The 57,671-nt window shown below is 51.1% G+C and carries 55 protein-coding genes and 1 pseudogene (2 of these 56 cut by a window edge); 39 read left to right on the top strand and 17 right to left on the bottom strand.

Annotated elements, in window-relative coordinates; all coding sequences use genetic code 11:
* On the bottom strand, positions 1-507 hold the 5' portion of the coding sequence (kup, locus tag ACM615_RS00790; RefSeq protein ID WP_095924060.1) for a low affinity potassium transporter Kup. It extends 1,362 nt beyond the left edge of the window; only the first 507 of its 1,869 coding nucleotides appear in the window; it begins with the start codon at positions 505-507; its stop codon lies off the left edge, out of view.
* A gap of 272 nt (positions 508-779) precedes the next feature.
* Between kup and ravA the strand changes: the two genes are divergently transcribed.
* From ravA to phoU, 23 genes are all read left to right on the top strand, one after another.
* Positions 780-2,288, top strand: coding sequence for an ATPase RavA (gene ravA, locus ACM615_RS00785; RefSeq protein ID WP_129637792.1), 1,509 nt, complete (start codon positions 780-782; stop codon positions 2,286-2,288).
* Between the two features lie 2 nt (positions 2,289-2,290).
* On the top strand, positions 2,291-3,760 hold the full coding sequence (viaA, locus tag ACM615_RS00780; RefSeq protein WP_132966611.1) for an ATPase RavA stimulator ViaA: 1,470 nt from the start codon (positions 2,291-2,293) through the stop codon (positions 3,758-3,760).
* 20 nt (positions 3,761-3,780) lie between these two features.
* On the top strand, positions 3,781-4,242 hold the full coding sequence (asnC, locus tag ACM615_RS00775; RefSeq protein WP_095924057.1) for a transcriptional regulator AsnC: 462 nt from the start codon (positions 3,781-3,783) through the stop codon (positions 4,240-4,242).
* A gap of 88 nt (positions 4,243-4,330) precedes the next feature.
* Positions 4,331-4,774 carry an FMN-binding protein MioC gene (gene mioC / locus ACM615_RS00770; RefSeq protein WP_129637790.1) on the top strand — a complete coding sequence of 148 codons (444 nt, stop codon included), beginning with the start codon at positions 4,331-4,333 and terminating at the stop codon, positions 4,772-4,774.
* A 379-nt stretch (positions 4,775-5,153) separates the two neighbouring features.
* Positions 5,154-7,043: a tRNA uridine-5-carboxymethylaminomethyl(34) synthesis enzyme MnmG gene (gene mnmG, locus ACM615_RS00765; protein WP_431011283.1), complete on the top strand. Its 1,890-nt coding sequence runs from the start codon at positions 5,154-5,156 to the stop codon at positions 7,041-7,043.
* A 129-nt stretch (positions 7,044-7,172) separates the two neighbouring features.
* Entirely contained in the window at positions 7,173-7,793 is a 621-nt protein-coding gene (rsmG, locus tag ACM615_RS00760; RefSeq protein WP_113876809.1) for a 16S rRNA (guanine(527)-N(7))-methyltransferase RsmG, read from the top strand.
* 649 nt (positions 7,794-8,442) lie between these two features.
* The gene (gene atpI, locus ACM615_RS00755; protein ID WP_013577678.1) at positions 8,443-8,841 is read left to right on the top strand and encodes a F0F1 ATP synthase subunit I; all 399 of its coding nucleotides are present in this window, start codon (positions 8,443-8,445) and stop codon (positions 8,839-8,841) included.
* A 22-nt stretch (positions 8,842-8,863) separates the two neighbouring features.
* Entirely contained in the window at positions 8,864-9,646 is a 783-nt protein-coding gene (atpB, locus tag ACM615_RS00750; protein WP_112290858.1) for a F0F1 ATP synthase subunit A, read from the top strand.
* Positions 9,647-9,695: 49 nt separating this feature from the next.
* Complete coding sequence (gene atpE / locus ACM615_RS00745; RefSeq protein WP_004093904.1) at positions 9,696-9,935, top strand: F0F1 ATP synthase subunit C; 240 nt, start codon at positions 9,696-9,698, stop codon at positions 9,933-9,935.
* Between the two features lie 65 nt (positions 9,936-10,000).
* Positions 10,001-10,471, top strand: coding sequence for a F0F1 ATP synthase subunit B (gene atpF, locus ACM615_RS00740; protein ID WP_095924051.1), 471 nt, complete (start codon positions 10,001-10,003; stop codon positions 10,469-10,471).
* Positions 10,472-10,485: 14 nt separating this feature from the next.
* Complete coding sequence (atpH, locus tag ACM615_RS00735; RefSeq protein ID WP_015699277.1) at positions 10,486-11,019, top strand: F0F1 ATP synthase subunit delta; 534 nt, start codon at positions 10,486-10,488, stop codon at positions 11,017-11,019.
* A 12-nt stretch (positions 11,020-11,031) separates the two neighbouring features.
* Positions 11,032-12,573 (top strand): F0F1 ATP synthase subunit alpha, encoded by a 1,542-nt coding sequence (gene atpA, locus ACM615_RS00730; protein ID WP_013577682.1) that lies wholly within the window; start codon positions 11,032-11,034, stop codon positions 12,571-12,573.
* A gap of 62 nt (positions 12,574-12,635) precedes the next feature.
* Positions 12,636-13,499, top strand: coding sequence for a F0F1 ATP synthase subunit gamma (gene atpG, locus ACM615_RS00725; protein ID WP_112290861.1), 864 nt, complete (start codon positions 12,636-12,638; stop codon positions 13,497-13,499).
* 32 nt (positions 13,500-13,531) lie between these two features.
* Entirely contained in the window at positions 13,532-14,914 is a 1,383-nt protein-coding gene (gene atpD, locus ACM615_RS00720; RefSeq protein WP_095924049.1) for a F0F1 ATP synthase subunit beta, read from the top strand.
* 27 nt (positions 14,915-14,941) lie between these two features.
* Positions 14,942-15,364, top strand: coding sequence for a F0F1 ATP synthase subunit epsilon (locus tag ACM615_RS00715; RefSeq protein ID WP_095924048.1), 423 nt, complete (start codon positions 14,942-14,944; stop codon positions 15,362-15,364).
* Positions 15,365-15,635: 271 nt separating this feature from the next.
* A complete protein-coding gene (gene glmU, locus ACM615_RS00710; RefSeq protein WP_132966608.1) occupies positions 15,636-17,006 on the top strand; it encodes a bifunctional UDP-N-acetylglucosamine diphosphorylase/glucosamine-1-phosphate N-acetyltransferase GlmU in 1,371 nt (456 codons plus the stop codon).
* Between the two features lie 227 nt (positions 17,007-17,233).
* The gene (glmS, locus tag ACM615_RS00705; RefSeq protein ID WP_129637787.1) at positions 17,234-19,063 is read left to right on the top strand and encodes a glutamine--fructose-6-phosphate transaminase (isomerizing); all 1,830 of its coding nucleotides are present in this window, start codon (positions 17,234-17,236) and stop codon (positions 19,061-19,063) included.
* Between the two features lie 165 nt (positions 19,064-19,228).
* Positions 19,229-20,113 (top strand): 23S rRNA pseudouridine(2604) synthase RluF, encoded by an 885-nt coding sequence (gene rluF / locus ACM615_RS00700; RefSeq protein ID WP_112290866.1) that lies wholly within the window; start codon positions 19,229-19,231, stop codon positions 20,111-20,113.
* A gap of 216 nt (positions 20,114-20,329) precedes the next feature.
* On the top strand, positions 20,330-21,370 hold the full coding sequence (pstS, locus tag ACM615_RS00695) for a phosphate ABC transporter substrate-binding protein PstS (protein WP_112290868.1): 1,041 nt from the start codon (positions 20,330-20,332) through the stop codon (positions 21,368-21,370).
* 191 nt (positions 21,371-21,561) lie between these two features.
* Complete coding sequence (gene pstC, locus ACM615_RS00690) at positions 21,562-22,518, top strand: phosphate ABC transporter permease PstC (RefSeq protein WP_112290870.1); 957 nt, start codon at positions 21,562-21,564, stop codon at positions 22,516-22,518.
* A 1-nt stretch (position 22,519) separates the two neighbouring features.
* Positions 22,520-23,407, top strand: a complete 888-nt coding sequence (gene pstA, locus ACM615_RS00685; protein WP_112290871.1) for a phosphate ABC transporter permease PstA — start codon at positions 22,520-22,522, stop codon at positions 23,405-23,407.
* Positions 23,408-23,506: 99 nt separating this feature from the next.
* Complete coding sequence (gene pstB, locus ACM615_RS00680) at positions 23,507-24,274, top strand: phosphate ABC transporter ATP-binding protein PstB (protein ID WP_013577692.1); 768 nt, start codon at positions 23,507-23,509, stop codon at positions 24,272-24,274.
* A gap of 10 nt (positions 24,275-24,284) precedes the next feature.
* Positions 24,285-25,016: a phosphate signaling complex protein PhoU gene (phoU, locus tag ACM615_RS00675; RefSeq protein ID WP_112290873.1), complete on the top strand. Its 732-nt coding sequence runs from the start codon at positions 24,285-24,287 to the stop codon at positions 25,014-25,016.
* 84 nt (positions 25,017-25,100) lie between these two features.
* Here phoU and ACM615_RS00670 read toward each other — a convergent pair whose 3' ends face one another.
* A complete protein-coding gene (locus ACM615_RS00670; protein ID WP_113876811.1) occupies positions 25,101-25,793 on the bottom strand; it encodes a TetR family transcriptional regulator in 693 nt (230 codons plus the stop codon).
* Between the two features lie 110 nt (positions 25,794-25,903).
* Between ACM615_RS00670 and ACM615_RS00665 the strand changes: the two are divergent.
* The 4 genes and pseudogenes from ACM615_RS00665 to ACM615_RS00650 all read left to right on the top strand — a co-directional run.
* A pseudogene (locus ACM615_RS00665) lies at positions 25,904-26,710 on the top strand (sugar phosphate isomerase/epimerase family protein); the annotation flags it as partial.
* Positions 26,711-26,971: 261 nt separating this feature from the next.
* A complete protein-coding gene (locus ACM615_RS00660; RefSeq protein ID WP_431011282.1) occupies positions 26,972-27,340 on the top strand; it encodes a hypothetical protein in 369 nt (122 codons plus the stop codon).
* 4 nt (positions 27,341-27,344) lie between these two features.
* Positions 27,345-28,091, top strand: a complete 747-nt coding sequence (locus tag ACM615_RS00655) for a DUF6708 domain-containing protein (protein ID WP_431011281.1) — start codon at positions 27,345-27,347, stop codon at positions 28,089-28,091.
* On the top strand, positions 28,091-28,831 hold the full coding sequence (locus ACM615_RS00650) for a DUF6708 domain-containing protein (protein WP_431011280.1): 741 nt from the start codon (positions 28,091-28,093) through the stop codon (positions 28,829-28,831). The genes ACM615_RS00655 and ACM615_RS00650 overlap by 1 nt, the downstream gene beginning before the upstream one ends.
* Here ACM615_RS00650 and yieH read toward each other — a convergent pair.
* Positions 28,828-29,493 carry a 6-phosphogluconate phosphatase gene (yieH, locus tag ACM615_RS00645; RefSeq protein WP_431011279.1) on the bottom strand — a complete coding sequence of 222 codons (666 nt, stop codon included), beginning with the start codon at positions 29,491-29,493 and terminating at the stop codon, positions 28,828-28,830. The two genes, ACM615_RS00650 and yieH, sit on opposite strands and share 4 nt — an antisense overlap.
* A gap of 152 nt (positions 29,494-29,645) precedes the next feature.
* On the opposite strand from yieH, the gene ACM615_RS00640 reads away from it, so the two are divergent.
* Positions 29,646-30,983, top strand: coding sequence for an NCS2 family permease (locus ACM615_RS00640; protein WP_112292033.1), 1,338 nt, complete (start codon positions 29,646-29,648; stop codon positions 30,981-30,983).
* A 75-nt stretch (positions 30,984-31,058) separates the two neighbouring features.
* Here the strand turns inward: ACM615_RS00640 and ACM615_RS00635 are convergent, their stop codons facing one another.
* Positions 31,059-31,628, bottom strand: a complete 570-nt coding sequence (locus ACM615_RS00635) for an NADPH-dependent FMN reductase (RefSeq protein WP_113876814.1) — start codon at positions 31,626-31,628, stop codon at positions 31,059-31,061.
* A 91-nt stretch (positions 31,629-31,719) separates the two neighbouring features.
* Entirely contained in the window at positions 31,720-32,445 is a 726-nt protein-coding gene (locus ACM615_RS00630; RefSeq protein ID WP_112287214.1) for a 4'-phosphopantetheinyl transferase family protein, read from the bottom strand.
* Positions 32,446-32,768: 323 nt separating this feature from the next.
* Between ACM615_RS00630 and ACM615_RS00625 the strand changes: the two genes are divergently transcribed.
* Positions 32,769-34,664, top strand: coding sequence for a methyl-accepting chemotaxis protein (locus ACM615_RS00625; RefSeq protein ID WP_431011278.1), 1,896 nt, complete (start codon positions 32,769-32,771; stop codon positions 34,662-34,664).
* A gap of 81 nt (positions 34,665-34,745) precedes the next feature.
* On the opposite strand, the gene ACM615_RS00620 is transcribed toward ACM615_RS00625, so the two are convergent.
* Positions 34,746-35,633, bottom strand: a complete 888-nt coding sequence (locus tag ACM615_RS00620) for a LysR family transcriptional regulator (protein WP_431011277.1) — start codon at positions 35,631-35,633, stop codon at positions 34,746-34,748.
* 100 nt (positions 35,634-35,733) lie between these two features.
* Here ACM615_RS00620 and ACM615_RS00615 point away from each other — a divergent pair, with 100 nt between their 5' ends.
* The gene (locus ACM615_RS00615) at positions 35,734-36,333 is read left to right on the top strand and encodes a short chain dehydrogenase (protein ID WP_431011276.1); all 600 of its coding nucleotides are present in this window, start codon (positions 35,734-35,736) and stop codon (positions 36,331-36,333) included.
* 71 nt (positions 36,334-36,404) lie between these two features.
* Here the strand turns inward: ACM615_RS00615 and mnmE are convergent, their stop codons facing one another.
* The 5 genes from mnmE to rpmH form a co-directional block, all read right to left on the bottom strand.
* The gene (mnmE, locus tag ACM615_RS00610; RefSeq protein ID WP_431011275.1) at positions 36,405-37,769 is read right to left on the bottom strand and encodes a tRNA uridine-5-carboxymethylaminomethyl(34) synthesis GTPase MnmE; all 1,365 of its coding nucleotides are present in this window, start codon (positions 37,767-37,769) and stop codon (positions 36,405-36,407) included.
* Positions 37,770-37,881: 112 nt separating this feature from the next.
* Complete coding sequence (gene yidC / locus ACM615_RS00605) at positions 37,882-39,516, bottom strand: membrane protein insertase YidC (protein ID WP_129637777.1); 1,635 nt, start codon at positions 39,514-39,516, stop codon at positions 37,882-37,884.
* A gap of 2 nt (positions 39,517-39,518) precedes the next feature.
* A complete protein-coding gene (gene yidD, locus ACM615_RS00600) occupies positions 39,519-39,776 on the bottom strand; it encodes a membrane protein insertion efficiency factor YidD (protein WP_112287219.1) in 258 nt (85 codons plus the stop codon).
* The gene (gene rnpA, locus ACM615_RS00595; RefSeq protein ID WP_071823635.1) at positions 39,740-40,099 is read right to left on the bottom strand and encodes a ribonuclease P protein component; all 360 of its coding nucleotides are present in this window, start codon (positions 40,097-40,099) and stop codon (positions 39,740-39,742) included. Before rnpA ends, yidD begins: the two co-directional genes overlap by 37 nt.
* A gap of 18 nt (positions 40,100-40,117) precedes the next feature.
* The gene (gene rpmH, locus ACM615_RS00590) at positions 40,118-40,258 is read right to left on the bottom strand and encodes a 50S ribosomal protein L34 (RefSeq protein ID WP_009637487.1); all 141 of its coding nucleotides are present in this window, start codon (positions 40,256-40,258) and stop codon (positions 40,118-40,120) included.
* A gap of 695 nt (positions 40,259-40,953) precedes the next feature.
* On the opposite strand from rpmH, the gene dnaA reads away from it, so the two are divergent.
* The 6 genes from dnaA to ACM615_RS00560 all read left to right on the top strand — a co-directional run bounded on the left by dnaA (position 40,954) and on the right by ACM615_RS00560 (position 49,363).
* The gene (gene dnaA, locus ACM615_RS00585; protein ID WP_112287221.1) at positions 40,954-42,345 is read left to right on the top strand and encodes a chromosomal replication initiator protein DnaA; all 1,392 of its coding nucleotides are present in this window, start codon (positions 40,954-40,956) and stop codon (positions 42,343-42,345) included.
* A 4-nt stretch (positions 42,346-42,349) separates the two neighbouring features.
* Positions 42,350-43,450, top strand: coding sequence for a DNA polymerase III subunit beta (gene dnaN / locus ACM615_RS00580; protein ID WP_013573353.1), 1,101 nt, complete (start codon positions 42,350-42,352; stop codon positions 43,448-43,450).
* A gap of 131 nt (positions 43,451-43,581) precedes the next feature.
* Positions 43,582-44,670, top strand: coding sequence for a DNA replication/repair protein RecF (gene recF, locus ACM615_RS00575; RefSeq protein ID WP_113876820.1), 1,089 nt, complete (start codon positions 43,582-43,584; stop codon positions 44,668-44,670).
* A gap of 19 nt (positions 44,671-44,689) precedes the next feature.
* Entirely contained in the window at positions 44,690-47,104 is a 2,415-nt protein-coding gene (gyrB, locus tag ACM615_RS00570) for a DNA topoisomerase (ATP-hydrolyzing) subunit B (protein ID WP_112287223.1), read from the top strand.
* 155 nt (positions 47,105-47,259) lie between these two features.
* Positions 47,260-48,075: a sugar-phosphatase gene (gene yidA, locus ACM615_RS00565; protein ID WP_112287224.1), complete on the top strand. Its 816-nt coding sequence runs from the start codon at positions 47,260-47,262 to the stop codon at positions 48,073-48,075.
* Positions 48,076-48,100: 25 nt separating this feature from the next.
* Positions 48,101-49,363: a DUF3748 domain-containing protein gene (locus ACM615_RS00560; RefSeq protein WP_431011274.1), complete on the top strand. Its 1,263-nt coding sequence runs from the start codon at positions 48,101-48,103 to the stop codon at positions 49,361-49,363.
* Positions 49,364-49,425: 62 nt separating this feature from the next.
* Here the strand turns inward: ACM615_RS00560 and ACM615_RS00555 are convergent, their stop codons facing one another.
* Positions 49,426-49,803, bottom strand: a complete 378-nt coding sequence (locus ACM615_RS00555) for a YceK/YidQ family lipoprotein (RefSeq protein ID WP_113876947.1) — start codon at positions 49,801-49,803, stop codon at positions 49,426-49,428.
* Positions 49,804-50,184: 381 nt separating this feature from the next.
* Here ACM615_RS00555 and ibpA point away from each other — a divergent pair, with 381 nt between their 5' ends.
* The gene (gene ibpA, locus ACM615_RS00550) at positions 50,185-50,595 is read left to right on the top strand and encodes a small heat shock chaperone IbpA (protein WP_112287226.1); all 411 of its coding nucleotides are present in this window, start codon (positions 50,185-50,187) and stop codon (positions 50,593-50,595) included.
* A gap of 169 nt (positions 50,596-50,764) precedes the next feature.
* Complete coding sequence (gene ibpB / locus ACM615_RS00545) at positions 50,765-51,199, top strand: small heat shock chaperone IbpB (RefSeq protein ID WP_431011273.1); 435 nt, start codon at positions 50,765-50,767, stop codon at positions 51,197-51,199.
* 73 nt (positions 51,200-51,272) lie between these two features.
* Here ibpB and ACM615_RS00540 read toward each other — a convergent pair whose 3' ends face one another.
* The 3 genes from ACM615_RS00540 to ACM615_RS00530 all read right to left on the bottom strand — a co-directional run bounded on the left by ACM615_RS00540 (position 51,273) and on the right by ACM615_RS00530 (position 54,860).
* The gene (locus ACM615_RS00540) at positions 51,273-52,061 is read right to left on the bottom strand and encodes a YopT-type cysteine protease domain-containing protein (RefSeq protein ID WP_431011272.1); all 789 of its coding nucleotides are present in this window, start codon (positions 52,059-52,061) and stop codon (positions 51,273-51,275) included.
* 416 nt (positions 52,062-52,477) lie between these two features.
* Positions 52,478-53,269: a YopT-type cysteine protease domain-containing protein gene (locus ACM615_RS00535; RefSeq protein ID WP_431011271.1), complete on the bottom strand. Its 792-nt coding sequence runs from the start codon at positions 53,267-53,269 to the stop codon at positions 52,478-52,480.
* Positions 53,270-53,609: 340 nt separating this feature from the next.
* Positions 53,610-54,860, bottom strand: a complete 1,251-nt coding sequence (locus tag ACM615_RS00530; protein WP_431011270.1) for a valine--pyruvate transaminase — start codon at positions 54,858-54,860, stop codon at positions 53,610-53,612.
* Positions 54,861-55,112: 252 nt separating this feature from the next.
* On the opposite strand from ACM615_RS00530, the gene ACM615_RS00525 reads away from it, so the two are divergent.
* A complete protein-coding gene (locus ACM615_RS00525; protein WP_431011269.1) occupies positions 55,113-56,324 on the top strand; it encodes a hypothetical protein in 1,212 nt (403 codons plus the stop codon).
* A 68-nt stretch (positions 56,325-56,392) separates the two neighbouring features.
* Here ACM615_RS00525 and ghrB read toward each other — a convergent pair whose 3' ends face one another.
* A complete protein-coding gene (ghrB, locus tag ACM615_RS00520) occupies positions 56,393-57,373 on the bottom strand; it encodes a glyoxylate/hydroxypyruvate reductase GhrB (protein WP_431011268.1) in 981 nt (326 codons plus the stop codon).
* 38 nt (positions 57,374-57,411) lie between these two features.
* Positions 57,412-57,671, bottom strand: partial view of an MFS transporter gene (locus ACM615_RS00515; RefSeq protein ID WP_431011267.1) — the end only. 1,021 nt of this gene lie beyond the right edge of the window; 260 of the gene's 1,281 nt are visible here — the last part of the coding sequence; the start codon falls outside the window, past its right edge; the stop codon is at positions 57,412-57,414.

Raw genomic sequence — 57,671 nt, 5'->3', positions numbered from 1 at the left:
AAACAGTTTGCCCACGATGCCGGTGCCGTGTTTCTGAATAATGAAAAGCAGCGTCAGGACAGTAATAGAAAGAGGGACAATATAGGGATCAAGTGAAGGTGCTGCGATTTCCAGACCTTCCATCGCGGAAAGAACAGAAATAGCCGGAGTGATCACCACTTCACCATAGAAGAAGCTTCCCCCGATCAGGCCGAGAATGACCAAAACGGCGGTGGTGCGTGCCGAAGTGTTTCTGCCCGCCAGAGACATCAGCGTCAGAATACCGCCCTCGCCTGCGTTGTCCGCCCGCATCACATACGTGAGGTATTTGAGCGAAACAATGAGGATTAACATCCAGAAAATCAGAGAAAGAAAACCAAAAACGACGCTGGGTTCAACGTTGAAACCATAATGACCGGAAAAACACTCTCTTAAGGTATAGAGAGGACTGGTACCAATGTCGCCATAGACCACACCAATGGCGGCCAGGGTTACTGCTGGGAGTGACCGTTTATGTTCAGTGCTCATATTTCGTTTCTTTTCTTTTTTGCTCGAACATCTGTAAGCGATGCGTGCGCTCAGTCTTATGATGCCCACTAAAAGGCGCACAGTATGCACGAATAAATCTGATTGCCTACCCTTAAATGTGCAGCTAAACCAGGGTTCAGATGAACGGGGTCACAATTTTGATAATAGAAAATTTTTAGTAATCAACAAGCTATAACGATAAAAATAATCGTAGCTTCTCATAAGAACCCAGTACACTATTCAACAACTAAATGGAAACCGGAAGAGACAGTATGGCGCAATCTCCCCTTCTGGCAGAACGGATCGCCCGTCTTGCTAACGCACTAGAACATGGCCTGTACGAGCGGCAGGATGCCATACGACTTTGCCTGCTGGCCGCACTGTGCGGTGAAAGCGTTTTCCTGCTCGGCCCGCCGGGTATTGCAAAAAGTCTGATTGCCCGCCGTCTGAAATTTGCCTTCCGTCACGCCCGCGCGTTTGAATATCTTATGACGCGCTTTTCCACGCCGGAAGAAGTCTTTGGTCCGCTGTCGATTCAGGCCCTGAAAGATGAAGGCCGTTATCTGCGTCTGACCGAAGGTTATCTGCCGGAAGCTGAAATTGTCTTCCTTGATGAAATCTGGAAAGCAGGCCCTGCCATCCTTAATACGCTCCTGACGGCCATCAACGAACGTCGTTTCCGTAATGGCGAGCGCGAAGCCCCTATTCCGATGCGCCTGCTGGTCAGTGCGTCTAACGAATTACCTGAAGCCGACGGCGGTCTGGAAGCGCTGTATGACCGTATGCTGATCCGTCTGTGGCTGGATAAAGTGCAGGATAAGCAAAATTTCCGCTCGCTGCTCACCAGCCGCAATAATGAAAGCACCAATCCGGTGGCAGAGTCCCTGAGTATCAGCGATGAAGAATACCAACAATGGCAGCCGGAAATCGACAAAGTTACGCTTTCAGACAGCTGCTTTGAACTGATTTTCCAGTTGCGTCAGCGTCTTGATGCCCTGGATACCGCGCCTTATGTCTCCGACCGTCGCTGGAAAAAAGCCCTGCGTCTGTTGCAGGCCTGCGCCTTCTTCAGCGGCCGGAATGCGATCACGCCAGTCGATCTGATCCTGCTCAAAGACTGTTTATGGCACGACCTGAACACCTATAACCTGCTGCAAACGCAGATCGAACAGCTGATCACCGAGCAGGCTTTCCAGCAGCAAACACTGCTGATGAAAATCCAGCAGCTTAATCAGCAATGGATGCAGCATCAGCAGCAACAAAGCTCACGGCAGTCCATCAAGCTGAGCAAAAAAGCCGGAATATTCAGCCGCAAGCCGCAATACTCTCTGCCTGACACGATGACCACCACCAGCCTGACATTATTACTGCAAACGCCTTTGCATCTGCATGACATTAAAGTCACGCATTTGCTGTTTGAACGTATCGTTCTGGAGGATTGGCTCAATAAAGGGGGCGTACTGAAAGCCAAAATCAATGGCATTGGTTTTGCTCAGACCGTTGATCTGGAAATCGACGATAAACAGCAATTGCTGGTGCTGGATGTGAGTCGTCAGAGCACACCGCTGACCCTGCCAGGACATGAGCATATTGCCGTTCCCGATGAGATGAAAAATACGCTCAGCGATCTCACCGCAAAACTGGCTCAGCAAAGGCATGAATTTGGCCAGCAGCAAAACTGTCTGTTTGTGCCGGCAGAATGGATGGCAAAAATTGAGGCCAGCCTGTTGCAGGTATCTGAACAGCTGCGTCATCAGCAACAGACGTTCAGCGGACACTGATCATGTTCAGTCTGGAGTCTTTGGATCTTCTGCTGGCCATCAGCGAGGCTGAACTGATTGAGGAATCGATCATCGGCCTGCTGGCGGCACCGGCAATGGCGGTTTTCTTCAAGAAATTCCCACGTCTCAAACGGGCGCTGACCAAAGATCTTCCCGAATGGAAGATGCGCCTTCGCCAGAGGATCCACGAAACCCCTGTTCCGGAAGATCTGGCGAAAGAATTCTATCTTTATCAGCATTGCCAGCAGACTGATGCCGTTACTTTTCAGTCGGAACTGCCTGCGCTTCTTGAAGAGCTTGAACGGCTAAGCTCCCCTTTCACGACAGAAGCCCGAACGTTGCAGGAGAATCATGAAGCCTCCCGCACCGCCAAAACCGGCAACAGCTTCCAGACCCTGTTCCTCCAGCGCTGGCGCCTGAATCTGACCTTCCAGACGGTGACCGTTCATCAGCAGTTACTGGAACAGGAACAGGAGCAGCTGCAGGAAGAACTGCTGCAACGTCTGGAGCTCAGCAGCGAGCTCTCTCCTTTATTAGCAGAGAACGATACGGCGGCCGGTCGTTTATGGGATATGAGTAAAGGAAAGCGCATGCGTGGCGATATCCAGTCGCTGGCTCGTTTCGGGGCATTTCTCCAGCAACAACCTGAACTGATGCATCTGGCCGAACAGCTGGGGCGCAGTCAGACCGTCAAAACCAGCCCGCATGAAGATGCCAAAATGGAAACGCACCGGCTGATGGTGCGTGAACCCGCGACGGTACCGGAAGAAGTCAACGGTATCCATCAGAGCGATGATATTTTGCGCCTGATGCCGACGGAGCTGGTAACGCTGGGGCTGCCCGAACTGGAGTACGAATTTTACCGCCGCCTGCTGGAAAAGCGGCTGATGACCTATCGGCTGCAAGGTGATGTCTGGCGTGAGAAAGTGGTTAAACGCCCGGTGGTTTATCAGCAACAGGAACCACAACCGCGCGGGCCTTTTGTGGTGTGCGTCGATACCTCGGGTTCTATGGGCGGTTTTAACGAACAGTGCGCCAAAGCATTCTGTCTGGCACTGCTGAAGATTGCACTGGCGGATAACCGCCGCTGTTACATCATGTTGTTCGCCAGTGAAGTGATCCATTATGAACTGACGTCCAACGGCGGTCTGGATCAGGCGCTGCGCTTTCTGGGACAGCATTTTCGCGGCGGTACCGATCTGGCAGCCTGTCTGAATGCCACGCTGGATAAACTAGCGTCACCACAATGGCATGATGCCGATGCCGTGGTCATTTCCGATTTTATCGCCCAGCGCCTGCCTGATGAGGTGCAAAGAAAAGTCAGGACGCTGCAAAAAGAGAAGCAACATCGCTTTCATGCTCTGGCGATGTCACATTATGGCAAGCCCGGAATCCTGCGGATCTTCGATCACATCTGGCGCTTTGATACGGGCGTTAAAAGCCGCGTACAACGTCGCTGGCAGCGAAATTAAGCCTACAGAGAAAGATAACCATGACTGAAATCTATCAGCTCGATGAGCTGGATCGCGGGATCCTGAATGCATTGATGGAGAACGCCCGTACCCCTTATGCGGAACTGGCAAAAGTGTTCACGGTCAGCCCGGGAACTATCCACGTCCGCGTAGAGAAAATGAAGCAGGCAGGCATCATTACCGGCGCGCATATTACCGTTAATCCCAAGCAACTGGGTTATGACGTATGCTGCTTTATTGGCATCATTTTAAAAAGCGCCAAGGATTATCCGTCAGCACTGAAAAAGCTAGAGAGTATAGAAGAAGTGGTCGAAGCCTATTACACCACCGGGCATTACAGCATTTTCATTAAGATCATGTGCCGCTCGATTGATTCCCTCCAGCATGTACTTATCAACAAGATCCAGACAATTGATGAGATCCAGTCAACCGAGACGCTTATCTCCCTGCAGAACCCCATCACACGTACCATCCAGCCCTGAGCACTGATTTCTATACCCCTATTATCCACAGGTAGATCCCAGCTCATTCACAGCGTACAATAGTCTCCTTTTCCCGGGTGAGAGCACCATGTCTGACATTACCCTGATCAGTGGCAGTACGCTTGGCAGTGCCGAATATGTAGCAGAACACGTGGCTGAGAAACTGGAAGAAGCCGGTTTTTCCACTCAGATGTTCCATGGCCCCGAGCTCTATGAAGTTCCGCAGGAAGGGATCTGGCTGGTTGTTTGCTCGACACACGGTGCGGGTGAGTTGCCTGATAACCTGCAACCATTTATGGAGCAGCTGGAAGATCAGCAACCTGATCTGTCAAAAGTACGCTTTGGCGCATTAGGTTTAGGCAGCAGTGAATATGACACCTTCTGTGGCGCGATCGGTTCGTTGGATCAAAAACTGACGTCATTAGGGGCAAAACGGATCGGTGATCGTCTTGAGATCGACGTGACTCAACACGAAATTCCTGAGGATCCGGCCGAGGTTTGGGTGATCAACTGGATTAATTTGATCAAATAAGTGTAAATTTCAGGCGATCAGATGTGGATAACTATGCTTAAAAGCAGGGTAAAACCCGTAGTTATCCCTCTAACAACTCCTGTACGCTTTTCATGCTGTGCATAACTCTCAATTCTGATCCCAGCTTATACTGTCCAGGATCACCGATCATTCACAGCATTCGATCCTTCTTAGCATACTGATCTTCATAAACAAAAATGACTTATGCACAGAGGATCGCGATCTTAATAGAAGTATTAATAAGAGATCTTTAAATAAAAAAGATCTTCTTTTAATTAGTGAAGATCCCCGGGGACTTGTGGAAGCTCAAAACTTGAGTAGAATCCCTCCTCCCAACGCCATACAAAGAAAGTTCGCTTGAACGCCGAGGTGCAGTCGCATGTTTTATCCGGATCAATTTGACGTCATCATCATAGGTGGTGGTCATGCAGGTACCGAAGCCGCCATGGCTTCTGCACGCATGGGACGTCAGACCTTATTATTAACCCACAATATCGACACGCTGGGACAGATGTCGTGTAACCCTGCAATTGGCGGGATCGGGAAAGGACATCTGGTAAAAGAAGTGGACGCACTGGGCGGACTGATGGCCACGGCTATCGATCATGCGGGCATTCAGTTTAGGATACTAAACGCCAGCAAAGGCCCTGCTGTCAGGGCGACACGTGCTCAGGCTGACCGGGTTCTGTATCGCCAGGCAGTACGTACCGCACTGGAAAACCAGCCAAACCTGATGATCTTCCAGCAACCGGTTGAAGACCTGATCGTCGAAAACGATCAGGTCGTGGGTGCTGTGACCAAAATGGGGCTGAAATTCCGCGCTAAATCGGTTGTTCTGACGGTTGGTACCTTCCTGGATGGGAAGATCCACATCGGTCTGGAGAACTACAGCGGTGGTCGTGCCGGGGATCCTCCTGCGATCTCCTTGTCTCAGCGCCTGCGTGAATTACCCTTACGCGTTAACCGTCTTAAAACCGGTACACCTCCGCGTATCGATGCCCGCACCATTGATTTCAGTGTGCTGGCACAACAACACGGTGATAATCCGGCACCAGTATTCTCGTTCATGGGCAACGTGTCGCAACATCCGCGGCAGATCCCGTGTTACATGACCTATACCAACGAAAAAACCCATGACGTGATCCGCAATAATCTGGATCGCAGCCCAATGTATGCAGGGATCATCGAAGGGATCGGCCCGCGTTACTGCCCGTCGATCGAAGATAAAGTCATGCGTTTTGCCGATCGCAATTCTCATCAGATCTTCCTTGAACCGGAAGGCCTGACCAGCAATGAAGTTTATCCAAACGGTATTTCCACCAGCCTGCCATTCGATGTGCAGATGCAGATCGTCCGGTCTATGCAGGGGATGGAAAATGCCGTCATCGTTCGTCCGGGTTATGCGATTGAATACGATTTCTTCGATCCGCGTGATTTGAAACCGACGCTGGAAAGCAAATTTATCGCCGGTCTGTTCTTTGCCGGACAGATCAACGGCACCACTGGTTATGAAGAAGCCGCTGCGCAGGGCTTGCTGGCTGGCATGAACGCTGCCCGTTGTGCCACTGAGCAGGAAGGCTGGGCACCGCGTCGCGACCAGGCTTATCTTGGTGTGCTGGTTGATGACCTGTGTACGCTGGGCACCAAAGAACCGTACCGCATGTTTACCTCACGTGCTGAGTACCGCCTGATGCTGCGTGAAGACAATGCCGATCTACGTCTGACTGAAAAAGGCCGTGAGTTAGGTCTGGTTGATGATGCTCGCTGGGCACGCTTCAACGAAAAACTGGAAATGATCGAACAGGAACGTCAGCGCCTGCGTGGCATCTGGGTGAACCCGCATCATGCACAGGTTGAAGAAATTAACGCGCATCTTTCTGCTCCGCTTTCTAAAGAAGCCAGTGCGGAAGAGTTATTGCGTCGTCCTGAAATGACCTATGAGCTGATCACCCGTCTTTCCCCGTTCGCACCTTCCGTTCCGGATGTACAGGCGGCAGAACAGGTAGAAATTCAGATCAAATATGAAGGCTATATTGCCCGTCAGCAGGAAGAGATCGAAAAACAGCAGCGCAATGAAAACACCTTACTGCCTGTTGATCTTGATTACCGGCAGGTGAATGGTCTTTCCAATGAAGTGATCGCCAAGCTTAACGATCACAAGCCGACCTCCATTGGTCAGGCATCGCGGATCTCGGGTATTACGCCGGCAGCTATCTCGATCTTGCTGATCTGGCTTAAAAAACAAGGCTTACTGCGCCGTAGCGCATAACTCACCTCTCTTATGACCGCCCTTTGTAGCCAAAGCGGCGGTCAGTTCTTACTTTTCCCATCTTTCTGAGTGTTTTATCATTTCTCAACCGGGCTGTTCCCGAATATCGACTCTTTCTGAGGATTCACTGTGCAAAAGAAACTGGACTCGCTGCTTGCTGCGGCAGGAATAGCGTTACCCGATCAGCAAAAACAGCAACTGATTGGCTATGTTGAACTGCTGCATAAGTGGAACAAGGCCTATAACCTGACATCTGTTCGTGACCCGATGCAAATGCTGGTGCGTCATATCATGGACAGCATCGTGGTGAATGAACACCTGAAAGGCAGTCGTTTCATTGATGTCGGCACTGGTCCTGGTTTGCCAGGCGTTCCTCTGGCCATTGTCCGCCCTGATTCACACTTCACGCTGCTGGACAGCCTGGGTAAGCGTGTACGCTTCCTGCGTCAGGTTCAGCATGAGCTGGGGCTGAAAAATATCGAACCGGTACAAAGCCGTGTGGAAGAGTTTGAGCCAGAGCCGCCTTTTGATGGGGTGATCAGTCGTGCTTTTGCGTCCCTTCAGGATATGCTTTCCTGGTGCCATCATCTGCCGCAAAAAGGGCAGGGGCGGTTTTACGCCTTAAAAGGAGTCAGCCCTGATGATGAGCTGGCCGCATTACCGGAAGGTATCACTTTGGAATCAGTCATAAAACTGCAGGTACCAGAACTTGACGGGGAACGTCATCTGGTCATTCTTCTCTCAAACTAAAGTTGCGTTTTATCAAATAATATTTAAAAAACGGCTGTGTTAACACAGTTAAAATGAGCAGGCTAATTATATAGCGGTGGCAAACTCTCTATCACCGCTTTTTTACATACTGATAGCATTTATGAGATGTTTTTATTTTAATCCGGACTGTAATAGTCACTTGTGAAATTGAACGTCCGTCACCCTGCGGATATTCAAGTTGTAATAAAAATGTTGTTATTTGTTGGGTTGTTGTGTCAATAAATCGTGGTTATTTTTAAATAAGTTTGTTTAACGAGCAGTGTTTTATTAACAAATTGATTTATAAAGGTTTTAAAAGGCCTGATTAGCTAAAGACATTCAAACAGTGCAGGGTATATAAAGTGTCCTGCGTTAATTATGTGATCCAGTGCACGCTTCTTTGTCGGGTGATGAAATAACCGTATCAAACCAAAAAGGGCAAATTCAGCTATAGTTTGGTTGTCAAAATAGTCGTGAAGGGGAAAATTTAAATAATTGTTCACCTTTTCGCTACTTATCCATTGAATTCGTCCCTGTGCCCCGTATAATTTGCTCGGTTTTTGCTGCTTGACTCAAAACAGTAAAGGCAGTGATATACGGCATTCAGTCTACCTCCAGCTAGGTACTTGATACGGAGAGAACAAACGTCATGTCTGTATCCGGTATTTTACACAGTACAAATAGTGTGAAGGTTGCCAGAAAGCTGTTAATACTGCAGTTATTGACCTTTGTTCTGCTCAGTGCAGTATTTGGTTTTAAAAGCCTGGAATGGACCACATCGGCTCTTATGGGTGGTTTGGCCGCCTGGGTGCCAAATGTACTGTTCATGCTGTTTGCATGGCGCCACCAGGCGCAAACAACGGTCTCTGGACGGGTTGCCTGGTCCTTTGCTATCGGAGAAGCGCTGAAGGTGCTGGTTACGGTAATCTTAATGGTTATCGCACTTGGCCTGTTTAAGGCGGCATTTGCTCCGTTGGGGTTGGCCTATTTATCGGTGTTGATGACCCAGATTTTGGCACCGGCCGTCATTAACAGTTACCGTACTTAACTACTAAAGGGTAAGAGGCATCATGTCTGCATCAGGAGAAATCTCTACTCCACAAGAGTATATCGGTCACCATCTGACTCAGCTTCAGATCGGGACGGGATTCTGGTCGATTAACATCGATTCGATGTTTTTCTCCGTGTTCCTCGGAGTACTCTTTCTGGTTATTTTCCATCGCGTAGCCAAAAACGCCACCAGCGGTGTCCCGGGTAAACTGCAAACCGCAGTTGAACTGGTCGTTGGTTTCGTCGACAGCAGCGTGCGTGACATGTATCACGGCAAAAGCAAAGTGATTGCACCTCTCGCGCTGACCGTCTTCGTCTGGGTGTTTATGATGAACCTGATGGATTTGCTGCCAATCGATTTGCTGCCATTCATCGGCGAGCACATCTTTGGTCTGCCAGCGTTGCGTGTGGTTCCTACGGCTGACGTGAATATCACGTTGTCCATGGCACTTGGCGTATTCATTCTGATTCTTTTCTATAGCATTAAGATGAAAGGCTTTGGCGGTTTCATTAAAGAACTGACAATGCAGCCATTCAATCATCCGGTTTTCATTCCGGTTAACCTGATTCTTGAAGGTGTCAGCCTGCTGTCTAAACCAGTTTCACTGGGTCTGCGACTGTTTGGCAATATGTATGCGGGTGAGTTGATCTTCATCCTTATTGCTGGCCTGTTGCCGTGGTGGTCACAGTGGGTTCTGAATGTGCCTTGGGCCATTTTCCACATCCTGATCATTACGCTACAAGCCTTTATTTTCATGGTTCTGACGATTGTCTATCTCTCGATGGCATCTGAAAAACACTGATTTTCTTTCAACACTACTGCGTTTTAACTGAAACAAACTGGAGACTGTCATGGAAAACCTGAGTATGGATCTGCTGTACATGGCTGCCGCTGTGATGATGGGCCTGGCGGCAATCGGTGCTGCAATCGGTATCGGCATCTTGGGTGGTAAATTCTTGGAAGGTGCTGCACGTCAGCCTGACCTGATCCCTCTGTTGCGTACACAGTTCTTTATCGTTATGGGTCTGGTCGATGCAATCCCAATGATTGCGGTTGGTCTGGGTCTGTACGTGATGTTTGCTGTCGCTTAACACTGAGTTCGCTCAGCGTTAATCGAACTACATCAAATAATTCACTTTGAAAGAGGCATTGTGCTGTGAATCTTAACGCAACAATCCTCGGCCAGGCTATCGCGTTCGTCCTGTTTGTCTGGTTCTGCATGAAGTACGTATGGCCGCCAATTATGGCTGCCATCGAAAAACGTCAGAAAGAAATTTCTGAAGGTTTATCTTCCGCAGAACGTGCCAAAAAAGAGCTGGACTTAGCGCAAGCCGATGCGACCGACCAACTGAAGAAAGCCAAAGCTGAAGCTCAGGTAATCATCGATCAGGCGAACAAGCGTAAAGCTCAAATCGTCGACGAAGCAAAAGCTGAAGCCGAGCAGGAACGTAACAAGATCGTGACGCAAGCCAAGGCAGAGATCGACGCCGAACGCCAACGCGCCCGTGAAGAGTTGCGTAAGCAAGTCGGAATTTTGGCCATTGCTGGCGCCGAGAAGATCATCGAACGTTCCGTGGATGAAGCTGCTAACAGCGACATCGTTGATAAACTGGTCGCTGAACTGTAAGGAGGGAGGGGCTGATGTCTGAATTTGTAACTGTAGCTCGCCCCTACGCCAAAGCAGCTTTTGACTTTGCCGTTGAGCACCAAAGCTTAGACCGCTGGCAGTCCATGCTAGCGTTCACGGCTGAAGTCACGCGCAATGAACAAATTGAAGAACTGCTTTCCGGTGCTAGCGCGCCTGAAACTTTGTCTAAAACGTTTATTGCCGTATGTGGTGACGAACTCGACGACGCAGGCCAAAACCTGATTAAGGTAATGGCTGAAAATGGACGTTTACGCGTTCTTCCGCAAGTGCTGGAGCAGTTTATCGAACTGCGCGCCTCTCTCGAGGCTGTTGCTGAAGTTGAAGTGACTTCAGCAAATCCGCTTACGGAAGAACAGCAGGCAAAAATTGCTGCTGCGATGGAAAAACGTCTGTCTCGCAAAGTTAAGCTGAATTGCAAAATTGACAAGTCTGTTCTTGCCGGTGTCGTAATCCGTGCAGGTGATATGGTGATTGATGGCAGCGTTCGCAGTCGTCTTGAACGCCTGGCAGACGTCTTGCAGTCTTAAGGGGACTGGAGCATGCAACTGAATTCCACCGAAATCAGCGAACTGATCAAGCAGCGCATTGCTCAGTTCAATGTGGTGAGCGAAGCTCACAATGAAGGTACTATCGTTTCCGTCAGTGACGGGATCATCCGCGTGCACGGCTTAGCCGATGTCATGCAAGGCGAAATGATTGCGCTGCCGGGTAACCGCTACGCTATCGCCCTGAACCTGGAGCGCGACTCTGTAGGTGCCGTTGTAATGGGCCCTTACGCTGACCTCGCCGAAGGTATGAAAGTAAAATGTACGGGTCGTATCCTGGAAGTTCCCGTTGGCCGTGGCCTGTTAGGTCGCGTTGTTAACACCCTGGGTGCACCTATTGACGGTAAAGGTCCGGTAGAGCACGACGGCTTCTCAGCTGTCGAAGCGATCGCACCTGGCGTTATCGAACGTCAGTCCGTAGATGAACCTGTGCAAACAGGTTATAAGTCCGTTGATGCCATGATCCCAATTGGTCGTGGTCAGCGTGAACTGGTCATCGGCGACCGTCAAACCGGTAAAACAGCTCTGGCGATCGATGCGATCATCAACCAGCGCGATTCCGGCATCAAATGTATCTATGTGGCTATCGGCCAGAAAGCGTCCACCATTTCTAACGTGGTTCGTAAACTGGAAGAGCACGGCGCACTGGCAAACACCATCGTTGTTGTTGCAACTGCATCAGAATCTGCTGCACTGCAATACCTGGCACCGTACTCCGGTTGCGCAATGGGTGAATACTTCCGTGACCGCGGTGAAGACGCACTGATCGTTTATGATGACCTGTCTAAACAGGCTGTTGCTTACCGTCAGATTTCCCTGCTGCTTCGTCGTCCACCAGGTCGTGAAGCTTACCCTGGCGACGTTTTCTATCTCCACTCCCGTCTGCTGGAACGTGCTGCGCGTGTTAACGCCGAGTATGTTGAAGCATTCACCAAGGGTGAAGTGAAAGGCAAAACCGGCTCCCTGACTGCGCTTCCAATTATCGAAACGCAAGCGGGTGACGTTTCCGCGTTCGTTCCGACCAACGTAATCTCGATTACAGATGGTCAGATCTTCCTGGAATCAAACCTGTTCAACGCCGGTATTCGTCCTGCGGTTAACCCAGGTATTTCGGTATCCCGTGTTGGTGGTGCTGCTCAGACTAAGATCATGAAGAAACTGTCCGGTGGTATTCGTACTGCTCTGGCACAGTATCGTGAGCTGGCTGCGTTCTCGCAGTTCGCCTCAGATCTGGACGAAGCAACGCGTAAACAGCTGAACCATGGTCAGAAAGTGACCGAGCTGCTGAAACAGAAACAATACGCTCCGATGTCAATCGTTGCGCAGTCTCTGATCATCTTCGCAGCAGAACGTGGTTATCTGGAAGACGTTGAATTGTCTAAAGTCGGTAGCTTCGAAGCGGCACTGTTGGCTTATGCCGACCGTGAGCACGGCGAGCTTCTGCAGCAAATCAACCAAACTGGTGCGTATAACGATGAGATCGAGGGTAAATTCAAAAATATCCTCGATACCTTCAAAGCAACCCAGTCCTGGTAACACTAAACGGTCCTGCTGGTATTAAAACCCGGCAGGCCGTTTGGTCTTGAGGAGAAGCAGAGATGGCCGGCGGAAAAGAGATACGTAGTAAGATCAGCAGCGTGCAAAACACGCAAAAGATCACTAAAGCGATGGAAATGGTCGCCGCCTCCAAAATGCGTAAAACGCAGGATCGCATGGCGGCCAGCCGTCCTTATGCAGAAACCATCCGTGAAGTGATTGGTCACCTCGCGCTTGGTAATCTGGAATACAAGCACCCGTACCTGGATGAGCGTGAAATTAAGCGCGTCGGGTATCTGGTGGTGTCTACCGACCGTGGTCTTTGTGGTGGTCTGAACATTAACCTGTTCAAAAAGCTGCTGTCAGAGATGAAAGGCTGGTCCGAAAAAGGTGTTGAAGTTGATCTCGCACTGATCGGTTCCAAAGCAGCCTCTTTCTTCGGCTCCGTGGGGGGCAACGTTGTTGCTCAGGTGACTGGCATGGGGGATAACCCTTCTCTGTCAGAACTGATCGGACCCGTAAAAGTGATGTTGCAGGCTTTCGACGAAGGTCGCTTAGACAAGTTATGCGTTGTCAGCAATAAATTTATCAATACCATGTCTCAGGAACCCCGCATCGTTCAGCTGTTACCACTGCCACCGGCAGAAGACGGCGAACTGGCGAAGAAGTCCTGGGATTACCTGTATGAGCCGGACCCTAAAGCCTTGCTGGACACCCTCCTGCGTCGCTACGTGGAATCTCAGGTTTATCAGGGCGTCGTAGAAAACCTGGCCAGCGAACAGGCCGCGCGAATGGTAGCGATGAAAGCCGCAACCGATAACGGCGGCAGCCTGATCAAAGAGCTGCAGTTGGTATACAACAAAGCTCGTCAGGCCAGCATCACTCAGGAACTCACCGAGATCGTCGGGGGAGCCTCCGCGGTTTAAGCTAGGTTTACGAATTACGTAGAGGATTCAAGATGGCTACTGGAAAGATTATCCAGGTAATCGGCGCCGTGGTGGACGTCGAGTTCCCTCAGGATGCAGTACCGAACGTGTACAATGCTCTTGAGGTAGAAAACGGTACCTCCAAACTGGTGCTGGAAGTACAGCAACAGTTAGGCGGCGGCGTTGTTCGTTGTATCGCAATGGGTACCTCAGACGGCCTGCGTCGCGGTCTGAAAGTGAACAACCTGGAACACCCAATCGAAGTACCTGTGGGTGTTGCAACACTGGGCCGTATCATGAACGTATTGGGTGAACCAATCGACATGAAAGGTGCAATCGGCGAAGAAGAACGTCGTGCGATTCACCGTGCTGCGCCTTCTTATGAAGAGCTGGCAAACTCCCAGGAACTGCTGGAAACCGGTATCAAAGTTATGGACCTGATGTGTCCGTTCGCTAAGGGCGGTAAAGTCGGTCTGTTCGGTGGTGCGGGTGTGGGTAAAACTGTAAACATGATGGAGCTGATCCGTAACATCGCGATCGAGCACTCCGGTTATTCTGTGTTTGCGGGCGTGGGTGAACGTACTCGTGAGGGTAACGACTTCTACCACGAAATGACCGAATCCAACGTTATCGACAAAGTTTCCCTGGTCTATGGTCAGATGAATGAGCCACCAGGTAACCGTCTGCGCGTTGCACTGACCGGCCTGACCATGGCGGAGAAATTCCGTGATGAAGGTCGTGACGTACTGCTGTTTGTTGACAATATTTACCGTTATACCCTGGCCGGTACCGAAGTGTCCGCACTTCTGGGCCGTATGCCATCAGCGGTAGGTTATCAGCCTACACTGGCGGAAGAGATGGGCGCTCTGCAAGAACGTATCACCTCGACCAAAAGTGGTTCAATCACTTCCGTTCAGGCCGTTTACGTCCCTGCGGATGACTTGACTGACCCATCCCCAGCCACCACCTTTGCTCACTTAGATGCGACCGTGGTACTGAGCCGTCAGATCGCGTCACTGGGTATCTACCCGGCGGTTGACCCACTGGACTCTACCAGCCGTCAGCTGGATCCACTGGTTGTTGGTCAGGAACACTATGATGTGGCTCGTGGCGTGCAGTCTATTCTGCAGCGTTACAAGGAACTGAAAGACATCATCGCGATCCTGGGTATGGACGAGCTGTCAGAAGATGACAAGCTGGCTGTATCCCGTGCGCGTAAGATCGAACGTTTCCTTTCCCAGCCATTCTTCGTGGCCGAAGTCTTCACCGGTTCTCCGGGTAAGTTCGTATCGCTGAAAGATACCATTCGTGGTTTCAAAGGCATTATGGACGGCGACTACGATCACCTGCCGGAACAAGCGTTCTACATGGTTGGCACCATTGATGAAGCAGTGGAAAAAGCCAAGAAACTGTAACGCTAGTTTGTTGTGAGAGAGGATGACATGGCTGAAAAAGCTTACCATCTGGACGTTGTCAGTGCTGAAAAACGTATGTTTGAAGGCATGGTACAAAAAATCCAGGTGACGGGTAGCGAAGGCGAACTGGGTATTTTCCCGGGGCATGCTCCGCTGCTCACCGCCATCAAGCCTGGCATGGTGCGCATTGTTAAAGAACACGGTGAAGAAGAGTATATCTATCTTTCCGGTGGCATCCTTGAGGTGCAGCCGAATGCAACGACCGTGTTGGCTGATACTGCAATCCGTGGGCAAGACCTCGACGAAGCGCGCGCGCTTGAAGCCAAGCGCAAAGCGGAAGAACACATTAGTGGTTCTCACGGCGACGTTGATTACGCTCAGGCGTCAGCGGAACTGGCTAAGGCGATCGCGAAACTTCGCGTTATCGAACTGACCAGAAAAGCGATGTAACAACATCAGTTAGAAAAGCGACCTTCGGGTCGCTTTTTTTTTGCCTTTAAAAAAGTACATTTTCAGTGTTTTCCCCAACGCAAATTTTCGCTTTTAGTGGAATGCTTGCGTGATTAATCGACACTTTACCCTCAGTTTTTTTGGTGTAGTCTATGCAGCATACAACCCTTGCAGGCTGCGGTCTGCGGGCGGTTTTTGAAGCGAAATATGTAGTAATCCGCGCACTGAACGGGTTACTTTTGTCACTCAAATTGGATTTGTCAGGTTACCTATGTCGAACAGCGCACTGAGTGTGGTGATCCTTGCCGCGGGCAAGGGGACACGCATGTACTCCAACCTCCCGAAAGTTCTTCACCCGTTGGCCGGCAAGCCAATGGTTCAGCACGTCATTGATGCGGCCACGCAAGTGGGTGCCCGGAACGTGCATCTGGTCTATGGCCACGGCGGCGATTTACTGAAGAAAAATCTGGCAGGCAGTGATCTGAACTGGGTATTACAGGCAGAGCAACTGGGCACCGGTCATGCAATGCAGCAGGCGGCGCCGTTCTTTGCTGATGATGAAGATGTGCTGATGCTGTACGGCGATGTTCCGCTGATTTCCGTCGATACCTTGAATAAATTGCTCAAAGCCAAGCCCGATGGCGGCATTGGATTACTGACCGTGGTGCTGGATGATCCGACCGGTTATGGCCGTATTGTTCGTGAGAATGGCGTTGTTACCGGCATCATCGAGCAGAAAGATGCCAGCGAAGAACAGCTGAAAATTCAGGAAATTAACACCGGTATTCTGGTGGCTAACGGCGCGTCATTCAAACGCTGGCTCGGTCAGCTGAACAACAACAACGCGCAGGGTGAATACTACATCACCGATATTATTGCGATGGCGCATGCGGAAGGACACCTGATCGCCACCGTTCACCCTGCACGAAACAGTGAAGTGGATGGCGTGAATAACCGCCTGCAACTTTCCCGTCTCGAGCGCGTATATCAGAGCGAACAGGCTGAGCGTCTTTTACTGGAGGGCGTGATGCTGATGGATCCGGCGCGATTTGACCTGCGCGGTGAGCTGGCGCACGGCATTGATGTGGTGATCGACACTAACGTAATTATTGAAGGTCACGTAAAACTGGGCGATCGCGTCAAAATTGGTGCGGGTTGCGTGCTGAAGAACTGCGTAATTGGCGATGACTGTGAAGTCAGCCCGTACAGCGTGTTCGAAGATGCGTTGCTGGAAAGCGGTTGTACTGTCGGACCGTTTGCCCGTCTGCGCCCCGGCGCTGAACTGGCTGAAGGCTCGCATGTAGGTAATTTCGTCGAAATTAAAAAGGCGCGCCTGGGTAAAGGCTCGAAAGCCGGTCATCTTTCCTATCTTGGCGATGCCGAGATTGGCGATAACGTGAATATCGGTGCGGGCACCATCACCTGTAACTACGACGGCGTGAACAAGCATAAAACTGTCATTGGTAATGATGTCTTTGTCGGGTCTGACACACAACTGGTCGCGCCCGTCACGGTCGGTAATAACGTGACTATTGCTGCGGGTACGACGGTGACGCGCGATGTGCCGGATAACGGTCTGCTGCTCAGCCGCGTGCCGCAGGTGCACAAGCCTGACTGGCAGAAACCGGTGAAGAAAAAATAAGCTATTCTGAGGCTTAAGCATTCAGGCGCAGTTTTCTGCGCCTGATGTTTGTTTATCACGTTGTGTTTTGGTCTGCATTTTGTCGTCGAAATTCAGTCCAAAACATAATAATCCCCAACTCTCTACAAGGCTCGGGGAACCGCAAGTACACCGGAAAACGGGGCTTGTGGATAAATCAGGTCAGGCATCAAAAAGGTCCCGAAAGACCTTCTATAGGAATAAAACTGATGTGTGGAATTGTAGGCGCTGTGGCGCAACGCGATATTGCTGAAATTTTGTTGGAAGGTTTACGCCGTCTCGAATACCGCGGTTATGACTCAGCCGGTCTGGCTGTGATTGATGCTGACGGGAAAATGGGACGTCTGCGTCGTCTGGGCAAAGTCCAGATGCTGGCCGATGCTTTGGATGAACATCCGCTGCACGGCGGTACCGGTATTGCTCACACCCGCTGGGCAACACATGGCGAGCCTTCTGAAGCCAATGCCCACCCGCATGTGTCTGATTACATTGCGGTAGTGCATAACGGTATTATCGAAAACCACGAACCTCTTCGTGAATTACTGATTGAACGCGGTTACCGTTTTGATTCTGAAACGGATACCGAAGTGATCGCGCATCTGGTGCATTGGGAACAACTTCAGGGCGGCACGCTGCTGGAAGTCGTTCAGCGTGTTATCCCGCAACTGCGTGGTGCGTACGGTACGGTAGTGATGGACCGCCGCGACCCGTCTGTTCTGGTCGCTGCCCGTTCCGGTAGCCCGCTGGTGATTGGCCGTGGCGTGGGTGAAAACTTCATCGCTTCCGACCAGCTGGCGCTGTTACCTGTTACCCGCCGCTTCCTGTTCCTGGAAGAAGGTGATGTTGCTGAGGTTAAGCGCCGTTCTGTCAGCGTTTATGATAAAAATGGTCATGCCGTTGAGCGTGAAGAGATCGAATCCAAAGTACAGTACGACGCCGGTGACAAAGGCGTTTACCGTCACTACATGCAAAAAGAGATTTACGAACAGCCGCTGGCCATTAAAAACACCCTCGAAGGGCGTTTTAATCACGGCGAAGTCAATCTGAGCGAACTGGGCGAAAAAGCTGACGAAATTCTGTCCCGTGTTCAGCACGTGCAGATCATCGCCTGCGGGACGTCTTACAACTCCGGCATGGTGGCTCGTTACTGGTTCGAATCTCTGGCCGGTATGCCATGTGATGTCGAAATCGCGTCAGAATTCCGCTATCGCAAATCCGCTGTTCGTCCGGGCAGCCTTATCATCACGCTTTCTCAGTCTGGTGAAACGGCTGATACGCTGGCAGCGCTGCGTCTGTCCAAAGAGCTGGGTTATCTCGGTTCTCTGGCGGTCTGTAACGTGGCCGGTTCTTCTCTGGTGCGTGAATCCGATCTGGCGCTGATGACCAAAGCCGGTACCGAAATTGGCGTGGCCTCTACTAAAGCGTTCACTACGCAGCTGACCGTTCTGCTGATGCTGGTGGCACGCATGGGCCGTCTGAAAGGGATGAGCCCGCAAGTTGAGCATGACATTGTTCACGCGCTTCAGGCGTTGCCTGCGCGTATCGAACAAATGCTGTCGCTGGATAAAACCATCGAATCTCTGGCTGAAGGTTTCTCTGACAAGCATCACGCCCTGTTCCTCGGTCGCGGCGATCAGTATCCGATCGCGATGGAAGGTGCGCTGAAGCTGAAAGAGATTTCGTATATTCACGCAGAAGCTTATGCGGCGGGCGAGCTGAAACATGGCCCGCTGGCGCTGATTGACGCGGATATGCCGGTGATCGTCGTTGCACCTAATAACGAATTGCTGGAAAAACTGAAATCGAATATCGAAGAAGTGCGCGCCCGTGGCGGGCTGCTGTATGTCTTCGCCGATCAGGACGCCGGTTTCACCGACAGCGAAGGGATGAAGATTATCCAGCTGCCACACGTTGAAGAAATCGTCGCACCGATTTTCTACACCGTGCCGTTACAGTTGCTGTCCTACTACGTTGCGCTGATTAAAGGCACCGACGTTGACCAGCCACGTAACCTGGCGAAGTCTGTGACCGTCGAATAAAACCGACCGGTTCAGTCGCTGATTCTCTGAGCGCCTTTCGGGGCGCTTTTTTATTGTTTCCGGTTTTTCTCTTTCTCAGTAAACGGTCACGATTTTCTTCTCTCAGACTTCGTAACCCGCGCCGGATAAGGTATAGTTCGCGTTTTTCTGAAGGTGCTTTGCTCAATGCAGACCGACTCCATTCGTCTTAACAAATACATCAGCGAGAGCGGAATTTGCTCGCGCCGCGATGCCGATCGTTACATCGAACAGGGAAATGTTTTTATTAACGGCAGGCGTGCCGCGGTAGGGGCTCAGGTATTTGCCGGCGATGTGGTGAAAGTGAATGGTCAGGTTATCGAGCCGCGTGATGAAGAAGATCTGGTACTGATCGCGCTGAACAAACCTGTCGGCATCATCACCACGATGGAAGAAGGTGAGCGGGACAACATCCGTGATTTCGTTAACCACAGCAAACGCGTCTTCCCGATTGGCCGTCTGGATAAAGATTCGCAGGGCCTGATTCTGCTGACCAATCATGGCGATCTGGTCAACAAAATCCTGCGCGCCGGTAACGACCACGAAAAAGAATACATCGTCACCGTCAACAAGCCGATCACAGACGAGTTTATTGCCGGTATGGGCGCGGGCGTACCGATGCTCGGTACCGTGACGAAAAAGTGCAAAGTGAAGAAAGAAGCGCCGATGGTGTTTCGTATTACGCTGGTGCAGGGGCTTAACCGCCAGATCCGCCGTATGACCAAGCACTTTGGTTTTGAAGTCACTAAGCTCGAACGCGTGCGCATCATGAACATCAATCTGAAAGGATTGCCGCTGGGCGAATGGCGCGACCTGACCGATGATGAACTCATTGAGTTATTTAAACTGATTGAAAATTCGTCGTCTGAAGATAAACCGGCGAAAAAAGCGCAGGCAAAAACTGCTCAGGCTAAGAAACCCACTGCTGCAAAACCGGCTGTCACAAAACCGAAAAATACCGAAAAACCGGAGGGTAATTCAGGCTCCCGTAAGCGTTTTGCCCAGCCCGGGCGTAAGAAGAAAGGGCGATAATTTGCCCGCTTTTTGTCATCTGCCGGTGTCACAACCGGCATTTCCCGCTTAAAATCCCCGCATTTTGCCCGTATAGTTCGAATTGTGACCAGTGTCATAAAACTGTCACATAACGTACATTTTACTGTCACTAAACTGTCCTATTTTCCTCCTGTGCCAAACACTTTAATTAACGTCGACATCAGTCGGGAAGTTTAAAACCACCAGGAGTGGAACATGAAATTGATGCGTAACACCGTCGCCGGTCTTGTAGCAGCGACTTTCTCCCTCACAGCAATGTCTGCTTTCGCTGCCACTAACCTGACTGGCGCTGGCGGCACCTTCCCAGCTCCTGTTTACGCTAAGTGGGCTGACGCATATCAGAAAGAAACCGGTACTCAGGTTAACTATCAGGGCATCGGTTCTTCCGGCGGCGTGAAACAAATCATCGCTAAGACCGTAGACTTCGGCGCATCTGATGCCCCGATGAAAGACGAAGATCTGGCCAAAAACGGCCTGTTCCAGTTCCCTACCGTGATCGGTGGCGTGGTACTGGCTGTTAACATCCCGGGGATCAAATCCGGTCAGCTGACGCTGGACGGCGCAACGCTGGGTGATATCTACCTCGGCAAAATCAAAAAGTGGAACGACGCTGCGATCACCAAGCTGAACCCGGGCGTGAAACTGCCAGACACCAACATCGCGGTCGTTCGCCGTGCTGACGGTTCCGGTACCTCTTATGTCTTCACCAGTTACCTGGCGAAAGTAAACAGCGAGTGGAAAGACAAAATCGGTTCTGGTTCTACTGTGAACTGGCCTACGGGTCTCGGCGGTAAAGGTAACGACGGCGTTGCAGCCTTTGTTCAGCGTCTGCCTGGTTCAATCGGTTATGTAGAATATGCTTACGCCAAGCAAAACAACCTGGCTTACACCAAGCTGGTTGATGCTGACGGTAAAGCGATCAGCCCGACTGAAGAATCCTTCAGCGCAGCGGCTAAAGGCGCTGACTGGAGCAAAACCTTCGCTCAGGACCTGACTAATCAGAAAGGTGACAATGCGTGGCCAATCAGCTCCACCACCTTCATTCTGATTTACAAAGATCAGCAAGACGCAGCGAAAGGCACTGAAGTGCTGAAGTTCTTCGACTGGGCTTACAAAAACGGCAACAAGCTGACGACCGATCTGGATTACGCAGCCCTGCCTGAATCAGTGGTTGAGCAGATCCGTGCAGCATGGAAAACCAACGTTAAAGACAGCAGCGGCAAAGCACTGTACTAGGAATACCTGTCATACCTGAAGCTGCACCGGCGTTAGCTGCGCTCGTTCACCCGAATCACTTACCTGAGTAAGCTCACCGGGATTCACTTGCAGCTGGCTTGGTGCAACTCCAATTATTTTGGGTATAGTAACTCTGCTTCATTCCCTCTCCGGCCGGGGAGGGAATTAAATTTGAATTAAAAGAGAGTGGTATGGCTGAATACAAGCCGGCTATCAAGGCACCCAGCAAAAACGGTGACATCATCTTCGGCGCTCTGGTCAAACTGGCTGCGCTGATTGTGCTATTCATGCTGGGCGGCATTATCGTCTCGCTGTTTATTGCTTCCCTGCCGAGCATCGAAAAGTTTGGTTTATCCTTCCTGTGGACGAAAACCTGGGATGCTCCGAACGAACAATTCGGCGCACTGGTGCCGATTTACGGCACGGTCGTGACCTCCATTATTGCCTTGCTGATTGCAGTTCCTGTCAGCTTTGGTATCGCATTATTCCTCACTGAGCTGGCGCCGAACTGGATGAAACGCCCGCTGGGTATTGCTATCGAACTGCTGGCGGCGATCCCCAGCATTGTTTATGGCATGTGGGGTTTGTTTGTCTTTGCACCGCTGTTTGCGCAGTACTTCCAGACGCCGGTGGGTGATGTACTTTCCGGTATCCCGATTGTTGGCGCACTGTTCGCCGGTCCGGGTTTTGGTATCGGTATTCTGGCGGCGGGCGTCATTCTCGCCATTATGATCATCCCGTACATTGCCTCCGTCATGCGTGACGTGTTCGAGCAAACGCCGGTGATGATGAAAGAATCTGCTTACGGCATTGGTTGCACCACGTGGGAAGTGATCTGGCGCATCGTGCTGCCGTTCACCAAAAACGGGGTAATCGGTGGCGTGATGTTAGGTCTGGGACGCGCACTGGGCGAAACCATGGCAGTGACCTTTATTATCGGTAACACCTACCAGCTCGACAGCGCCTCACTTTATGCGCCGGGCAACAGTATAACCTCCGCACTGGCAAACGAATTTGCCGAAGCGGAAGCCGGTCTGCACACTGCCGCGCTGATGGAACTGGGGCTGATCTTGTTTGTTATCACCTTTATTGTCCTGGCGCTGTCGAAAGTGATGATCCTGCGTCTGGCTAAGAAAGAGGGCCGTTAAGATGACGACACTCGACATGCAAAGTAACGCAGCATTACTGGAATCACGCCGTAAACGTCAGGCATGGCGCCGTCAGAAAAACCGTATCGCGCTGATGGTCTCGATGATGACCATGGCGTTTGGTCTGTTCTGGCTGGTCTGGATCCTGTTTACCACCATCGTCAAAGGTGTGGACGGGATGTCGCTGGCGCTGTTCACGCAAAACACGCCGCCACCGAACACGGCGGGCGGCGGTCTGGCGAATGCCATTGCGGGCAGCGGATTACTGATTTTATGGGCGACGGTCATCGGTACGCCTCTGGGCGTGATGGCGGGGATTTATCTGGCCGAATATGGTCGCAAATCCTGGCTCGCTGAATTTATTCGCTTCATCAACGACATTTTGCTTTCTGCGCCATCCATCGTTGTCGGCCTGTTTGTGTACACCATTATGGTGGCAAAAATGGGTCACTTCTCTGGCTGGGCAGGCGTTCTGGCGCTGGCGTTGTTACAAATCCCGATTGTTATCCGTACCACGGAAAACATGCTGAAACTGGTGCCCGACAGCCTGCGTGAAGCGGCTTACGCGCTGGGTACGCCGAAATGGAAAATGATTTCGGCCATCACGCTGAAAGCGTCTGTTTCCGGCATTATCACCGGTATTTTGCTGGCGATTGCCCGTATTGCCGGTGAAACCGCGCCGCTGCTGTTCACGTCACTCTCCAACCAGTTCTGGAGCACTGACATGATGCAGCCGATTGCCAACCTGCCGGTGACTATCTTTAAGTTTGCGATGAGCCCGTTTGGCGAGTGGCAACAACTGGCCTGGGCGGGCGTGCTGCTGATTACGGTGTGCGTGCTGCTGCTGAACATTCTGGCGCGTGTGATTTTCGCGCCGAAAAAGCAATAAGTTCATTCATTATCGATGGCAGACGAAAACGGCTGCCGTCACTGTTTACCCGGCGTCGCCACGCGGCGCGCGAATAAGAGAGATGTCTTAATGAGTCGAATGACTGACGCATCCAACAGCAAGATTCAGGTTCGCGATCTGAACTTTTATTACGGCAAATTCCACGCGCTGAAAAATATTTCCCTGGATATCGCTAAGAACGAAGTCACGGCATTCATCGGTCCGTCAGGTTGTGGTAAATCCACGCTGCTGCGTACGTTCAACAAAATGTACCAGTTATATCCGGAACAGCACGCAGAAGGTGAAATCCTGCTCGACGGCGAAAACATTCTGGTGGATAAGCAGGACATCGCGCTGCTGCGCGCCAAAGTCGGTATGGTCTTCCAGAAACCGACGCCATTCCCGATGTCTATTTATGACAACATCGCGTTTGGTGTGCGTCTGTTTGAAAAGCTTTCCCGTACCGATATGGATGAGCGCGTGCAATGGGCACTGACCAAGGCCGCGCTGTGGAACGAATCCAAAGATAAGCTGCACCAGAGCGGTTACAGCCTGTCCGGTGGTCAGCAACAGCGTCTGTGTATCGCGCGCGGTATTGCGATCCGCCCAGACGTTCTGCTGCTCGACGAACCTTGTTCTGCGCTGGATCCGATTTCTACCGGTCGTATCGAAGAACTGATCACCGAGCTAAAATCTGATTACACCGTGGTGATCGTGACCCACAACATGCAGCAGGCTGCGCGTTGTTCAGATCGCACTGCGTTTATGTATCTGGGCGAACTGATCGAATACAGCGATACCGACTCGCTGTTCACCTCGCCAGCGCGCAAACAGACTGAAGATTACATTACTGGCCGCTACGGTTGAGGTAAGAACAATGGACAACCTGAACTTAAACAAACACATATCCGGCCAGTTCAACGCCGAGCTTGAACACATCCGCACGCAGGTTCTGGCAATGGGCGGGCTGGTCGAGCAACAACTGACTGATGCCATTACGGCGATGCACAATCAGGATGCCGAACTGGCGCAACGCGTCATCAAAGGTGATGACAAAGTTAACCTGATGGAAGTGGCGATCGACGAAGCCTGTGTGCGCATTATTGCCAAGCGCCAGCCGACCGCCAGCGATTTGCGTCTGGTGATGGCGATCATCAAAACCATTTCTGAACTCGAACGTATCGGTGACGTGGCAGATAAAATCTGCCGCACGGCGCTGGAAAAATTCTCGCATCTGCATCAGCCGCTGCTGGTCAGCCTGGAATCTCTGGGTCGCCACACCGTAGAAATGCTGCATGATGTGCTGGATGCGTTTGCGCGTATGGATCTTGACGAAGCGGTACGTATTTACCGTGAAGACAAGAAAGTGGATCAGGAATATGAAGGCATTGTGCGCCAGCTGATGACCTACATGATGGAAGATCCGCGCACTATCCCGAGCGTGCTGACTGCGCTGTTCTGCGCCCGTTCTATTGAGCGTATCGGCGACCGTTGCCAGAACATCTGCGAATTCATTTTCTACTTCGTGAAGGGTCAGGATTTCCGTCACGTGGGCGGCGATGCGCTGGACAAGCTGCTGACAGACGGCAAAGACGCGCCAAAAGAATAATCGCTGGCTGATATTGCCCGACAAAAAAGGCCTCTTACGAGGCCTTTTTGCTATCCGCTCTGTAACAGCGTCCGATCAGCGCAATTACTTCATCACGTAGCGCAGGGCAACCATGACGGCCAGCTGACGGTAGTGGGCGGTCTGTAAATCCACTTCATCCGGATTTTCAAACAATGCGCCGAACGTATATTGGTTGGCAACCTGGTGTACGCACAGGCTGCTGATCAGACGGTGAACGTCGCGTGCCTGCGCATCTTCTTTGAACAGATGGCTTTGCTTGCCACGCGCGAGAATATCTTCCAGCAGCGTTAATGCCGATTTGTTGATTTCACGGATGCTGGTGGACTGACGGATAAACCGGCCGCGCAGCATGTTTTCCGTTGAAACAATACGAATGAATTCCGGATGTGAGACGTGGAAATCAAAGCTGGCTTCGACCAGTTTGACGATAGCTTCAGCGGGCGGAAATGACGAGAGATCCAGATCCAGCTCGTGCTGACGGATACCGCGGTAAACGTGCTCCAGCACCAGCATGTACAACGCTTCTTTGGTCTTGTAGTGATAGACCACCATACGTTTCGTGGTGCTGGCGTTGGAAGCGATATTTTCCATGCGTGCGCCCATCAGACCGGATTCTGCGAATTCAGCCAAAGCGCTGTCAAAAATGCGCTGCTTCAGTCCTATCGGATCATTTTTACGTCCCGGCGCCGGGGAACTTTGGCTGCTCAGCGTCTTATCCTCATCATTAACCACATTCACGCCACAGAGATTAACCATTGCGTCGCTCAGTTACAATCCGTGCGTTCATACAACGCCTCTGCACTTGACGAACGTGGCATGAGGGTCCACTACTGTAAGTATCGAAGCCTGACTTAAAGGACGCTATTTTGCCTGCAACCACCCGTTTACGTTCAATTGCGACAGTTTCAGTACCAGGAACCTTGCCTGAAAAGCTCACGGCGATAGCTGCTGCGGGATTTGATGGTGTGGAAATATTCGAAGATGATTTGCTTAAAAGTCCGGTCAAGCCGGTGGCTATCCGTAATCTCGCCGATTCCCTCGGCTTGCGTATTTTCCTGCTGCAGCCTTTCCGCGATTTCGAAGGCGTTCCTGCGGAAAAACGTATCGAAAAACTCGCCAGCGCGCGCCGTCAGTTTGATCTGATGCGCGAGCTGGGCTGCGATCATTTACTGGTGTGCAGCAACACCGATCCGGAAAGCTCACCGGAGCGGGATGTACAGATTGCCGATCTCGCCGCGCTGGCTGAAATGGCGGAGCCTTATGATATCCGTATCGGCTTTGAAGCGCTGGCGTGGGGCAAACACATCAACCGCTACCGGCAGGCGTGGGATCGCGTACGTGAGGTGAACAGTCCGGCGCTGGGCATTGTGCTCGACAGCTTCCATATTCTCGCTGTAGGCGACAATCTTGACCGGCTGGACGAAGTGCCGCTGGATAAAATCAGCTTCCTGCAACTGGCTGATGCGCCCTACAAAGACATGAACGTGCAGCAATGGAGCCGCAGTTATCGCTGTTATCCGGGGCAGGGTGATTTACCGCTGGTGGATTTCGTCAGCACGCTGAACCGAAAAGGCTTCACCGGGCCGTGGTCGCTTGAAATCTTCAATGATAAAACCCTGCCGCTGGCAGATGGCCTGCGATCCTTAGCGGAGCTGGAAAAGCGGATGCAGGCTTACGATCAGGATCACAATTCAAATCCATTCATAGAGGAAATTTAGGTTAAGTTTTACATCGTGTGTAATTCGGCGTATTAACCATGAAAAAAACAAGGGAATGTTATTCATGGATTTCAGAAGTCAGATGTTGAAGAACGCGGTTGCCAGTGAGCAGGCGACTTCTACCCCTTCAGGCTGCAAAGCCTGCCAGCGGAAAGGATTACCAATCTACCTTTTGCTTCTGCTGTTAGCCCGACCGGTCGCACCACCCTTGAGGGTGTGGTTTATGAACGCATCGATCTGCGAGTGAGTATGCCCGGATGGGCGGCAGGCAAAGGTGGCTGGTCCGTGCGTCTGGCGCGTGCCGGTGACGATAAGGTATTGTTCTCGCAATCAGTGAGTGCGCCGGGGCAGGCTGACGGGTATCAGGCTGTGGAGCCTTCCGGTTATTATAAATACCGTCTGTCAGTGGATGAGGAGACGGTAACGGAAGGCGGTAAAGAGAGGAAGGTAAACAGCCTGAATCTGATGGTCAGTGTCTGGGCGGAACAAAGCCGTACAGCGAAAGTGAAACTGGTCGCGAATTACTGGCCGGATAATACTGATGCAGATTATCAGCTGGGCCTGACGGTCAGTAAACAGGGATGATGCGATGAAACGACAGTCCAGACTTCATGCGCCAGTTCGATACTGGGATGAAGATTTACCTAAACAGGCAGACGATCAGAAAGCCCCGCCGCAGTTGATCCGGGTGAATGAAATCAATGATGTGTGGATGGAGATCCCGCGTTATGTGAATTACGGGTGGGGTGTACAATGGTTTAGTACATTTATGACTCTTATTGCTGTAATTATTTGCGTTGTCTTTGTTTTTATTCCAAGTTTTCCATCTGATTTATTATCCATGTTTAGTGTCTATCTTCCTGTTTTTATATTTTTCTCATTTTTTATCTACTGCATCAAAAGGGTTTTATTTGAACCCCGGGGCGCACCTGTTCGTTTTAACCGCAAGCGGCAGAAAGTTTATGTATATGAATATCAGCGCAGTGTCTGGCCCTGGAAGCGCTGGCCGGTGGTGATCAAGGTATTTGACTGGGCCGATATTCAGGGAGAACGGGTGCAGCTGGCGGGGCATGCAGACTGGGGGCACCGGATATACTGCGCGGTTTGTAAACCGGGAACACATGAGGTCGTGGACCGGTTTGTGCTCGCCTGGACGGTGGGCAATCTGCGCGATGCTTACGGTTTATGGAGCCACTGCTGCCACTACATGGAAGCCAGACCGGTGCCTAAAAACCCGCTGCTGACCGATAAGCCAGCAGACTGGACGCCGTTCAGAACGGTACGCTGGCCGTCAGATGTTGAACGTGAATCAACCACCGCAACAGGGATGATGTGATGAAACGACAGTCCAGACTTGATGCGCCAGTTCGATACTGGGATGAAGATTTACCTAAACAGGCAGACGATCAGAAAGCTCCGCCGCAGCTGATCCGGGTGAATGAAATCAATGATGTGTGGATGGAGATCCCGCGTTATGTGAATTACGGGTGGGGAGGGTTATGGTTCAGCTTGATTGCAATACTTATTGTTTTATTTTTTAGTATTCGTCTTGTTTTTATTATTAATGCTGCTTCTGACTTATTATTATTGTTTAGTCTCTATCTTCCTGTTTTTGTATTTTCCTCATTTTTTATCTACTGCATCAAAAGGGTTTTATTTGAACCCCGGGGCGCACCTGTTCGTTTTAACCGAAAGCGTCAGAAGGTTTATGTCTACGAGTACAAAAAAAGTATCTGGCCCTGGAAGCGCTGGCCGGTGGTGATCAAGGTATTTGACTGGGCCGATATTCAGGGAGAACGGGTGCAGCTGGCGGGGCATGCAGACTGGGGGCACCGGATATACTGCGCGGTTTGTAAACCGGGAACATATGAGGTCGTGGACCGGTTTGTGCTCGCCTGGACGGTGGGCAATCTGCGCGATGCTTACGGTTTATGGAGCCACTGCTGCCACTACATGGAAGCCAGACCGGTACCTAAAAACCCGCTGCTGACCGATAAGCCAGCAGACTGGACGCCGTTCAGAACGGTACGCTGGCCGCCTGATGTTGAGCGTGAATCAACAACGGATCGCCCTTAACCCGTGATCTGATAACCCATCTGACGCCAGATCCCCGGCAGTTCGCGCATGTCGTGGAAAGTCGTCACCAGCGGGTGATCCAGCGGCGGGTTATGCGGATCGGCGCAGTAGTAAAACACCGGGATGCCTGCGGTGATCCCGGCCTGTGCGCCTGCCACGGAATCTTCTACCAGAATGCAGTTTTCCACCAGCACATCCATGACCTCGGCGGCTTTGTACAATACCGCCGGATCGGGTTTCCAGCGCTGCAAATCGTAGCCGCTGAACAGCTTATCGCCCATGAAAGGCAGCAAACCGGTCAGGCCGAGCGAGTGCTGCATTTTGGTGACCGGGCCGTTGGAGACGACGCACATTGGCACGGTAATGTGTTCCAGCAGTTCACGCGCACCGTCAATAGGCTCAAGTTTAGTGTCGAAAAGCCGCGCAACGTGCTGGCGGAACACCACTTCCATTTCTTCTTTCGGCACATCGATACCGTGCTCTTTATTGACGATCGCGACGATTTCGTAAAGTTTGACGCCTTTGTATTTCTTATACATTTCGTCGAAAGAAACCGTCACACCAAAATGCTCGAACATTTCGACGTAGGCTTCGCAGCACAACAATTCACTGTCCACCAGCGTACCGTCGCAATCAAAAAAGACACATTCAACCTGTGACATACTTTCTCCCTGTGAGCGTTTCATCTATTGGCGTGCATTATGGCACTGTACCCGAACGATAGATTTAATCCCATACATCCAGTGCTGGCGCTTTCGGGCTAAAATCCTTAGGATACCCCCCGATTGTTTTTCCCCCATTTTGGAACTCACCAATGAGCACACCACAGAGCAATGCGACTGCGGGTAAAGGTCTGGCTGAACGTCTGTTTAAACTGACGCAGCACGGCACCACCGTACGCACCGAAACTATCGCCGGTTTAACTACCTTCCTGACCATGGTCTATATCGTTTTCGTGAACCCGCAGATCCTGGGTGTTGCGGGGATGGATAAACAGGCCGTGTTCGTGACCACCTGTCTGATTGCCGCGTTCGGCAGCATCCTGATGGGCGTGATCGCCAACCTTCCGGTCGCTCTGGCACCGGCGATGGGTCTGAATGCGTTCTTTGCTTTTGTGGTCGTGGGCGCGATGGGCGTTTCCTGGCAGATCGGGATGGGCGCGATTTTCTGGGGCGCGGTCGGTTTGCTGCTGCTGACCATTTTCCGCATCCGTTACTGGATGATTGCCAATATTCCGGTCAGTCTGCGCGTGGGCATTACCGCCGGTATCGGGCTGTTTATCGGCATGATGGGGCTGAAAAACGCCGGCATTATCGTTCCGAACCCTGACACCATCGTCACCATCGGTAATCTGACCTCGCACAACGTGCTGCTGGGCGTACTCGGGTTCTTCATTATTGCCGTGCTGGCGTCGCGAAACTTCCATGCCTCTGTGCTGGTGTCGATTATTGTCACCACCGTGATTGGCCTGATGATTGGCGACGTGCATTACACCGGTTTCTGGTCGATGCCGCCGAGCATTACCACGGTTGTCGGACAGGTGGATCTGAAAGGCGCGCTGAATATCGGTCTGGCGGGCGTCATCTTCTCCTTCATGCTGGTGAACCTGTTTGACTCCTCCGGCACGCTGATCGGCGTGACCGACAAGGCCGGTCTGGCGGACGAGAAAGGTAAATTCCCGCAGATGAAACAGGCGCTGTATGTAGACAGCGTATCTTCCGTTGCCGGCGCATTTATCGGCACGTCTTCTGTGGGCGCTTACATTGAAAGCACCTCCGGCGTGTCCGTCGGCGGCCGTACCGGTCTGACTGCGGTTGTCACCGGTTTGCTGTTCCTGCTGGTGATCTTCATTTCCCCGCTGGCCGGCATGGTGCCGGAATACGCCGCAGCGGGTGCGCTGATTTATGTCGGCGTACTGATGACTTCCAGCCTGGCGCGCGTGTCATGGGATGACCTGACCGAAGCCGTTCCGGCGTTCGTCACTGCGGTGATGATGCCGTTCAGCTTCTCGATCACTGAAGGTATCGCGCTGGGCTTCATCTCTTACGTGGTGATGAAACTGGGCACCGGCCGCTGGAAAGAAATCAGCCCATGTGTGGTTGTGGTTGCGCTGCTGTTCGTGCTGAAAATCGCGTTCGTAGACGGGCATTAATCCGCTGACGTCTGCTTAACGCCGATAAAAAAACAGCCCGCATTTGCGGGCTGTTTGCATTTCTGATGACCGGAATTATTTGCTGACGCGGCGGGTATAGTCGGCAAATGCCGTCAGCTGGCCGCGCAGGAAATCGAGCGTCCCCTGATCAACCACTTCGCCTGTCTGCTCATCCACTTTGCTCTGAATGACGCCACCCATAAATTCAGGTTTGTTCATGACCATGGCATCAAGGAAAACCAGGATCTGGCGCAGGTGATACTGGCAGCGTGCGCCACCGACCGGCCCCATTGAACTGGTTTGGATCAGCACGGGCTTTCCGGCCAGCGGCTGGTTTGGCAAACGTGAAATCCAGTCGATGGCATTTTTCAGGCCACCCGGTACGGAATAGTTATATTCCGGCGTGACGATAATGACGCCATCCGCCTGACGGATTTGTTCCGCAATCGCTTCAACATCCGCCGGAAAACCTTCTTCCTGCTGAATATCCGCATCATAGAGTGGAATGGCACCGATGGAAGGTAATGCTTCAATCACGATGCCCTCAGGGGCGACATTCGGCAATGTACGCGCCACCATGCCGTTGTATGACGCTTTACGAAGACTACCTAACAGTGTGACAAACTTCAGTGGTGTAACTGACATGGCTAACTCCTGTTATGGATGATTTTACGAAAGGAACTGCCTGTAACCATAAACGAAAAACGGGTCGACGAGCGTAAACATAAGTGAAGTTTTATTTAGCAGGCGGCAGGCTGATGAATTTCATAAAGTGCGGTGATTCGGACTGCTGATCTGTGGAAAGTGTTTGTGTGCGGGTGAAACCGTTTTCGGGTTCATAGCGCCAGCACTGCAACCGGATTATCGAGGGAGATTGCGCGCATGACCAGGTTATCGACCCTTCAATATCACTCATTACCTGCGCCTCCGGTGTCACGGCAGACCGCAAACGGCCAGAGGCCGGATTCAGGCTGAGCGTCAGCGGACCCTGATCGTTGAGGCCGGACATCTTCAGCATGCTCTGGCGGATACACCACAGTTGCAGCGAGGATTCCACAGGATCGGATTGCATGGCAATCCAGGTTTTCTCCACCGCAGAAAGCTGTAACTGCTGTTGCGGATTCACCAGCGCACTGCGGGCATGAATGATTTCGAGATCCAGACCGACTTTCCCTTCACTGCTGATTAAGACACCGACAGTGCTACCGGCATACGCCAGGCTGAAATCAGGGAGATCAAGGGATTCGAAACTCGGACGACCGCTGGGTAAGGTGATCACGTTAGGAAGTTCAGCAATTCCGTACAGGTAGAAAATCATTTCTGCCAGAAGCACGCGGCCGTTTAAGAAACGCTTGCGCTGTTTTTCGGAAAGGTGTTTTGCGAATAATACGATCTCTTTGGGCAACCGGTGTGTATCCGGTTCTGCATCCGTCATTGCCCATCTTGCAAAATGGCACGCCATTGTTCACTCCATGATTAATGGTTCGACCGTATTTTCTCAATTGTTCTAAAGAATAACATTAAGAGAAATCATTAAAAACCGCTTAAAACTCGCAGTGGCGCACACTTCATTCACTTTTCAGACAGATTTTCATCACCATAAAGTGAAACAAATCACAGTTTTAATCGCCAGTTGAGAAGAAATCTCATCGGAATGATGTTCTGGATTTTCACTCATAAGATCCGGGTGCCAGATATATCTACTATAGCAACATAAAGAAACGTCAGAAAATGCCGTTACTAGTTAAGCAGCGATCTCGCTGCTTCGCCTGTGAGTACCCTAAAATGTTAAAAACAACGCAATCCCGCTTTATCGCATTGATCAGCTTGTTTTTTATTGTGCTGGTCATCGTTACGCTTATCGTGATCCAGGTCTTTATTGCTCCTCAGCTGAAACAAACCGAAAGTAATCTGGTGGCTAACCAGGTGGATGATGTGGCCGTCGCCATTAACGATCGCCTGAATAAAGTTGAGTCTCAGGTACGTACCATCACCCAGACCGTCGCACAAATGGACAGCGACAGTATCGACCGGCTGCTGCCTGCTCTGGTTGATCAGTACGGTGATGCCGCCGTGTTTGGAGGCGGTATCTGGCCGTTGCCGAACCAGCGCGATCCGGCAAAAATCAAATTCAGCACCTTCTTTGCCCGAAACAGTAATAATCAGCTGACGGTGAATACTTTCTGGAACAGCGCAGAATCGCCGAACTATTTCGATCAGTCCTGGTATCTCGCCGCCTCCAAAGGTGAAAAGGGGCAGTGCGTCTGGGCTCCCGCCTATTTCGATGACGCCAGCACCCAGCCACGCACCAACTGTGCGATGCCGATTTATAAAGGCGACAAACAGTGGGGCGTTGCCACTATCGACGTGACGCTGGGCTTCTTTAACCAGCTGGTGACGGAAATGGAGAAAAAGGTTCACGCGACAATTTATATTGTGGAGAAAGACGGCACCATCGTTGGTACCAGCCATTCCACGGATGAAAAGCTGCCGAAACTGGCGTCGCTGGGCGAAGCCTCTCCGCTGGCGATGCAGATCCGCAAAAGCCTCGACCAGATTAACGATCAATCCTCTCTGGTGGCGGATTACGACAACGATGGTACGTCGCATACGATGTTCATGAGTAACATTCAGGGCCCGTGGTATATCGCAACCGATATGCCGACCAGTCAGTTGCTGGCGCGCAGCCATAGCATTCTGACGAGTCTCGGGCTGGTACAAATCCCGATGGTCTTACTGCTGCTGATTGTGCTGATTGCGGCGATTAAAGTGTTTATGCGCCAGCTTGCCGCACTGAATAAAAATATCGCTCAGCTTTCAGCGGGCGGCGCGGATTTAACCCGACGCTTACCGGACAGCCGCAGCCCTGAGTTCAATCAGATCAACCAGAGCTTCAACAGCTTCCTGTCTTTCCTGCAATCCATTCTGCGTCAGGTTGGTGACAGCAGTCTGGCGATCACTTCAGCTTCGCGCCAGATTGCCAGCGGTAACCTGGACTTGTCTGCGCGAACTGAAGAACAGGCCAGTTCTATTGTCGAAACGGCAGCCTCAATGGAACAGCTGACCAGCACCGTTAAGCAAAACGCAGCCAATGCGGAGGGCGCTAACCAGCTGGCGCGTGACGCATCGGCAGTCGCGGAAAAAGGATCGGAAGTGGTGAAGCAGGTGGTAGAAACGATGGGGTCGATCACCCGTTCCTCCCACAAAATCGTCGATATCATCAGTGTTATTGACGGCATCGCTTTCCAGACCAACATTCTGGCGCTGAATGCGGCGGTAGAAGCAGCACGTGCTGGTGAACAGGGGCGCGGTTTTGCCGTGGTGGCCTCAGAAGTGCGCAGTCTGGCGCAACGCTCGGCGACCTCTGCGCGTGAAATCAAAAAGCTGATTGAAGATTCTGTGGCGGATATTTCCACCGGCAGCAATCTGGTGGCAACGGCGGGGACGACAATGGATGAAGTCATGGGCGGCGTGAACAACGTGGCGACACTGATGAACGAAATTATGTCTTCCAGTCAGGAGCAAAGTCTGGGCATTGAGCAGGTTAACGTGGCTATTACGCAGCTGGATAACGCCACGCAGCAGAACGCCGCGCTGGTCGAACAGGTTTCTGCCGCCGCGCAGGCGATGCAGGATCAGACCGTTCAGCTGGAAACCGTGGTTGCGGGCTTTAAGCTCTGATTTCGTCTGATTCAAAGTGTGCAAAACTGGGTGGTAAGTGAGCGATCACTTACCGCTTTCTGTTTTACGCCATACTCAGTCTCAGTAAAAGTCGTTTTCCGTCATGAAGTTAATCAGGCTGGTCAGTTTGGCTCGTGGCCTGAAATCAGGCAGATAAACCAGATGCACCACCCGGGGCTTCGGGATAAAAGACTCCAGCACCGGGATCAGCTTGCCGCTGGCGATATCCTCCGCCAGCAGGACTTTGGGCTGCAACAGCAAACCGGCGCCCTCCAGTGCCGCAGCACGCAGCGCATGACCGTCGTTGGACACATAGCGGCTGTTAACCGGCCACGCTGACGTGGTGCGTTCTGCATTCGCCAGATGCCAGCCTTCGCTCTGATTCCAGACGGTATGCACCAGACATGGGTGCGTTTTCAGGTCTTCAGGCGTCGCGGGCGTGCCGAACTGCTGCAAATAGCCTGGAGACGCGCAGATCACCATTTCATAAGGCTTCAGAGGCTTCGCCACCAGACGGTCGTCGCCGATTTCGCCAATACGAATTGCTGCATCAAAACCTTCGCCGATCAAATCCACCCTCGCGTTACTCAGTATCAGCTCTACATTCACTTTGGGATGTGTTTGCAGATAACGGGCCAGCATCGGTGCTATAACGCTCGAGCCAAGGGATACCGGCGCGCTGACCCGCAGCAATCCGGTCGGTACGCTTTGCAGGCTTTCCATCGCGCTTTCCGTGAATTTCATCTGATCCAGCACCCGTTTGCCGTTTTCATAAAACACTTCACCGGCATCGGTCAGGCTTTGCCTGCGCGTAGTGCGTTGCAGCAGACGGGCATTGAGATGCTTTTCCAGTTGCTGAATGTGTTTACCGACCATCACCGCCGAAATCCCCAGTTTTTCCGCCGCAGTGCTGAAATTTCCGGTTTCTACTACGCTGACAAAGACTTCAATATTCCGCAGCTTATCCACATTACAAACCCTGAGTTAGTACAGAACGAATAATACGAGTCTATATCTAACTCTTAATTTGGTGAAAGATGATCCAACAAACAACGTTGAGGAAGCTGTGATGAAAATTTTAGTGATTGGCGGGACGGGTACATTGGGTAAAGCGGTGATCCGAGAATTCGGCGCAGAACATGAAATTATCACCGCAGGCAAGACGCGCGGTGATTTTCAGGTCGATATCACCGATGAAAACAGCGTAAAAGCGCTTTTCAAAAGTACCGGGAAAGTCGATGCGATTATCGCCACTACCGGCAGCCTGCACTTTGGCCCGCTGACTGAAATGACCGCAGAGCAATTCAATATCGGCTTGCAGGATAAACTGCTCGGGCAGGTGCGTATTGCGCTGATCGGTCAGTCATTCCTCAACGATGGCGGCTCCGTCACCCTGACCAGCGGGATTATTGCTGATGAACCTATCCGTCAGGGCGCAAACGCCACCACGGTTAATGCGGCCGTGGAAGGTTTTGTCCGTGGTGCGGCGATTGAACTGCCACGCGGCATCCGCATCAACGTGGTCAGCCCGACCGTAGTAGAAGAGTCGCTGAAAGCTTACGGCCCGTTCTTCCCGGGCTTTGAAGCCGCTCCGGCAGCACGGGTGGCGAAAGCGTATCGCCGCAGCGTGGAAGGGGCGCAGACCGGACGTGTTTATAAAGTCTGGTAAGCTGTAATACTTTGAATACAATAAAAAACCCACATTTTGCAATGTGGGTTTTGTTTGATGCAAATGTCGGATTACTTACCGATACAGAAGCTGGAGAAGATGCGCCCCAGCAAGTCATCCGAAGTAAATTCGCCGGTGATTTCGCTCAGCGACTGCTGCGCCATGCGCAGTTCTTCTGCCAGTAATTCACCGGCCCGGGCGCCAAGCAGCTGGTCTTTACCCTGAACCAGATGCTGTGCGGCGTCTTCCAGTGCGTGCAGATGACGGCGACGGGCGAGGAATCCACCTTCCATATTGTGATTAAAGCCCATGACCTGTTTCAGATGGTCACGCAGCAGATCAACGCCATCGCCGGTACGGGCGGAAAGGCGAATAAGTGAGTGACCATCCACTTCTGTTTGCCCCAGTGCTTCGCCGGTGATATCGGCTTTATTGCGCACAACGACAATCGGTAAAGACGCTGGCAGGCGGGCCATAAACTCTGGCCAGATTTCCGCGGGCTCGGTCGCAGCGGTTGTCGTGCCATCAACCATAAACAGCACTAAGTCAGCCTGTTCGATCTCATTCCATGCACGTTCGATACCAATACGCTCAACTTCATCGCTGGCTTCTCGTAAACCTGCGGTGTCGATGATATGCAGCGGCATACCGTCGAGGTGGATGTGTTCGCGCAAAACGTCACGCGTAGTGCCCGCGATATCGGTAACGATCGCCGCTTCACGTCCGGCCAGCGCGTTCAGCAGGCTGGATTTACCGGCGTTCGGACGCCCGGCAATCACCACTTTCATCCCTTCGCGCAGCAAGCTGCCCTGACGTGCTTCAGCACGTACCGCATCCAGATCGCCCATCACTGTATTGAGTTTGGCTTCGATTTTGCCGTCAGACAGGAAGTCGATCTCTTCATCCGGGAAGTCGATAGCGGCTTCAACAAAGATCCGCAGGTGAGTGAGTGCTTCCACCAGATGATGAATACGGTGAGAGAATGCGCCCTGTAAGGAGTTAACCGCAGAACGTGCGGCTTGCTCGGAACTGGCGTCGATAAGATCGGCAATCGCCTCTGCCTGTGCCAGATCGAGCTTATCGTTGAGGAAAGCACGCTCAGAGAATTCGCCCGGACGCGCAATGCGCACGTTTTCTAGCGCGATAATGCGTTTAAGCAGCAAATCCAGGATCACAGGGCCGCCGTGGCCTTGCAGCTCAAGCACGTCTTCACCGGTGAAAGAGTTCGGGCCCGGAAACCACAGCGCGATGCCCTGATCCAGCGTGCTGCCGTCTGCATCCTGAAACGGCAGATAATCGGCATAACGCGGCTTGGGCAGTTTACCTAAGACAGCCTGTGCCACATCACGCGCCGCACGGCCGGAAATGCGCAAAATGCCCACACCACCGCGGCCGGGTGGGGTTGCCTGGGCAATAATGGTATCTGAGGTGCTCATAGCAATGATCTCTGTTGGTCTTTTTACGGATATGCAAAAGGCGGTCAAATGACCGCCTTTGTCTTTTATCATCAAGTTTAGCGGTCAGGACGAAAGCCGCCCTGACATTCACTTATGACTTTTTCTTGTCGCGGCTGTGCAGGCCACGTTTTTCCAGCCCGCGATAAATCAGCTGCTGCTGGAGAATGGTTACCAGGTTACTGACGATGTAATACACCACCAGACCGGACGGGAACCACAGGAAGAACACGGTGAAGATGACCGGCATGAAGGTCATGATCTTCTGCTGCATCGGGTCGGTGACGGTGGTCGGCGACATCTTCTGAATGAAGAACATCGTGATACCCATCAGAACCGGCAGAATGTAGTACGGGTCTTGCGCTGACAGGTCATGGATCCACAGGATGAATGGCGCGTGGCGCAATTCAATGGAACCAGAAAGCATGTAATACAGTGCCAGGAAGATTGGCATCTGAATAACCAGCGGCAGACAACCACCCAGCGGGTTCACTTTCTCAGACTTATACAGCGCCATCATTTCCTGACTCATGCGCTGTTTGTCATCACCGATACGTTCACGCATGGCGGCCAGTTTTGGCTGCAGCATACGCATTTTCGCCATCGACGTGTACTGAGCGCGGGTCAGTGGATACATGATACCGCGGACAATAAAGGTGATTACGATGATCGAGAAGCCCCAGTTACCGACGAACCCTTGAATGAATTTCAACAGTTTGAACAGTGGCTGAGAGATGAACCATAACCAACCGTAGTCAACAGTCAGATCAAGGTGAGGCGCGATTGCCGCCATCTTGTCCTGAATTTCCGGGCCAACCCACAGAGTGGAAGCCACTTGTTGTTGTGCGCCTGGTGCAACGGTAAACGGCGTGCCTTTGAAACCAATCGAAGAAATGCCATTGTTGGTGCTGGTAAAGAAAGTATTGGTGTCTTTCGCTGACGGGATCCATGCAGTCGCAAAGTACTGCTGCAGCATCGCAACCCAACCGCCCTGAGTGGTGACATTCAGCACTTCGCTCTTATCGAACGCGTACTTCTGATATTTGTCATCACTTGAGGAGTATGCCGCGCCGCGGAACGTGTGCAGAGCAAAGTTATTGCTGCCGGTGTCACGGTGCTTAGGCAATTCGGTGGTTTGTTTCAGCTGACCGAACAGAGTCAGTTCAAGCGGAGCTGCTGTGGTGTTGTTGATATTGTATTCAACACTCACCGCGTAAGAGCCACGTTTGATCACGAAGGTTTTGGTGTAAATCGCACCGTTTGCCGCCGTGTAAGTCATCGGAATGCGCAGTTCAGACTGGCCTTCAGACATCGTGAAGGTATCCGAGCTGGTCTGGAACAGAGGACGTTCACCGTTAGCCGGATTATCAGGACCGTTTTTACCTGTCAGACCGCTTTGTGCCTGATAGATGAAATTAGGAGTGGTTTCCAGTAACTGGAAAGGCTGGTCAGAGCCCAAAGTCGTCGGGTAAGCCTTCAGCAGAGCCTGCTCAATGTCGCCACCACGGGTGTTGATTGTTAATGACAGCACATCACTGTTAACTGTAATTAATTTGCCCTGTCCGCTACCAGGAACAGCCTGGTTAGCAGCATCACCGTTTGCAGTGTTCGCAGTCTGTTGCGTGGTCTGGTTGGCCGGTTGCGGAGCGTGGTCCGTTTGCCATGCCTGCCAGATCATGAAAGACACGAACAGCAGAGCGATGAGGAAAAGATTGCGTTGCGAATCCATCGTTAGAGTTCTCTGTTATTGTCGGTTTTCGGCGGTACGGGGTCATCACCACCTGGGTTCAAAGGATGGCATTTTAATACGCGTTTCAAAGTCAACCAACTGCCTTTTAACATGCCAAAACGACCAATTGCTTCAATACCGTATTGAGAGCAGGTTGGTCGAAAGCGGCAATGTGGCCCGAGCAACGGACTGATGAATAACTGATAACCACGTATCAGCTTTATCAGGATGCGGGAGCCTGTCGGCAATGTCGACGCCATAATTTCTCCAACGCTTCCGTCAGCGCGCGATTATCTAAATCGGCGACACCCTTCTTGGCGACCACCACAAAATCCATCGACGGCAGCGTATGCTGATTCAACCGGAAACTTTCGCGGGTTAGGCGTTTAATCCGATTGCGTTCATGTGCGCGTTTGACGTGTTTTTTTGCGACGGTGAGACCGATGCGGGGATGCCCCAGCTCGTTCAGGCGGCCGAGTATAGTGATTTGCGGCGTGCCAGCCCGTTGTGGCTGCTGGAAGACGAAAGTGAAATGACGGGGAGTTAACAAACGTAACTCCCTGGGAAAAGCGAGCTTAACCACTAAATAGGTTAGCTTTTATTACTTAGAAGCTGACAGACGGGTACGGCCTTTCGCACGACGGCGAGCCAGAACCTGACGACCATTTTTGGTGGCCATACGAGCACGGAAGCCGTGGCTACGGTTGCGCTTCAATACGGACGGTTGGAAAGTGCGTTTCATGGCGATTTCTACCTAAACTTAAATTATTACTGATCAGTAAACGCGAAGACATTTCGGCAAAAAAAAGACCGGTGCCTTTGTCGCAACATATAAAGAAGCGGGATTGTAATAACTGTACAGTCCTGAGTCAATTTACATTGCCAGAAATGGTTCAAGTGTTTACCAGAATTGCCCGTGGTCACACCGCAATATCCATCTGGTTATGACCATCAGGAACACAGGCTTCACACGTAGGGCTGAAGATTATACGGACTCTGCCGTAAATCGCAAGGATCCTCGCCTGATCCTTATCCACAGGGCGGAGATCTTTCTCGCAATGTGATGAAATTTAGCTCAGCGGACTCCTATTTTTTCACCACAGTGATGATTACATCGCCTATTTTAAAAAGGATCGGCTAAGCTTACCCACTTGCCGACCGCTGCCTGTGGATAAAAAGGATCTAAACTGTCAGGAAGGGGAGGATCTCTGTGTCGGATTGCGTTATGATCCGCCATTCCGATCGCGATCCCGGCTGGGTAGCTTTCGACACAAACCGTAAAAAGCGGTTCGCACGTGACTTTACGCCACTGACAGGGTGGTGAGAGAAATTTCCCCCATCCCCTTATACAGGCAGGCGGGACGTGTGCCAAAAATCATGATTTAAAAAATATCCTGATCCTTTTCTTTTTTGATACTTGTTCGAGTGGAGTCCGCCGTGTCACTTTCGCTTTGGCAGCAATGTCTTGCCCGTTTGCAGGATGAACTACCTGCCACAGAATTCAGTATGTGGATACGCCCCCTGCAGGCGGAACTCAACGACAATACGCTGGCGCTTTACGCCCCGAATCGTTTTGTCCTTGATTGGGTTCGTGACAAATACTTAAACAATATTAACGGCTTGCTCAACGATTTCTGCGGGGCGGATGCGCCGTTGCTGCGTTTTGAAGTCGGCAGCAAACCCATGATTCAGCGCGTCAGTCAACCCGTTGCGGCCAGCGTCAGTTCTCAGACTGCGCCCGCTATTCCGCGACTGGCGCCTTCACGTCCGAGCTGGGACAGTTCGCCTGTTCAGCCCGAGCTTTCATACCGCTCGAACGTCAATCCAAAACACACTTTTGATAACTTCGTTGAAGGTAAGTCTAACCAGCTGGCCCGCGCGGCGGCGCGTCAGGTGGCGGACAATCCGGGCGGTGCCTACAACCCGCTCTTCCTTTATGGTGGCACCGGTCTGGGTAAAACCCACTTATTGCATGCGGTCGGTAACGGCATCATGGCGCGTAAAGCCAATGCCAAAGTGGTGTACATGCACTCCGAGCGCTTCGTGCAGGACATGGTAAAAGCCCTGCAAAACAATGCCATTGAAGAGTTCAAACGCTACTACCGTTCTGTCGATGCGTTGCTCATCGATGACATCCAATTCTTTGCTAATAAAGAACGTTCCCAGGAAGAGTTCTTCCACACCTTTAATGCCCTGCTGGAAGGCAATCAGCAGATCATCCTGACCTCGGATCGTTATCCCAAAGAGATCAATGGTGTTGAAGATCGTCTGAAATCGCGTTTCGGCTGGGGCCTGACGGTGGCGATCGAGCCGCCAGAATTAGAAACCCGCGTGGCGATCCTGATGAAAAAGGCCGACGAGAACGATATCCGTCTGCCAGGCGAAGTCGCCTTCTTTATTGCTAAACGTCTGCGTTCTAATGTGCGTGAGCTTGAAGGCGCACTGAACCGTGTGATCGCCAATGCCAACTTTACCGGCCGTGCGATTACCATCGACTTCGTTCGTGAAGCGTTGCGCGATTTGTTAGCGCTTCAGGAGAAGCTGGTCACTATCGATAATATTCAGAAAACAGTGGCCGAATATTATAAAATCAAGGTCGCTGACCTGCTTTCCAAACGGCGCTCCCGTTCGGTAGCCCGCCCACGCCAGATGGCGATGGCGCTGGCGAAAGAGCTGACCAACCACAGCCTGCCAGAAATCGGCGATGCGTTCGGTGGTCGGGACCATACCACGGTGTTGCACGCCTGCCGTAAAATCGAGCAGTTGCGTGAAGAAAGTCACGACATCAAAGAAGATTTCTCCAACTTAATCAGAACATTATCTTCCTAGCGCTATGAAATTTATTGTTGAACGTGAGCATTTGCTGAAACCACTGCAACAGGTCAGTAGCCCGCTGGGTGGACGACCGACGTTGCCTATTCTGGGTAACCTGTTATTACAGGTGACGGATGGCGCGTTGTCGCTGACCGGGACGGATTTGGAAATGGAGATGGTGGCGAAAGTCGCGCTGTCTCAGCCACATGAAGCGGGTGCCACCACGGTACCGGCGCGTAAATTCTTTGATATCTGCCGTGGATTGCCCGAAGGCGCGGAAATTTCCGTCGCACTCGACGGCGATCGCATGCTGGTAAAATCAGGCCGCAGCCGTTTCTCGCTGTCGACCTTACCGGCGACAGATTTCCCTAATCTCGACGACTGGCAAAGCGAAGTAGAATTCACCCTGCCGCAGGCCACGTTGAAACGTCTGATCGAAGCCACGCAGTTTTCTATGGCGCATCAGGACGTTCGTTATTATTTAAACGGCATGCTGTTCGAAACCGAAGGTGAAGAATTGCGTACTGTTGCGACCGACGGTCACCGTCTGGCCGTATGTTCTATGCCAATCGGCCAGTCTCTGCCTTCGCATTCAGTCATCGTACCGCGTAAAGGCGTGATGGAACTGGTGCGTCTGCTTGACGGCGGTGACACCACATTGCAGCTGCAAATCGGCAGCAACAATATCCGTGCTCACGTCGGCGACTTTATCTTTACGTCCAAACTGGTTGACGGTCGTTTCCCTGACTATCGCCGCGTATTGCCGAAAAATCCGGACAAAACGCTGCAGGCCGGGTGCGATTTGCTGAAACAGGCATTTGCCCGTGCAGCCATCCTGTCCAATGAAAAATTCCGTGGCGTGCGTTTGTATGTCAGCCATAACCAGCTGAAAATCACCGCGAATAACCCTGAACAGGAAGAAGCGGAAGAAATTCTGGATGTCGGCTACGAAGGCACCGAAATGGAAATCGGCTTTAACGTCAGTTACGTGCTCGATGTGCTGAATGCGCTCAAGTGCGAAGACGTTAATCTGCTGCTGACAGACTCTGTTTCCAGCGTGCAGATCGAAGACGCTGCGAGCCAGTCGGCCGCGTACGTCGTTATGCCAATGAGGCTCTGATCGGGCTATCTTACTTGTCATTTTGCGATTGGGCAGTGCTCGCAATGCTCACGTACTTGAGTACGCTCCGCTTGTTGTGCGCTGTCCGCACGCAAACTGACCGCGACGAAGACGCCCTGGAATTGGTTTAGATGGCCTTAACGCGCTTACTGATAAAAGATTTCCGCAACATCGAGGCGGCGGATTTAGATCCGTCGCCCGGTTTTAACTTTCTGGTCGGTCCCAATGGCAGCGGTAAAACCAGCGTGCTCGAAGCGGTCTATACGCTGGGGCATGGCCGCGCTTTTCGCAGTTTGCAGGCCGGACGCGTTATCCGTCACGATCAGCCGGAGTTTGTTCTTCACGCCCGTGTAGATGACGGCGGCGATCGTGAGCTGTCGATTGGCCTGAGCAAAAGCCGCCAGGGCGACAGCAAAGTGCGCATTGATGGCACTGACGGTCATAAAGTGTCTGAACTGGCACAAATGCTGCCGATGCAACTGATCACACCCGAAGGCTTCACCCTGCTCAACGGCGGGCCGAAGTACCGACGGGCATTTATTGACTGGGGTTGTTTTCATCACGACCCCGGTTTTTTTATCGCCTGGAGCAACCTGCGACGGTTACTCAAGCAGCGCAACGCCGCGCTGCGCCAGGTGAGTCGTTATGCGCAAATTCGTGCCTGGGATCAGGAACTGATCCCGTTAGCCGAGCGTATTAGCGAATGGCGGGCAGCGTACAGCGACGCGATCGCGGCTGATATCAGCGCGACCTGCGCACAATTCCTGCCTGAATTCGCCCTCAGTTTTTCTTTCCAGCGTGGATGGGACAAGGAAACTGAGTACGGCGAGTTGCTGGAGCGTAATTTTGAGCGCGACAGAGCCTTAACCTATACCGCATCAGGCCCGCATAAAGCGGATTTCCGCATTCGTGCCGACGGCACGCCGGTGGAAGATTTACTGTCCCGTGGACAGCTGAAGCTACTGATGTGTGCGCTGAGACTGGCGCAGGGTGAGTTTCTCACCCGACAGAGCGGGCGGCGTTGCCTGTATCTTCTTGACGATTTTGCCTCTGAGCTGGACGCCGACCGACGTCGGTTGCTGGCCGATCGCCTGAAAGCCACCCAGGCACAGGTTTTTGTCAGTGCGATAAGCGCTGAGCAAGTGACCGACATGATGGGTGAAAAGGGCAAGATGTTCCGCGTGGAACAAGGTAAAATAGCCGTTCTATCACAGGACTAAAAATGAGCGAGAAACGTTGATGTCGAATTCTTATGACTCCTCAAGTATCAAGGTATTAAAAGGGCTGGACGCGGTGCGTAAGCGCCCCGGCATGTATATCGGCGATACCGATGACGGCACTGGTCTGCACCACATGGTATTCGAGGTTGTGGACAACGCTATCGACGAAGCCCTCGCGGGCCACTGTAAAGAGATTCAGGTCACGATCCATGCGGATAACTCTGTTTCCGTACAGGATGATGGTCGTGGCATTCCGACCGGTATTCATGAAGAAGAGGGCGTTTCTGCTGCTCAGGTCATCATGACCGTTCTTCATGCCGGCGGTAAATTTGACGATAACTCGTATAAAGTTTCCGGTGGTCTGCATGGCGTGGGTGTTTCCGTCGTTAACGCCCTGTCGGAAAAACTGGAACTGGTTATCCGCCGCGAAGGCAAAGTCCATACTCAGACTTACGTGCACGGTGAGCCTCAGGATCCGCTGAAAGTGATTGGCGATACTGACGTGACCGGTACCACGGTACGTTTCTGGCCAAGCTTCAACACCTTCACCAATCACACCGAATTCGAGTATGACATTCTGGCGAAACGCCTGCGCGAACTGTCATTCCTGAACTCCGGCGTGGCTATCCGCCTGCTGGACAAGCGTGATGGTAAAAACGATCACTTCCATTATGAAGGCGGCATCAAAGCTTTCGTGGAATATCTGAACAAAAACAAAACCCCAATCCATCCGACCGTGTTCTATTTCTCCACGGTAAAAGATGACATTGGCGTTGAAGTGGCGTTGCAGTGGAACGATGGTTTCCAGGAAAACATTTACTGCTTCACCAACAACATTCCACAGCGCGATGGCGGGACTCACTTAGCCGGTTTCCGTTCGGCGATGACCCGTACCCTGAACGCGTATATGGATAAAGAAGGCTACAGCAAGAAATCTAAAATCAGCGCCACCGGTGACGATGCCCGTGAAGGCCTGATTGCTGTGGTGTCGGTGAAGGTTCCGGATCCTAAGTTCTCTTCTCAGACCAAAGACAAACTGGTTTCTTCCGAAGTGAAAACGGCCGTTGAAACGCTGATGAACGAGAAGCTGGTGGATTACCTGATGGAAAACCCGTCAGACGCCAAAATCGTTGTTGGTAAAATCATCGACGCAGCGCGTGCCCGTGAAGCAGCACGTAAAGCCCGTGAAATGACCCGTCGTAAAGGCGCGCTGGACCTGGCTGGCTTGCCAGGCAAACTGGCGGACTGTCAGGAACGCGACCCGGCTCACTCCGAACTGTACTTAGTGGAAGGGGACTCAGCGGGCGGCTCTGCAAAACAAGGCCGTAACCGTAAGAACCAGGCGATTCTGCCGTTGAAAGGTAAAATCCTCAACGTTGAGAAAGCGCGCTTCGACAAAATGCTCTCTTCTCAGGAAGTGGCCACGCTGATTACCGCACTCGGTTGCGGCATTGGCCGTGACGAATACAACCCGGACAAACTGCGCTATCACAGCATCATCATCATGACCGATGCCGACGTCGATGGTTCACACATCCGTACCCTGCTGCTGACCTTCTTCTACCGTCAGATGCCTGAAATTGTAGAACGTGGCCACGTGTTCATCGCACAGCCGCCGTTGTACAAAGTGAAAAAAGGCAAGCAGGAACAGTATATTAAAGACGACGAAGCGATGGATCAGTATCAGATTTCCATCGCCATGGACGGGGCAACGTTACACGCCAACGCCCATGCACCGGCCCTGGCGGGTGAACCGCTGGAGAAACTGGTGGCTGAACATCACAGCGTGCAGAAAATGATTGGCCGTATGGAACGTCGTTATCCGCGTGCGCTGCTGAACAACCTGATCTATCAGCCAACCCTGCCGGGTGCGGATCTGACTGATCAGGCGAAAGTTCAGGCCTGGATGGAATCGCTGGTAGCGCGCCTCAACGAGAAAGAGCAGCACGGCAGTTCTTACAGCGCGATCGTGCGTGAAAACCGCGAACATCAGCTGTTCGAACCGGTTCTGCGTATTCGTACGCACGGTGTCGATACGGATTACGATCTGGATGCAGACTTCATTCAGGGCGGCGAATACCGCAAAATCTGTGCGCTGGGCGAACAGCTGCGCGGCCTGATCGAAGAAGATGCTTACATCGAACGTGGCGAACGCCGTCAGCCAGTGACCAGCTTCGAACAGGCGCTGGAATGGCTGGTGAAAGAGTCCCGTCGTGGTCTGTCGATTCAGCGATATAAAGGTCTGGGCGAAATGAACCCTGATCAGCTGTGGGAAACCACCATGGATCCTGAGCAACGTCGCATGTTACGTGTGACCGTGAAAGATGCCATTGCCGCTGACCAGTTGTTCACCACGCTGATGGGCGATGCGGTTGAACCGCGCCGCGCCTTCATCGAAGAGAACGCGCTGAAAGCTGCCAACATCGATATCTGATAATCGATATCTGATCAAGGTATGAGCTGATACAGAGTCCGAACCGGGAAACCGCTTCGGACTTTTTTTCGTCTGTGCGAACCCGCTTTCCGGCTGGCTTTACAGCGGGTAATCGCGATAGCATTGAGGAAGATTTCTTAAACTCTGAGGATGCTATGGCTATTGAATTAATTGCAATTGATATGGACGGGACGTTGCTCAATCCGCAGCATGAAGTGACGCCTGCCGTTAAAAAAGCGTTGTCAGAAGCACGGGCGAAAGGTGTGCAAATCGTTCTGGCGACCGGCCGCCCGTTCGTCGGCGTGCAGCGTTACCTGATGGAACTGGATTTGCAGCAGGACGGTTGTTACTGCATCACCAACAACGGTGCGCTGGTACATAATGCCAAAGATGGCAGCGTGATTGCCGAAGTATCCCTCAGGATTGAAGATTATCACTACTTTGAACAGCTGGCGCGCGAGCTGGGTGTGCATTTCCATGCACTGACTAAGACTGACCTGTTTACCGCCAACCGCTTTATCAGCAAATACAGCGTGCATGAATCCTTCACCACCGGCATTCCGTTGCAATTCTGCCCGGCAGACGAAATGGATCCGGCACTGACCTTCCCGAAAGTGATGATGATTGATGATCCTGAACTGCTGGATCGCGCCATCAGTCAGCTTCCGGCCGAAGCCAAAGAACGCTACACCATCATGAAAAGTTCGCCGTACTTCCTCGAAATTCTGGATAAACGCGTCAATAAAGGCGAAGGCGTGAAAGTGCTGGCGGAAAAACTGGGTATCGCGCGCGAGAGTGTAATGACGCTGGGCGACCAGGAAAACGACATCGCTATGCTGGAATACGCCGGAATCGGTGTCGCGATGGGCAATGCGCTGGACAGCGTGAAAGCCGTCAGCCAGTTCGTCACCAAAACCAACACCGAAGACGGTGTGGCATTTGCGGTCGAGAAGTTTGTTCTGAACGACTGAGTTGGCAGAAAGGAACCTCGCAGCCATGGAAAAACAATTAACTTCTGATGCCCGCGGGCATCAGCTGACTAACATTAATGTCTGGACGCCGGACAGCCAGTGGCTGGTGTACGACGTGCGTCCGCATGGCGGTTCTTTCACCGGCTCAACCATTGAGCGGGTGAATGTCGAAACCGGTGAAGCGGAAGTGGTTTATCAGGCGCAAGATGGCGCACACGTGGGTGTGGTAACGGTCAGCCCCGACCTTCCCGCCCGTTATGCATTTATTCATGGCCCGGAAAATCCGGATGCCAGCTGGCAGTACGATTTTCACCATCGCCGCGGCGTTATCGTGTCTGACCCCGCGTGCGAAAAGGCGGTCACGCTGGATGCGATGGATATCACCGCGCCTTATACCGCCGGCGCCCTGCGCGGCGGCACGCACGTCCACGTTTTCAGTCCGGACGGTTCGCGTCTGAGTTTTACCTATAACGACCATGTTTTGCATGAACTGGATCCGGCTCGCGACCTGCGCAATGTCGGTATCGCCCTTTCCGGCTATCCCGTTACGCCGCCAAAGCATCACCCTCGTGAATACGATGGCAGCCATTACAGCGTACTGGTCAGCGAAACAACGCCTGCTCCTCAGCCGGCCAGCAATGATATCAACCGCGCTTATGAAGAAGGCTGGATCGGGCAGGAAGGCTATGTAAAAGCCGACGGTTCCCGGCAGCGCTGGGCGCTGGCCTTTATCGGCGATACCCTTTCTGCTGATGGCGAAAAGCATCCGGAAATCTTCGTGGTGGATTTACCTGAGAACGATACGGATTATCGTCAGGCGGGTGATAAACCTTTGCAAGGCACGCCGGAAACATTGCCTGCGCCACCGTCTGGCGTGAAGCAAAGACGTATCACGTTCACTGAAAAGGGTATTGCCCTGCAACCACGTCACTGGCTGCGCGCGTCAGCGGATGGCGCACAGATTGCGTTTCTGATGAAGGATAAAAACGATGTGGTTCAGGTCTGGACGGTGTCACCCAACGGTGGTGAACCGGTGCAGATCAGCCATTCTGACAACGGCATTCAGTCGGCGTTCAGCTGGAGCCCGGACGGAAAATCGCTGGCACTGGTCTGTGATAACAGCGTGATGCGTCTTGCTGTTAAAAGCGGAGAAATGCAGCGGTTAACGCAGAGAACGCAGATTGTGCCTTGCGCCGATGCAGTAGTGTATTCACCGGATGGCGGCAAAGTGGCGTTTATGCGCCAGTGCGGGGAATTCGCTCAGATTTTTGTTACCGACGCTCAGTAGCTCATAGAGTAAACCGGCCAGGGTTTGAAACGATCTCATCATGTTGGCCGGTTTTTTTACGCTTATTTTCTATGTGCCGAAGACTTATGTCCGCGATCGGTGGTGGTCATTGGCGGAACGTGGTCAATATCCACGCCGTTGCTCAGCGCAATATTGTGTTCTTCACTCGCTCTGACGCGATCGCGCGTCGTCACTTTTCCGCTGCGGTAATAATCATAAGGCAGTAATACCGTATCCAGCAGGGCGCTGAACGGTAAATCAATGAGCAGCAGAGGCGTCATCGCCCAGCTGGTATCATCGCTTTTCATCATATTCACATCAGCACGTGCGCCTGAATAATATCCGGTGTCTCCCCCGGTATGGCTCATCACGCTGGAACAACCGCTCGTCGCTAAAAAAACACATCCTGTCATCAGCGGCGTCAGTGCAAATTTCATCATTTTAGAACTCATCTTATGCTGTCAGGCTGAGCTTTTAAGTCAAAGTGACTTATACCACTCAGCACAAAAAATTAACAAAGCAAGCTGTAGCTCTGTGGCTGCGATCCCATTAAGTGTAATTACTATTTGAAATCTTGCAGGAAACTGCCTGCTCACCCTGGCTTTTCGCCCTGACCTGTCATGTATTTTGGCTGTCAGCATATAAACAACAGCCAAATTTTTTTGTTTTTACCGGCTTGAAAAAATCCCTTTCGTCTCCATTTTTACTGTACGACGCAGGAGGAGGAACGCCGGAAGGGTTCTCCTGTCATCACTGCGACGCTGGCCTGTCCGAATGGAAGGCTATTTAAAAATACTCGCTGAATATCAGGAGAAGTGGGCATGCGTAATTTTGATTTATCCCCGTTATACCGTTCTGCCATTGGTTTTGACCGTTTATTTAATCTTATCGAATCGGGTCAGAATCAGGGTGGCGGCTATCCCCCATATAATGTCGAGCTGGTTGACGAAAACCATTACCGGATTGCTATCGCGGTCGCAGGTTTTGCCGAGTCAGAGCTGGACATCACGGCCCATGACAACATGCTGGTGGTGAAAGGCGCACATGCACCGACTGAAACCGACCGCACTTATTTATATCAGGGCATCGCTGAACGTAATTTCGAACGCAAATTCCAGCTGGCGGAACATATCCAAATAAAAGCCGCCAATTTGTCGAACGGTTTGCTGTATATCGATCTGGAACGCATCGTTCCTGAAACGTCCAAACCGCGGCGTATCGAAATCCGCTGATTTGTCGGCAATAGGTGTCGGCAATAAGTACCGGCACTAAGTCTCAGGCGGCCATCGTTATTGACCGCCAGAAAATGAAAAAGTTTAGGCTCGCCGTCAGGGAGCTGCGCCGTCATATCCAGACAGGATGACGGAATGTTAAATCTCGCTTCTAAGAAGGAGTTATACCATGCGTAATTACGATATTTCCCCATTACTGCGTCAGTGGATTGGTTTCGATAAATTAGCCAGTTCAATGCAGGGCGCGGATCAGGCTTTTCCTCCGTACAATATTGAAAAGTCTGACGACAATCATTATCGCATTTCACTGGCGCTGGCCGGTTTCCAGCAGAGCGAGCTGAATATTGAGGTCGAAGGGCCGCGTTTAACCGTCAGCGGTACGCCTGCTCAGCCGGAAACAAAAGTGGAATATCTGCATCAGGGATTAGTGATCAAGCCTTTCACCCTGAGCTTTACTCTGGCAGAGCATATGCACGTATCGGCAGCTGAATTTACCAATGGCCTGCTGCATATCAGTCTGGTACGAGATGTTCCGGAAGCGTTGCAGCCGCAGAAAATTGCGATTGGTACTGAAAAATCTGCGCTGGAAAATACGTCGGCTTAAGACGTGATCTGTTTATGTTCCCCCGGTAAGGGGGAACATAAAACAGCGTATGACGAGGGGAGTATTATCTTAATCAGTAAGTAAAACGAGAGATAATTATTATGTTGAATTTCTTATAAACCTCATTAAATATAAAGCAAAGATAAGATTTAAATGACTCCCGCCCGACTTCTGTGTCGGGGTAGGATATTTCACCGAAATTAGAATCAAAAAACTTTATCCTTTTTTGCCCGGTGGTGAGACTTACTGAATGTCCGCTGCCCCCGCCTCTGATGCTTAACTGGTAGCCAAAGTTCGAATCAATCTGTTTCATTAAGGCTTCGATTCTTTCCTCAACGTCTTCAACCGGTGACAGTTCAATTCTGCTGATAAAGTTAATATTTCCCTGAACCTTTACCAACAACTTAATAGCATCTGCAGTAGTGACGTATTCTATCTGTTTGGGTACAGCTATCTTTTTGGGATTGCTGACTGCTGATGCGCCATTTTGTGCCGTTGCCTGGGATTTTGCCTGTTCAGCCGCAACCTTTCTCGCCAGACTGATCTCACCATATCGTTCCTGATAATTCATGATGCCCAGTGTGAGCCGATGGCACTCAGGGGAATCAAGATATTGTTTGAATGTGCTCCAGTTATGTCCTTTAACCAGATAGGCCGCAGACAGGCCAAGGCACACACCTCGTAAACCATATAATTCTTTATTCATCCACGGAAGTCGGAAGCTACCAATCCAGGCTCCTGCCAGGTTTCTGGGGTTATCGCTTACCCAGCGATTTTTCCGCATATAAGAATCTTGATCAAAAGGAGAGTATTGACCATGAGTTTGAGAGGCAAATAGCGCTAATTTATTTTCTATAGGCATGGGCGATTTTTCTAAGAGTTAATTTATGATTGAGTTTCTTACGAAAAAGTAGAGTTTCATACTAAGGTTTTTTCATAAGCGAAGTGCTTAATGATAAATTAAGGATATGCCTATAGTGATGTGATTTTCTTAATGTCTTGTTTTGTCTATATAAATTACAAATGTGGTTATGATATTTTTCTTGATAACATAACTTTATAATATCAATTTATTACGCTTCCTTCCCTGAACTGAAATCTCCAGCAGATTGTCAGGAGCTGGCTAATGTGAAATGTTTATGCCAGGCGTTGAAAACACAAAATCCTGATTAGCACCGAAAACCTACTCTGGAATATCATGCTGAACAAGGTTTATTCTGTTAGTGCTTCCTTTCAGAAGGCACTGTTTTACAAGGTACAGAAAGAAAATCATTCTCTTTAGCAGGTATAACGGGAAATTGACAATTCTTTATACCTTGGATAACGGTCTTCTAAGAGTAAAGCCAGAGCGACCTTAAAGTATTCACGTCCTTCCGCCGTATCGGGATATGAAAACTCTCCCTGATTAGGATCGAAGAATTTTATCCTTTTCCTTCCGGTTGTAATAGCCACAGCATGTCCGCCACCAGGACGGTGCATGTTTATTCTGTATTTAAAGTTAGAAGCAATATGTGCCATCAGAACATCTATTCTTTCCATGGTATTTTCAATGGGTTTTAAACGCACTATATCGATAAAGTTAATCCCACCTTGAACTTTTACAATGTGATTGAAGGCCTCTGAGGAAGAGAGGTAGGTTATATTTTTTGGCACTTCTGCCTTTTTTTTATGAGTAAACCGGCTAAATAATGATTTATTCTGTTTCACAGGGATTTGCATTTTTGCAAGCGCCGCTGCCCGGTTTTGTGCCTGTATTACATCACCATATTGTTCCTGATAGTTCATAATGCCAAGCGTGAGTCTGTGGCATTCCGGGGTATCCAGATATTGTTTAAACGTGCTCCAGTTCTGTCCTTTGATCAGATAAGCGGCGGATAACCCAAGGCATGCTCCCTGTAAGCCATACATTGTTTGGTTAGTCCTCGGATCAGTAAAACTGCCAATCCAGGCACCGGGCAGATTTCTTGGATTATTGCTCATCCAGTTATTTTTCTGCGCATATTGAGCCTGACTGAAACTATGGCTCTCGCCATCTGTTCTGGATATAAAGTTTGATAATTTCTTGAACATAAATATGATTTTTATATGGTTTAAGATTGAGGCGTGAGAACAAATCACATTAAAAGATTGATTTATACACTACAGGTTTTTTATATTAATATACTTAAAGTTCAATTAAGTTTTTGTTTATTTTACTTTTTTATCTCATTAATCAATGGTTTTAAGAAGAAAAATAACTCCAGGGCTGCAATAAATTTTTTGTTATCAGGAAATAATAAATGAGGCGTGTATTAGAAAGAGGTGGGGTAAGTATTTATTTTATTTAGTAATAATGATTACGCTTATAAAAAAGGTCTGGAAAAGGTTAAACACCTCTTCCAGACCTAAACTCATAAGTGATAATCGACTCTCAACCTTCCGCGTGCGCTTTTTCCACTTCTTCCGCCAGAATCTTCACGCCGCGCTCGATCTGATCCGCATCAGGCACGTAGTTCATGCGCATACATTGATGCGTGTGCGGCCACGGATGTTCCAGCCCCGGGAAGAAATAATCGCCCGGCACCATCAGCACACCGCGCTGTTTAAGGCGCTGATACAGCACTTCGGTGGTGATCGGCAAATCTTTGAACCACAGCCACAGGAAAATCGCACCTTCCGGTTTGTGGATCAGACAACGTTCTTCCGGCAGATGACGGCGCAGCGTAGCGATAGTTTCCTGCACGCGCTGGAAATAGAACGGTTTGATGACCTCGTTTGAAAGGCGCAGTAAATCGCCACGCGCAATCATCTCATGGGCAATCGCCGGTCCGACGCTGCCCGGAGACAGGCTGATAATGCCGTTCATGTTACTGATCGCTTTGATGATTTTCTCATCGGCAATCACGATGCCGCAGCGTGAGCCCGGCAGGCCGAGTTTCGACAGACTCATGCACAGAATAATATTCGGGTTCCATAACGGCGTCGCGTCAGTGAACACAATGCCGGGGAACGGCACGCCATAGGCGTTATCGATAAGTAACGGAATATCTTTCTGCTGTGCCAGTGCATCGAGGCGGATCAGCTCTTCGTCGGTAATCACGTTGCCGGTCGGGTTGGTCGGACGGGAAACGCAGATCAGGCCGATATCATCAGTAATATTCAGATGATCGAAATCGACGTGATACTTGAACTGGCCTTCCGGCAGCAATTCGATGTTTGGCTTGGCTGAAACAAACAGATTTTCGTCCAGACCGGCGTCGGCATAACCGAGGTATTCCGGTGCCAGCGGGAACAACACTTTTGACATACTCCCGTCGGCACGGCGTCCGGCGAACAGGTTGAACAAATAGAAGAAGGCGCTCTGGCTGCCGTTGGTCAGTGCGATGTTTTGCGCGTCAAGCTGCCAGCCGAGCTCTTTCTGTAACATCTCTGCCAGCGCATGACGCAACACATCTTTGCCCTGCGGCCCGTCGTAATTGCACAGCGCTTCGGTCAGCTTGCCTGCAGCCAGCATTTCCATCAGCAGCGTCTGGAAATAATCCTGCATCTCAGGAATTTGCGCCGGATTGCCGCCACCCAGCATCACTGCGCCGGGAGTGCGTAAACCGTCATTCATGTCGCCCATCAGGCGTGTGATGCCTGAAAAACGGGTAAATTTGTCACCGAAAGCAGAAAACGTCATAGAAAACTTTGTATGTTATCAAAATGTGTCTTCCACCATAACGCCTGCAGCAAAACAGTGCAATCGGACCAGCGGGTTTTGACGCGGAGAAGTATTAAAAAAGATGAATACGGAAAATCATTCACTGTATTTTTTGGAATATCCCTGAACGGATCCCTTTATGCTTAATGACGGAGTAATAAAAAACGGCTTATGATATTTTTTCTCCCTTGGCATAATTATGTTTAAGAATATATAAATCAGGTTGATAAAATGAAAAGAAGCATACTTATACTGAATATCTTTACGGCAGGCGGAGGAGACTATGCGCTGGGAAAGAAAATAAAATACATCGCGCGGAGCACCCAGTCTGAGGGGGCATTAATTACGGTAAATGCCAAAACCAGATATATTAATATCCAGGGGAAGGAAGTGTTAAATCCGGATAAAAAATTGAATTATGATGACCCGGTGGTTATTGTGACGCCCCACAGTCTCCTGTCTCCCGATGTATTATCGACAGTGCTGGCTGATCTTTTCTATCAGCTGGAAATAATAACATGCAATACCATTATTCTGATTGATGAAATGGATGTCACCCGGGATGCGGCTTCATCTGATCGTGATTATAAAGCGGCCCTGTTGAGTCTGTGCTTCGAAAACATCATTGTCCAGAACCTTGGGTTCGCTAAGAAATCGATGGGTTATTTACCCATGCCTGAGCAGGAAGTTATCAATATACAAAAATCAGCGAAACAGGAAATCATTAAATTACTGGACGGTTATAACTTATCGTTGCCGGAAAATTGTAGCTTATATCTTGCCTATTTAAGTTCTGATACCGTGACAACCTGCGCTCAGATTTTTATTATTAATTCGTTGATAGAAGACAGTGGCTTACCGAATAATTCAGCTTATGTCCTGGTGTGCAGGGAAAAAGGAAGTATTGAACGATTGCTGAAAAACCTCAAAGAATCCTTATCAGGGTCAATTTATAATGATTTGTTTTCTGAATGTCATTATTCAACCATGAAAGACGAAAATATATTCCAGTGCCACGGTTTTTCCCGCGGTACGGGGAAGAAAAAAGTACATATCTTTATTACCCAAACCATTCCCGGCACGACGTTTAAAAATCTGACCAGTATCAGCAAGACCGGCATGATGTCGGGCGATCAAAGCCTTTCCGACTATTTGTCACTGAAAAAACGTTTACCTTATTACGACAAGCAAACCTGGAAAGACCCTCTTATTAAAGGATTGAAAGTCCGTGCCCGTGAACTGGGGGGAGAAGAATTGCTCAACAAATTTAAGTCGATGGTCGCCGGAAGAAAGGCCTTTACTGGCAGCCTGTCCTTTAAGCTTCTGGCACCCGACGATGTCCCGACGCTGTCACTGAAAAACAGTCTTCATGCGTTTAACAACGAAATATATGCAAGAAAAGCTGACGGAAAAATCAGAGAGATATTGATGAGGTACCTCTGACCCTTCGAAGAATAATCGGGAGACCGGCCGCAGGATTACGCCCGGACCGGTCTTGCCCACTCTTAATCTTACTTCTTCAGAACTTCCGGATTCACGCAGAACTGTTTCACGTCATCTTTCAGGGCGGCGATCAGGTTATCCACTGCACAGGCCGCCATATCGTAACGGGTTTCATGCGTTGCGGAACCGATATGCGGCAGCGCCACCACGTTTGGCAGGCTCAGCAGCGGAGAATCTTTTGGCAGCGGCTCAGTCTCGAACACGTCCATGCCTGCGCCATAAATCGTACCGGCTTTCAGTGCTTCGATCAGGGCCGGTTCATCAATGACCGGGCCACGGCCTGCGCTGACCAGAATCGCGCTGGATTTCATTTTCGCCAGTTCTTCCTTACCGATCAGATGGAAGGTTTGTTCGGTCATTGGCAGCAAGATACAGACGAAATCAGACTCTTTCAGCAACTCGTCCAGCTCGCATTTACGTGCGCCATACTTCTCTTCCGCTTCTTTATGCTGGCTGCGTGCGTTATACAAAATCGGCATGTCGAAACCGAAATGCGCACGTTGCGCCAGCGCCAGACCGATACGGCCCATGCCGACGATACCCATGGTTTTGTGGTGAACATCGATGCCGAACCAGTCTTCGCCAATGTTTTCGTTCCACTCACCGGCTTTTACGCGCTCGGCCACATTCACCACGCGGCGGGCGGTAGATAGCACCAGTGCCATCACGGTATCAGCGACGGTATCGGTCAGCGCCGTCGGTGTGTGCATCATCGGGATTTCGCGGCGGGTCAGTTCTGCCACGTCAAAGTTATCGTAGCCGACGGAAATGGTAGAAACCCCACGCAGGCGTGGCGCATGGTCGAACAACTCTTTATCGATTTTTCCGCCAGAACCCAGCAGCCCTTCTGCGTTTTGCAGAGCATCAAAAACCTCCGCACGGTTTTTGTCAGTGATGCCATCGAATTCGGTAATAGCAAAATGCTCTTCAAGACGTTGATGCAAATCGGCAGGCAGTTTTTTGTACAGAACAATTGACGGCTTATTCATTACAAACTCCAACTCTTTAAATGAGTATTTTCAGATTTTCAGGTTAAGGAAACTTTCCCTTTCGGTTTCATTGCGGCCTTTCGTGGCCTGACGACCAGGGTTAATCCCGCAGAAAGCAGCAGCGAGACGGCCATAAAAATAAATGAGGCGGCCGGGCTTCCGGTGCTGCCGTTCAGATAGCCGACAAACCAGGAACCAAAGAACGAGCCCAGCGCACCCAGGCTGTTGATTAAGGCCATGGCGCCGCCGGACACATTCTTCGGCAGCATTTCAGGAATGATGGCAAAGAACGGACCAT

The sequence above is a fragment of the Rahnella sp. PAMC25617 genome, assembly GCF_050606005.1.
In the GTDB taxonomy this organism is placed as follows: domain Bacteria; phylum Pseudomonadota; class Gammaproteobacteria; order Enterobacterales; family Enterobacteriaceae; genus Rahnella; species Rahnella variigena.
Note: the sequence above shows the minus strand (reverse complement) of the source record. Positions and strands in the feature narration are given on the sequence as shown.

What these genes read in the sequence shown, in the direction of transcription:
- mnmE (WP_431011275.1), bottom strand. Translation starts at nt 37,769, where the DNA reads ATGAGCACCTCAGATACCATTATTGCCCAGGCAACCCCACCCGGCCGC.
- yieH (WP_431011279.1), bottom strand. Translation starts at nt 29,493, where the DNA reads ATGTCACAGGTTGAATGTGTCTTTTTTGATTGCGACGGTACGCTGGTG.
- ACM615_RS00655 (WP_431011281.1), top strand. Translation starts at nt 27,345, where the DNA reads ATGAAACGACAGTCCAGACTTCATGCGCCAGTTCGATACTGGGATGAA.
- ACM615_RS00560 (WP_431011274.1), top strand. Translation starts at nt 48,101, where the DNA reads ATGGAAAAACAATTAACTTCTGATGCCCGCGGGCATCAGCTGACTAAC.
- yidC (WP_129637777.1), bottom strand. Translation starts at nt 39,516, where the DNA reads ATGGATTCGCAACGCAATCTTTTCCTCATCGCTCTGCTGTTCGTGTCT.
- glmU (WP_132966608.1), top strand. Translation starts at nt 15,636, where the DNA reads ATGTCGAACAGCGCACTGAGTGTGGTGATCCTTGCCGCGGGCAAGGGG.
- gyrB (WP_112287223.1), top strand. Translation starts at nt 44,690, where the DNA reads ATGTCGAATTCTTATGACTCCTCAAGTATCAAGGTATTAAAAGGGCTG.
- yidD (WP_112287219.1), bottom strand. Translation starts at nt 39,776, where the DNA reads ATGGCGTCGACATTGCCGACAGGCTCCCGCATCCTGATAAAGCTGATA.
- atpA (WP_013577682.1), top strand. Translation starts at nt 11,032, where the DNA reads ATGCAACTGAATTCCACCGAAATCAGCGAACTGATCAAGCAGCGCATT.
- ACM615_RS00715 (WP_095924048.1), top strand. Translation starts at nt 14,942, where the DNA reads ATGGCTGAAAAAGCTTACCATCTGGACGTTGTCAGTGCTGAAAAACGT.
- ACM615_RS00670 (WP_113876811.1), bottom strand. Translation starts at nt 25,793, where the DNA reads ATGGTTAATCTCTGTGGCGTGAATGTGGTTAATGATGAGGATAAGACG.
- rpmH (WP_009637487.1), bottom strand. Translation starts at nt 40,258, where the DNA reads ATGAAACGCACTTTCCAACCGTCCGTATTGAAGCGCAACCGTAGCCAC.
- yidA (WP_112287224.1), top strand. Translation starts at nt 47,260, where the DNA reads ATGGCTATTGAATTAATTGCAATTGATATGGACGGGACGTTGCTCAAT.
- ACM615_RS00650 (WP_431011280.1), top strand. Translation starts at nt 28,091, where the DNA reads ATGAAACGACAGTCCAGACTTGATGCGCCAGTTCGATACTGGGATGAA.
- phoU (WP_112290873.1), top strand. Translation starts at nt 24,285, where the DNA reads ATGGACAACCTGAACTTAAACAAACACATATCCGGCCAGTTCAACGCC.
- mioC (WP_129637790.1), top strand. Translation starts at nt 4,331, where the DNA reads ATGTCTGACATTACCCTGATCAGTGGCAGTACGCTTGGCAGTGCCGAA.
- atpG (WP_112290861.1), top strand. Translation starts at nt 12,636, where the DNA reads ATGGCCGGCGGAAAAGAGATACGTAGTAAGATCAGCAGCGTGCAAAAC.
- pstB (WP_013577692.1), top strand. Translation starts at nt 23,507, where the DNA reads ATGACTGACGCATCCAACAGCAAGATTCAGGTTCGCGATCTGAACTTT.
- atpB (WP_112290858.1), top strand. Translation starts at nt 8,864, where the DNA reads ATGTCTGCATCAGGAGAAATCTCTACTCCACAAGAGTATATCGGTCAC.
- atpD (WP_095924049.1), top strand. Translation starts at nt 13,532, where the DNA reads ATGGCTACTGGAAAGATTATCCAGGTAATCGGCGCCGTGGTGGACGTC.
- atpH (WP_015699277.1), top strand. Translation starts at nt 10,486, where the DNA reads ATGTCTGAATTTGTAACTGTAGCTCGCCCCTACGCCAAAGCAGCTTTT.
- ravA (WP_129637792.1), top strand. Translation starts at nt 780, where the DNA reads ATGGCGCAATCTCCCCTTCTGGCAGAACGGATCGCCCGTCTTGCTAAC.
- atpI (WP_013577678.1), top strand. Translation starts at nt 8,443, where the DNA reads ATGTCTGTATCCGGTATTTTACACAGTACAAATAGTGTGAAGGTTGCC.
- ACM615_RS00535 (WP_431011271.1), bottom strand. Translation starts at nt 53,269, where the DNA reads ATGTTCAAGAAATTATCAAACTTTATATCCAGAACAGATGGCGAGAGC.
- viaA (WP_132966611.1), top strand. Translation starts at nt 2,291, where the DNA reads ATGTTCAGTCTGGAGTCTTTGGATCTTCTGCTGGCCATCAGCGAGGCT.
- pstC (WP_112290870.1), top strand. Translation starts at nt 21,562, where the DNA reads ATGGCTGAATACAAGCCGGCTATCAAGGCACCCAGCAAAAACGGTGAC.
- atpE (WP_004093904.1), top strand. Translation starts at nt 9,696, where the DNA reads ATGGAAAACCTGAGTATGGATCTGCTGTACATGGCTGCCGCTGTGATG.
- ghrB (WP_431011268.1), bottom strand. Translation starts at nt 57,373, where the DNA reads ATGAATAAGCCGTCAATTGTTCTGTACAAAAAACTGCCTGCCGATTTG.
- dnaN (WP_013573353.1), top strand. Translation starts at nt 42,350, where the DNA reads ATGAAATTTATTGTTGAACGTGAGCATTTGCTGAAACCACTGCAACAG.
- ibpA (WP_112287226.1), top strand. Translation starts at nt 50,185, where the DNA reads ATGCGTAATTTTGATTTATCCCCGTTATACCGTTCTGCCATTGGTTTT.
- ACM615_RS00555 (WP_113876947.1), bottom strand. Translation starts at nt 49,803, where the DNA reads ATGATGAAATTTGCACTGACGCCGCTGATGACAGGATGTGTTTTTTTA.
- ACM615_RS00525 (WP_431011269.1), top strand. Translation starts at nt 55,113, where the DNA reads ATGAAAAGAAGCATACTTATACTGAATATCTTTACGGCAGGCGGAGGA.
- rluF (WP_112290866.1), top strand. Translation starts at nt 19,229, where the DNA reads ATGCAGACCGACTCCATTCGTCTTAACAAATACATCAGCGAGAGCGGA.
- ACM615_RS00540 (WP_431011272.1), bottom strand. Translation starts at nt 52,061, where the DNA reads ATGCCTATAGAAAATAAATTAGCGCTATTTGCCTCTCAAACTCATGGT.
- recF (WP_113876820.1), top strand. Translation starts at nt 43,582, where the DNA reads ATGGCCTTAACGCGCTTACTGATAAAAGATTTCCGCAACATCGAGGCG.
- ACM615_RS00615 (WP_431011276.1), top strand. Translation starts at nt 35,734, where the DNA reads ATGAAAATTTTAGTGATTGGCGGGACGGGTACATTGGGTAAAGCGGTG.
- ACM615_RS00625 (WP_431011278.1), top strand. Translation starts at nt 32,769, where the DNA reads ATGTTAAAAACAACGCAATCCCGCTTTATCGCATTGATCAGCTTGTTT.
- ACM615_RS00640 (WP_112292033.1), top strand. Translation starts at nt 29,646, where the DNA reads ATGAGCACACCACAGAGCAATGCGACTGCGGGTAAAGGTCTGGCTGAA.
- ACM615_RS00630 (WP_112287214.1), bottom strand. Translation starts at nt 32,445, where the DNA reads ATGGCGTGCCATTTTGCAAGATGGGCAATGACGGATGCAGAACCGGAT.
- asnC (WP_095924057.1), top strand. Translation starts at nt 3,781, where the DNA reads ATGACTGAAATCTATCAGCTCGATGAGCTGGATCGCGGGATCCTGAAT.
- pstS (WP_112290868.1), top strand. Translation starts at nt 20,330, where the DNA reads ATGAAATTGATGCGTAACACCGTCGCCGGTCTTGTAGCAGCGACTTTC.
- ACM615_RS00635 (WP_113876814.1), bottom strand. Translation starts at nt 31,628, where the DNA reads ATGTCAGTTACACCACTGAAGTTTGTCACACTGTTAGGTAGTCTTCGT.
- mnmG (WP_431011283.1), top strand. Translation starts at nt 5,154, where the DNA reads ATGTTTTATCCGGATCAATTTGACGTCATCATCATAGGTGGTGGTCAT.
- glmS (WP_129637787.1), top strand. Translation starts at nt 17,234, where the DNA reads ATGTGTGGAATTGTAGGCGCTGTGGCGCAACGCGATATTGCTGAAATT.
- ibpB (WP_431011273.1), top strand. Translation starts at nt 50,765, where the DNA reads ATGCGTAATTACGATATTTCCCCATTACTGCGTCAGTGGATTGGTTTC.
- ACM615_RS00530 (WP_431011270.1), bottom strand. Translation starts at nt 54,860, where the DNA reads ATGACGTTTTCTGCTTTCGGTGACAAATTTACCCGTTTTTCAGGCATC.
- pstA (WP_112290871.1), top strand. Translation starts at nt 22,520, where the DNA reads ATGACGACACTCGACATGCAAAGTAACGCAGCATTACTGGAATCACGC.